Annotated in this window: 54 protein-coding genes (1 of these 54 running past the window's edge); 22 read left to right on the forward strand and 32 right to left on the reverse strand. The window is 69.7% G+C overall.

What is annotated here, in order from left to right; translation table 11 throughout:
- The coding region (locus tag AB0A95_RS26545; RefSeq protein WP_357558460.1) for an NAD(P)-binding domain-containing protein at positions 1-826 on the reverse strand (826 nt) is incomplete at its 3' end.
- Positions 827-943: 117 nt separating this feature from the next.
- Between AB0A95_RS26545 and AB0A95_RS26550 the strand changes: the two genes are divergently transcribed.
- On the forward strand, positions 944-1,303 hold the full coding sequence (locus AB0A95_RS26550) for a helix-turn-helix domain-containing protein (protein ID WP_357558461.1): 360 nt from the start codon (positions 944-946) through the stop codon (positions 1,301-1,303).
- Here AB0A95_RS26550 and AB0A95_RS26555 read toward each other — a convergent pair.
- Positions 1,300-1,545: a hypothetical protein gene (locus AB0A95_RS26555; RefSeq protein ID WP_357558462.1), complete on the reverse strand. Its 246-nt coding sequence runs from the start codon at positions 1,543-1,545 to the stop codon at positions 1,300-1,302. The two genes, AB0A95_RS26550 and AB0A95_RS26555, sit on opposite strands and share 4 nt — an antisense overlap.
- 166 nt (positions 1,546-1,711) lie before the next feature.
- Between AB0A95_RS26555 and AB0A95_RS26560 the strand changes: the two genes are divergently transcribed.
- Entirely contained in the window at positions 1,712-2,437 is a 726-nt protein-coding gene (locus AB0A95_RS26560) for a hypothetical protein (RefSeq protein WP_357558463.1), read from the forward strand.
- A 36-nt stretch (positions 2,438-2,473) separates the two neighbouring features.
- Here AB0A95_RS26560 and AB0A95_RS26565 read toward each other — a convergent pair whose 3' ends face one another.
- Positions 2,474-2,806, reverse strand: a complete 333-nt coding sequence (locus tag AB0A95_RS26565; protein WP_357558464.1) for a hypothetical protein — start codon at positions 2,804-2,806, stop codon at positions 2,474-2,476.
- Between the two features lie 118 nt (positions 2,807-2,924).
- Between AB0A95_RS26565 and AB0A95_RS26570 the strand changes: the two genes are divergently transcribed.
- From AB0A95_RS26570 to AB0A95_RS26580, 3 genes are read left to right on the forward strand one after another with little or no spacing between them, the layout of a single operon-like run.
- A complete protein-coding gene (locus tag AB0A95_RS26570; RefSeq protein WP_357558465.1) occupies positions 2,925-3,302 on the forward strand; it encodes a DUF2089 domain-containing protein in 378 nt (125 codons plus the stop codon).
- Complete coding sequence (locus tag AB0A95_RS26575) at positions 3,302-3,559, forward strand: hypothetical protein (RefSeq protein ID WP_357558466.1); 258 nt, start codon at positions 3,302-3,304, stop codon at positions 3,557-3,559. The genes AB0A95_RS26570 and AB0A95_RS26575 overlap by 1 nt, the downstream gene beginning before the upstream one ends.
- An 11-nt stretch (positions 3,560-3,570) precedes the next feature.
- Positions 3,571-3,993, forward strand: coding sequence for a hypothetical protein (locus AB0A95_RS26580; protein ID WP_357558467.1), 423 nt, complete (start codon positions 3,571-3,573; stop codon positions 3,991-3,993).
- A 46-nt stretch (positions 3,994-4,039) separates the two neighbouring features.
- Here the strand turns inward: AB0A95_RS26580 and AB0A95_RS26585 are convergent, their stop codons facing one another.
- Positions 4,040-4,381: a GlsB/YeaQ/YmgE family stress response membrane protein gene (locus AB0A95_RS26585; protein WP_357558468.1), complete on the reverse strand. Its 342-nt coding sequence runs from the start codon at positions 4,379-4,381 to the stop codon at positions 4,040-4,042.
- 97 nt (positions 4,382-4,478) lie between these two features.
- On the opposite strand from AB0A95_RS26585, the gene AB0A95_RS26590 reads away from it, so the two are divergent.
- Complete coding sequence (locus AB0A95_RS26590) at positions 4,479-4,985, forward strand: GNAT family N-acetyltransferase (protein ID WP_357558469.1); 507 nt, start codon at positions 4,479-4,481, stop codon at positions 4,983-4,985.
- Between the two features lie 56 nt (positions 4,986-5,041).
- On the opposite strand, the gene AB0A95_RS26595 is transcribed toward AB0A95_RS26590, so the two are convergent.
- A complete protein-coding gene (locus tag AB0A95_RS26595) occupies positions 5,042-5,254 on the reverse strand; it encodes a hypothetical protein (protein ID WP_357558470.1) in 213 nt (70 codons plus the stop codon).
- Between the two features lie 99 nt (positions 5,255-5,353).
- Here AB0A95_RS26595 and AB0A95_RS26600 point away from each other — a divergent pair, with 99 nt between their 5' ends.
- Genes AB0A95_RS26600 through AB0A95_RS26610 form a run of 3 tightly spaced genes read left to right on the forward strand, consistent with a single transcriptional unit; the run spans position 5,354 to position 8,218 of the window.
- Positions 5,354-5,575, forward strand: a complete 222-nt coding sequence (locus AB0A95_RS26600; RefSeq protein ID WP_357558471.1) for a hypothetical protein — start codon at positions 5,354-5,356, stop codon at positions 5,573-5,575.
- 7 nt (positions 5,576-5,582) lie between these two features.
- On the forward strand, positions 5,583-6,140 hold the full coding sequence (locus AB0A95_RS26605; protein ID WP_357558472.1) for a DUF6879 family protein: 558 nt from the start codon (positions 5,583-5,585) through the stop codon (positions 6,138-6,140).
- Positions 6,137-8,218, forward strand: coding sequence for a tetratricopeptide repeat protein (locus AB0A95_RS26610; protein ID WP_357558473.1), 2,082 nt, complete (start codon positions 6,137-6,139; stop codon positions 8,216-8,218). The genes AB0A95_RS26605 and AB0A95_RS26610 overlap by 4 nt, the downstream gene beginning before the upstream one ends.
- A gap of 182 nt (positions 8,219-8,400) precedes the next feature.
- Here AB0A95_RS26610 and AB0A95_RS26615 read toward each other — a convergent pair whose 3' ends face one another.
- On the reverse strand, positions 8,401-8,892 hold the full coding sequence (locus AB0A95_RS26615) for a DUF523 domain-containing protein (protein WP_357558474.1): 492 nt from the start codon (positions 8,890-8,892) through the stop codon (positions 8,401-8,403).
- A 16-nt stretch (positions 8,893-8,908) separates the two neighbouring features.
- Complete coding sequence (locus AB0A95_RS26620) at positions 8,909-9,487, reverse strand: helix-turn-helix domain-containing protein (RefSeq protein WP_357558475.1); 579 nt, start codon at positions 9,485-9,487, stop codon at positions 8,909-8,911.
- Positions 9,488-9,578: 91 nt separating this feature from the next.
- On the opposite strand from AB0A95_RS26620, the gene AB0A95_RS26625 reads away from it, so the two are divergent.
- The 3 genes from AB0A95_RS26625 (at position 9,579) to AB0A95_RS26635 (ending at position 11,543) form a co-directional block, all read left to right on the forward strand.
- Complete coding sequence (locus AB0A95_RS26625) at positions 9,579-10,130, forward strand: aldo/keto reductase (protein WP_357558476.1); 552 nt, start codon at positions 9,579-9,581, stop codon at positions 10,128-10,130.
- Positions 10,070-10,591 (forward strand): aldo/keto reductase, encoded by a 522-nt coding sequence (locus tag AB0A95_RS26630; RefSeq protein ID WP_357558477.1) that lies wholly within the window; start codon positions 10,070-10,072, stop codon positions 10,589-10,591. Before AB0A95_RS26625 ends, AB0A95_RS26630 begins: the two co-directional genes overlap by 61 nt.
- Positions 10,592-10,751: 160 nt before the next feature.
- Complete coding sequence (locus AB0A95_RS26635; protein WP_357558478.1) at positions 10,752-11,543, forward strand: SDR family oxidoreductase; 792 nt, start codon at positions 10,752-10,754, stop codon at positions 11,541-11,543.
- A gap of 143 nt (positions 11,544-11,686) precedes the next feature.
- On the opposite strand, the gene AB0A95_RS26640 is transcribed toward AB0A95_RS26635, so the two are convergent.
- The 8 genes from AB0A95_RS26640 to glgX form a co-directional block, all read right to left on the reverse strand.
- Positions 11,687-12,835: a helix-turn-helix transcriptional regulator gene (locus AB0A95_RS26640; protein WP_357558479.1), complete on the reverse strand. Its 1,149-nt coding sequence runs from the start codon at positions 12,833-12,835 to the stop codon at positions 11,687-11,689.
- Positions 12,822-12,983 (reverse strand): hypothetical protein, encoded by a 162-nt coding sequence (locus AB0A95_RS26645; protein WP_357558480.1) that lies wholly within the window; start codon positions 12,981-12,983, stop codon positions 12,822-12,824. The genes AB0A95_RS26640 and AB0A95_RS26645 overlap by 14 nt, the downstream gene beginning before the upstream one ends.
- A gap of 113 nt (positions 12,984-13,096) precedes the next feature.
- A complete protein-coding gene (locus tag AB0A95_RS26650) occupies positions 13,097-14,287 on the reverse strand; it encodes a helix-turn-helix domain-containing protein (protein WP_357558481.1) in 1,191 nt (396 codons plus the stop codon).
- A 235-nt stretch (positions 14,288-14,522) separates the two neighbouring features.
- Positions 14,523-15,713, reverse strand: a complete 1,191-nt coding sequence (locus AB0A95_RS26655) for a helix-turn-helix domain-containing protein (RefSeq protein ID WP_357558482.1) — start codon at positions 15,711-15,713, stop codon at positions 14,523-14,525.
- Positions 15,714-16,032: 319 nt separating this feature from the next.
- Positions 16,033-20,226: a hypothetical protein gene (locus tag AB0A95_RS26660; RefSeq protein ID WP_357558483.1), complete on the reverse strand. Its 4,194-nt coding sequence runs from the start codon at positions 20,224-20,226 to the stop codon at positions 16,033-16,035.
- Positions 20,227-20,864: 638 nt separating this feature from the next.
- Positions 20,865-22,589 (reverse strand): malto-oligosyltrehalose trehalohydrolase, encoded by a 1,725-nt coding sequence (gene treZ, locus AB0A95_RS26665; RefSeq protein WP_357558484.1) that lies wholly within the window; start codon positions 22,587-22,589, stop codon positions 20,865-20,867.
- Positions 22,586-24,892 carry a malto-oligosyltrehalose synthase gene (gene treY, locus AB0A95_RS26670; protein ID WP_357558485.1) on the reverse strand — a complete coding sequence of 769 codons (2,307 nt, stop codon included), beginning with the start codon at positions 24,890-24,892 and terminating at the stop codon, positions 22,586-22,588. The genes treZ and treY overlap by 4 nt, the downstream gene beginning before the upstream one ends.
- Before the next feature lies 1 nt (position 24,893).
- Complete coding sequence (gene glgX / locus AB0A95_RS26675) at positions 24,894-27,011, reverse strand: glycogen debranching protein GlgX (RefSeq protein WP_357558486.1); 2,118 nt, start codon at positions 27,009-27,011, stop codon at positions 24,894-24,896.
- A 495-nt stretch (positions 27,012-27,506) separates the two neighbouring features.
- On the opposite strand from glgX, the gene AB0A95_RS26680 reads away from it, so the two are divergent.
- Both AB0A95_RS26680 and AB0A95_RS26685 read left to right on the forward strand, forming a co-directional pair.
- Positions 27,507-28,778, forward strand: coding sequence for a glycosyltransferase family 4 protein (locus AB0A95_RS26680; RefSeq protein ID WP_357558527.1), 1,272 nt, complete (start codon positions 27,507-27,509; stop codon positions 28,776-28,778).
- Positions 28,779-29,084: 306 nt separating this feature from the next.
- Positions 29,085-29,729, forward strand: a complete 645-nt coding sequence (locus AB0A95_RS26685) for a maleylpyruvate isomerase N-terminal domain-containing protein (protein ID WP_357558487.1) — start codon at positions 29,085-29,087, stop codon at positions 29,727-29,729.
- A 235-nt stretch (positions 29,730-29,964) separates the two neighbouring features.
- Here the strand turns inward: AB0A95_RS26685 and AB0A95_RS26690 are convergent, their stop codons facing one another.
- From AB0A95_RS26690 to AB0A95_RS26705, 4 genes are all read right to left on the reverse strand, one after another.
- Complete coding sequence (locus tag AB0A95_RS26690; RefSeq protein ID WP_357558488.1) at positions 29,965-31,248, reverse strand: citrate synthase; 1,284 nt, start codon at positions 31,246-31,248, stop codon at positions 29,965-29,967.
- Positions 31,249-31,411: 163 nt separating this feature from the next.
- Positions 31,412-33,448, reverse strand: a complete 2,037-nt coding sequence (locus AB0A95_RS26695; RefSeq protein WP_357558489.1) for a sulfatase-like hydrolase/transferase — start codon at positions 33,446-33,448, stop codon at positions 31,412-31,414.
- Positions 33,441-34,871: a class I SAM-dependent methyltransferase gene (locus tag AB0A95_RS26700; protein ID WP_357558490.1), complete on the reverse strand. Its 1,431-nt coding sequence runs from the start codon at positions 34,869-34,871 to the stop codon at positions 33,441-33,443. Before AB0A95_RS26700 ends, AB0A95_RS26695 begins: the two co-directional genes overlap by 8 nt.
- Positions 34,872-34,888: 17 nt before the next feature.
- Positions 34,889-35,038: a hypothetical protein gene (locus AB0A95_RS26705; RefSeq protein WP_179778832.1), complete on the reverse strand. Its 150-nt coding sequence runs from the start codon at positions 35,036-35,038 to the stop codon at positions 34,889-34,891.
- Positions 35,039-35,226: 188 nt separating this feature from the next.
- On the opposite strand from AB0A95_RS26705, the gene AB0A95_RS26710 reads away from it, so the two are divergent.
- Positions 35,227-36,081: an arginase family protein gene (locus AB0A95_RS26710; protein ID WP_357558491.1), complete on the forward strand. Its 855-nt coding sequence runs from the start codon at positions 35,227-35,229 to the stop codon at positions 36,079-36,081.
- Positions 36,082-36,099: 18 nt separating this feature from the next.
- On the opposite strand, the gene AB0A95_RS26715 is transcribed toward AB0A95_RS26710, so the two are convergent.
- From AB0A95_RS26715 to AB0A95_RS26725, 3 genes are all read right to left on the reverse strand, one after another.
- Positions 36,100-37,605 carry a HAMP domain-containing sensor histidine kinase gene (locus tag AB0A95_RS26715; RefSeq protein WP_357558492.1) on the reverse strand — a complete coding sequence of 502 codons (1,506 nt, stop codon included), beginning with the start codon at positions 37,603-37,605 and terminating at the stop codon, positions 36,100-36,102.
- A complete protein-coding gene (locus tag AB0A95_RS26720) occupies positions 37,583-38,329 on the reverse strand; it encodes a response regulator transcription factor (protein ID WP_357558493.1) in 747 nt (248 codons plus the stop codon). Before AB0A95_RS26720 ends, AB0A95_RS26715 begins: the two co-directional genes overlap by 23 nt.
- A gap of 113 nt (positions 38,330-38,442) precedes the next feature.
- A complete protein-coding gene (locus tag AB0A95_RS26725) occupies positions 38,443-38,673 on the reverse strand; it encodes a hypothetical protein (protein WP_357080393.1) in 231 nt (76 codons plus the stop codon).
- A 197-nt stretch (positions 38,674-38,870) separates the two neighbouring features.
- Between AB0A95_RS26725 and AB0A95_RS26730 the strand changes: the two genes are divergently transcribed.
- From AB0A95_RS26730 to AB0A95_RS26740, 3 genes are all read left to right on the forward strand, one after another.
- Positions 38,871-39,836 (forward strand): serine/threonine-protein kinase, encoded by a 966-nt coding sequence (locus tag AB0A95_RS26730; protein WP_357558494.1) that lies wholly within the window; start codon positions 38,871-38,873, stop codon positions 39,834-39,836.
- 69 nt (positions 39,837-39,905) lie between these two features.
- A complete protein-coding gene (locus AB0A95_RS26735) occupies positions 39,906-40,331 on the forward strand; it encodes an OsmC family protein (protein ID WP_355033508.1) in 426 nt (141 codons plus the stop codon).
- Positions 40,332-40,917: 586 nt separating this feature from the next.
- Complete coding sequence (locus AB0A95_RS26740) at positions 40,918-41,766, forward strand: hypothetical protein (RefSeq protein ID WP_357558495.1); 849 nt, start codon at positions 40,918-40,920, stop codon at positions 41,764-41,766.
- 7 nt (positions 41,767-41,773) lie between these two features.
- Here AB0A95_RS26740 and AB0A95_RS26745 read toward each other — a convergent pair whose 3' ends face one another.
- The 5 genes from AB0A95_RS26745 to AB0A95_RS26765 form a co-directional block, all read right to left on the reverse strand.
- Positions 41,774-42,295 (reverse strand): ATPase, encoded by a 522-nt coding sequence (locus AB0A95_RS26745; protein ID WP_357558496.1) that lies wholly within the window; start codon positions 42,293-42,295, stop codon positions 41,774-41,776.
- Between the two features lie 113 nt (positions 42,296-42,408).
- Positions 42,409-42,855: a response regulator gene (locus AB0A95_RS26750; protein ID WP_357558497.1), complete on the reverse strand. Its 447-nt coding sequence runs from the start codon at positions 42,853-42,855 to the stop codon at positions 42,409-42,411.
- A 69-nt stretch (positions 42,856-42,924) separates the two neighbouring features.
- Positions 42,925-43,272 carry an STAS domain-containing protein gene (locus tag AB0A95_RS26755; RefSeq protein ID WP_357558498.1) on the reverse strand — a complete coding sequence of 116 codons (348 nt, stop codon included), beginning with the start codon at positions 43,270-43,272 and terminating at the stop codon, positions 42,925-42,927.
- A 117-nt stretch (positions 43,273-43,389) separates the two neighbouring features.
- Complete coding sequence (locus AB0A95_RS26760) at positions 43,390-44,472, reverse strand: cobalamin-dependent protein (protein ID WP_357558499.1); 1,083 nt, start codon at positions 44,470-44,472, stop codon at positions 43,390-43,392.
- 43 nt (positions 44,473-44,515) lie between these two features.
- Positions 44,516-46,378, reverse strand: coding sequence for a SpoIIE family protein phosphatase (locus tag AB0A95_RS26765; RefSeq protein ID WP_357558500.1), 1,863 nt, complete (start codon positions 46,376-46,378; stop codon positions 44,516-44,518).
- Positions 46,379-46,587: 209 nt separating this feature from the next.
- On the opposite strand from AB0A95_RS26765, the gene AB0A95_RS26770 reads away from it, so the two are divergent.
- The gene (locus AB0A95_RS26770; RefSeq protein WP_357558501.1) at positions 46,588-46,980 is read left to right on the forward strand and encodes an STAS domain-containing protein; all 393 of its coding nucleotides are present in this window, start codon (positions 46,588-46,590) and stop codon (positions 46,978-46,980) included.
- A gap of 116 nt (positions 46,981-47,096) precedes the next feature.
- On the opposite strand, the gene AB0A95_RS26775 is transcribed toward AB0A95_RS26770, so the two are convergent.
- Positions 47,097-47,411, reverse strand: a complete 315-nt coding sequence (locus AB0A95_RS26775; RefSeq protein WP_357558502.1) for a hypothetical protein — start codon at positions 47,409-47,411, stop codon at positions 47,097-47,099.
- Between the two features lie 201 nt (positions 47,412-47,612).
- Between AB0A95_RS26775 and AB0A95_RS26780 the strand changes: the two genes are divergently transcribed.
- The 3 genes from AB0A95_RS26780 to AB0A95_RS26790 all read left to right on the forward strand — a co-directional run bounded on the left by AB0A95_RS26780 (position 47,613) and on the right by AB0A95_RS26790 (position 50,831).
- On the forward strand, positions 47,613-48,590 hold the full coding sequence (locus AB0A95_RS26780) for a DUF2267 domain-containing protein (protein ID WP_357558503.1): 978 nt from the start codon (positions 47,613-47,615) through the stop codon (positions 48,588-48,590).
- 115 nt (positions 48,591-48,705) lie between these two features.
- On the forward strand, positions 48,706-49,497 hold the full coding sequence (locus AB0A95_RS26785; protein WP_357558504.1) for a fused MFS/spermidine synthase: 792 nt from the start codon (positions 48,706-48,708) through the stop codon (positions 49,495-49,497).
- A 239-nt stretch (positions 49,498-49,736) separates the two neighbouring features.
- Entirely contained in the window at positions 49,737-50,831 is a 1,095-nt protein-coding gene (locus AB0A95_RS26790) for an AI-2E family transporter (protein ID WP_357558505.1), read from the forward strand.
- A 12-nt stretch (positions 50,832-50,843) separates the two neighbouring features.
- Here the strand turns inward: AB0A95_RS26790 and AB0A95_RS26795 are convergent, their stop codons facing one another.
- The 4 genes from AB0A95_RS26795 to AB0A95_RS26810 all read right to left on the reverse strand — a co-directional run.
- Positions 50,844-52,145, reverse strand: a complete 1,302-nt coding sequence (locus AB0A95_RS26795) for an NAD(P)/FAD-dependent oxidoreductase (protein ID WP_357558506.1) — start codon at positions 52,143-52,145, stop codon at positions 50,844-50,846.
- A 52-nt stretch (positions 52,146-52,197) separates the two neighbouring features.
- Complete coding sequence (locus tag AB0A95_RS26800; protein WP_357558507.1) at positions 52,198-54,351, reverse strand: glycogen debranching N-terminal domain-containing protein; 2,154 nt, start codon at positions 54,349-54,351, stop codon at positions 52,198-52,200.
- Positions 54,352-54,418: 67 nt separating this feature from the next.
- On the reverse strand, positions 54,419-54,742 hold the full coding sequence (locus AB0A95_RS26805; protein ID WP_357558508.1) for a CU044_2847 family protein: 324 nt from the start codon (positions 54,740-54,742) through the stop codon (positions 54,419-54,421).
- On the reverse strand, positions 54,739-55,922 hold the 3' portion of the coding sequence (locus tag AB0A95_RS26810; RefSeq protein WP_357558509.1) for an extracellular solute-binding protein. Its footprint extends 229 nt past the window's final position; the window shows 1,184 of its 1,413 coding nt (coding positions 230-1,413); the start codon falls outside the window, past its right edge — the gene reads right to left on this strand; it ends in the stop codon at positions 54,739-54,741. Before AB0A95_RS26810 ends, AB0A95_RS26805 begins: the two co-directional genes overlap by 4 nt.

Consider the following 55,922-nt stretch of genomic DNA (forward strand, 5'->3'; position numbering starts at 1 on the left):
GCGTCTCCGCCCGCATCGTCTGCACGGCGTCGGCGACCACGGCATCCACCCCAGCCAGGATCCGGGCGGAGTCGACGTTGCCGCCGCCGGCTTGGCCGAGATCGGAGAACTCCAGGCTCTGCTGCCCCGGCACCGTGTAGTCGCCGCCGTCGACGACCGCCGCGAACCTGGGGAAGGCACCGGTCATGGCGGACAGCCAGGGCGCGGCCAGCGTGGCGAACTCCGTGGCGCTCACGCCGGACGGCGCGACCATGGCGACGCCGTGGAAGAACCCGGCGAACATGACGTACATGCCGGCGAGCAGGGCCAGGTCGTACAGCGACGCGAGGCCGGGGTCCGCGCCGAAGTAGGTGCTGGTTCCCCACCTGTCGAGCAGCGGCCGGTGCGTGTCGAACGCGGCGGCGGACCCGCTGTAGAGGATCGACGAGCCGGGCTGGCCGATCATGGCGGGGACGGCCATGATGCCGCCGTCGAGGTACGTCACGCCGCTGGCGGCGGCCCAGGCGGCCAGTTCGCGCGCCTGCTCCGGCGTCGTCGTCGTCACGTTGACCAGGGTCCGGCCGGCCAGGTCGCCGGCCAGCGGGTCGAGCACCTCGTGGACTGAGGCGTGGTCCAGCAGGCAGACGACGACCAGTTGGCCGGCGCGGACCGCCTCGGCGGCGGTGCTGGCCGGGATCGCGCCCTGGGCGACGAGCGCGCTCGCCCTGTCGGCCGAGCGGTTCCAGACCGTTGGTGTGCAGCCGGCCCGCGCCAGAGCAGCCGTCAGGGCGCTGCCCATCGCCCCCAGCCCGAGGACGCTCACCGGAAGGTCGTGCCGTGTGTCCATGCTTCTGATCCCCTCGTGATGTCGGTCGAGGAAATCCTTTCCGCAGCCGATAGAGTTGACCAGTACCGACAAACTAGTGCGGTACTTACCTTCTGGTAAGTGCACTCTGGAGGGCGGATGGCACCGACTGCGCGACGTGGACCGTACTTCTGCGGCATCGACGCGGCGATGGACGTCGTCAGCGGCAAGTGGAAGTCGCTGATCCTCTGGGAGCTGCACCATTACGGGGTCCGTCGGTTCGCCGAACTGCGGCGGGGCCTTGCGGGCGTCAGCGAGAAGATGCTGGTCCAACATCTGCGCGAGATGGAGGAGGACGGGCTCGTGCACCGCGAGGTATACCGCGAGGTGCCGCCGAAGGTCGAATACTCACTGACCGACCACGGTGTCTCCCTCAACGCCGCGCTGGCCCCGCTGGGCGCGTGGGGCACCGACCGCATCCGACGAATCGGCGCCGACAAGATCCCGGTCGAGCCCTAATCCCCACGAAAGCCCTGGTAGGCCCACCAACAGCCCCAGCCGATGGCGGCGAAGCAGGCGATCCGCACCGCGAGCAGGATCGGCAGACCCAACCGGCCCTGATCGACGAGCCAGTCGCGCAGCCCCCAGAAGAGCGCGGTGAACACGACCGCGGCCACCACCACGACGACCAGGCCGGTCACCACCCGCACCCAGCGGCGGATCGGCGCAACCCGGGCAGCGTCGCGGTCGCCCCCTGCCATGCCGGTCAGCCTGGTTCCGGCACACGGCGTCCGCGCCCCCTCCCCGCTTCGCTGATCACGGGGTCGAATCCCGTGAACTCGGTGCTGGGCGGGGCGGTTGCGGGGCATGGATACGCTTCGTTGTCACGGGGTGACCGGCGCAGCATCAAGTGGCGAGGAGGAGCCGATGACGCCTCGAACGTGTACGGACGGCACGATCCAGCACCTGTCCGTGGATCTCGACGACGCGGCCGACGGGGACGGCGGCCAGACGGGTCTCACGCTGTGTTCGACTCCGCAGCGCCCGGTCTGGGGCAGTGACCAGTGGGCGATCGACATCGCCTATGAGATGCATCGCAGTGACAGTCGCGTGGACGTCGCCGCCTTGCCGCCGTGCGGGGAGTGCGTGCGGGTGGCGGAGTTGCTGGCCGACCCGGACACGGTGCCGCCGCTGCACCGGAGGACTCCCCGGCCGGAGGTCGCCTCCGGGTTCGGCGGCGAGGAGATCCGCGGTGTCCTGCGCACCGACATCGCCACCGGAGCCTCCCTCGGCCGGCGGGCCGCCGTACACCTGCTGACCTTCACCGCGGTCCCGGACCAGCCGGGCTTCGGTGACCTCGTGCGGATCCTGGATCTGCCCTGGGACATGGGCGACATCGTGCGGATGGGGCAGGTCAACGACTGGGCGGCGGTGGTCGACTTCGCGGCGTCCGCCGACGTGTCGGACCGGGACCGGCAGTTGGTCGCCGTGGCCGCGAGCCTCGCCGGTGGGCCGTCGGTCGACCTCGAAGCCGCGGTCAGCTTCGTCGACGATCCCACGGCGGCCCGGCGGGTGATCGAGGCGATCGCGATCGCCACGGGTCACGGCGACCGGTGGCAGCTCACCGAGAGCCCGGCGAGCGCCAGTGCCTGACCGCTGTCACGGGCGGCGTCGCGCCGGCACCGAACCTCAGCCGGGCAGCGGCGGGCACTCCAGGACGGCGATCGAGTTTCCGGCGAACAACCCCAGGTGCGGGTGCCCGGAGAAGATCTGAACCGCCTCGTCGTGCGAGGCCGCTTCCACAATGGTGTACGCGGTCAGGGCGTCGGTGAAGTCCTCGACGCCCTGTGCCGTGACCAGCTTCTTGGCGTTCAGCGGAGCACCGGGGTCGACGATGGCCTTCTCGTTGGCCTGCGCCCAGGCCGCCCACGCGTGGAGGAACTCGGTCTGCCGCTGGTCGCTGAGGTCGGCAGTGTCGGCCTCGTCAGCCGCGCCGCTGAAGAGCGCAAGAAACCCGCCCATCCCCGGATCGTACCGTCCGCGTGCTCCGTCGGACTCCGCCACTCACCATGGGCAGGATCTTAAAAAAATTAAGATCAACCTCTTGGAAGTTGAGGATTCCTGAGCTACAAATTCAGGTATGACAGATCAGGCGATGGACTGGCAGGACCTCACCGGCCTGACGCGAGGGCAGCCGTTCGTCGTCGAGCGGGTGCGGCTGGTGAGCAACGGCGTCGCTATCGAGGGCGAGTTCGAGCCACCGCAACTGGCTCAGCTCAACGTCGAGGACCAGGTGTTCGTCACGGCGTTCGTGCGCTGCCACGGATCGATCAAGGAGATGGAACGCATCTTCGGGGTGAGCTACCCGACGATCAAGTCACGGCTCAACCGGATCACGCAGATGCTCGACTTCGTCGAGACCGACCCGGCACCCTCACGGGCCGACATCATCGACCGGTTGCGCCGCGGTGAGATCACCGCCGAGCAGGCGCTGGCCGAGCTGGACGGCCGGACGTGATGCCGCAGGTGGTGACCGTCACTGTCGACCGCTCGGACCGCCGGCCCATCCGCATCTGGGTTCCGGTGCTCCCCGTGGTGCTCGTGCTCTTCCCAGTCGTGGTCCTGGTCGTGTTGGCGGCGATCGTGGCCTGCGTCGTGTTCCGCATCGGTGTGGTGCGGGCACTCGGCGCCGCCTGGCGTGTCATCTCCGCGCTGCCCGGCGCCCGCTTCGACATCGCGCAGGGCCGCACGGCCGTGCTCGTGGCTATCCGATAGGAGAGGTTCCCATGACCGAACACCGCAAGGACATCCTCGACATGCTGGCCGCCGGCAAGATCACCGCGGAGGAGGCGGAGCAGCTCATCGCCGCACTCGAACGCGACCAGGCACCGGCGACGGCGAGTCACGACGCCCGACCGAAGGGCAGGGTGAAGTACCTGCGGGTGCTCGTCGACGCCACCGACAACGGCGAGCCGTCGCGGGTCAACGTGCGGGTGCCACTGCAACTGCTGCGCGCCGGCGTACGGCTGGCGGCGCTGGTCCCGCCGCAGGCCCTGGTCAAGGCCAACGCCTCACTCAGCGAGTCGGGTGTGCCGATCGACCTGACGCAGCTCAAGCCCGAGCAGTTGGAGGCGCTCGTGGAGCACCTCGACGAGGTGACAGTGGAGGTGGACTCGCCCGATGCCACGGTGCGGGTCTTCTGCGAGTAGATCACGGCCAGGCTGGGCACCTGACGTTCTCCAGTCGCGGGCTCCCTCAGCCCTTGGCCTGGCTGCGACGGGCCCGCCGACGGGGCTTGTCGTCGCCGCCGGCGAGCCGGGTGAAGGTGAGCATGTTCGCCAACGCCACGGCGATGATCGCGAGGCCGACCTGGATCGCGAGCACGACCCAGTCCCAGCGCAGCACCCACAGCTTCACGCTGGCGCCGTCGTCGAGGTCGAGTGCCCTGGCGACCACCGTGCCCAGCACCGCCGAGCCGACGCCGAGGACGAACGTGGCGAAGACGCCGATCCGCTGCCTTCCCGGCAGGATGAGCCGGCCGAGCAGGCCGACGAGGGCACCGATGAGCACCGCGGCGAGATAACCAGTTACCAGCATTGCCGTCTCCCCTCCAGCAGTGCCGACGTACATGCCCGGATCTCACGTGCCCGGAAACCCCGCCCCGCCTGCTCGACACGATGGATAGCCTGCCGGCATGGCAAAGGTTGTCACCTACCTGGAGATGAAGGACGCCAAGGACCTGCGACCGGGGAAGGTGGTGCCGGACCTTCGCCTCCGGCGCGTCGACGGTGACCTGCCGCTCGTGCGTGCCATCAACGGGCAGGTCGGAGCGCCCTACGGGTGGCGGAGCGCGTCCCGCACGGACGAAGAATGGCAGGAGCTGACGCGGTGTCATCCGCTGCGCCAGTACCGGTTCATCACCCTGAACGACGAAACCGTGGGGGTGGCGAATCTGGAACCCCAGCCTGGCGGCGACGTGGAGATCACCACCTTCGGGCTGTTGCCGGAATATGTCGGGAGGGGTCTCGGCGGTCATGCGCTGACGCTGACCATCCGGCAGGCCTGGGACAGCGTGGCGGTGGACTCTCCGGCGGTCCGCAGGGTGTGGCTGCACACCAGCTCGCTGGACCATCCGAATGCCCTGCGCAACTATCAGCGACGCGGCTTGACCGTCTACCGCACCGAGGTCGAAGCCGACTGATAGTTGACGCCCGGCGTGACCACCCGCCGTCGTCGTGGACCGGAGCAACCGGCCAGTCACCGGGTGAGGCCGACAAGCGTCGCCAGTCGCGCCACGCCGGCCGGCGCCGGCCGCGCGCGGGCAACCTCGACCGCCGCGGTACGCCCCAACGACCGGCACCGAACCCCAGCCGGCGCGATGCTGTCCGCGTCCACCAACGCCCGTGCCGCGCCACGCAGGCCACCCACCCAGAGGTACGCCCGCGCGACGGCGCGTGCCCGAGCCGCCAAGATCAGACGCAGGCAACGGCTTGTTGCGCCACTACGCTAAGCACTACTCTCCTGACCGACAGCACCTGCCAGCCGTCTGTCTCTTTGATGGGGGTCGCGATGAAGCTGACCAAGCTCTATAAGGATCCTGGCTCGGGTGGCAACGGGTGCCCCACGGTCTACCTCGGCGAGAGTGGGGAGCTTGTCGTTCAAGGGGACCTCATTGACGAGGACACCTTCGGCGAGCTAGAGAACGTTCTTCCTGGTGAGGGTGCCGTCCGGATTCCCGCCGAGGTCTTGCTCGGTGCAATTGAGCGCTACCGCGAGTCCGAGCAGCGGTGATCGCGCGTTGACCCGGTCCTTCACGTCTCTCGATGACGACGAGTTCAACCGACTGTTCCGCGACTTCCAGTACACGGCTTACCGGCTGGAGACGCTTCAGCGGTACGACGTGTCGTACGAGCAGGATGAGTTCAGTCGCTTCCTGGCGGGTCAGACCCGCGGCGAGTTTCCCGGGATCGCTGCCTGGTGCGAAACCGTGCGGGCAGCGGTGTCGGCGGGCAAGCGTATGCATCGTGTCCACGTCGTCACCGAGCCGCTGTCCGACTATGTGCGATTCGAGTGTGGGTGGGCCTACGAGCACACGGTCGAGGCGGGAGAGGACGTCCGCCTCATCGTGGTTGCCGGCGATGACTGGCCGGTCGCATTGCCGCACTACGACTACTGGTTGTTCGACTCGGCACGGCTGGTGGCCATGCACTACGACGAGGATGGGCGCTTCGTCTCCGGCGAGTTGATCAGCGAGCCGGAGCAGATCGTGCAGGCCAGCCTGTGGCGTGATGCGGCCGTCTCAGCGTCGGTCCCCTATCGGAAGATCGCAGACCAGCTCCAGATCAACGCCCCATGACCCGCCGCTCGCCGTCGGGCCGGCAGCCTGAACGACTCGACCCGCCGCGTCAACTCCCCCTCGATGCCACCCGCTTCGTCAACCGCGTGCAGACCCTCACTCGGCTGGACGCGGCGCTGCCGACCGGCGATGAATCCGCGGTTGCGGGACTCCGGCCGATGACCGTGGCTACCATCGCGGGCGCACCTGGTGTGGGCAAGACGGCGCTGGCTGTCCATTGGGCTCACCGCGCACGCGGGTGGTTCACCGATGGGGATCTCTACGTCGACATGCGCGGCTACGGCCCTGGGCCTGCCCTCGATGTCGGCCAGGCGCTGGACACGTTCCTCCGCGCCCTGCACGTGCCGGTGGAGCGGATCCCCACGGATACTGACGGACGTGCCGCTCTCTTCAGGTCCGTGCTGAACGGCAAGCGCATCCTGATCGTGGTGGACAATGTGTCCGCCGTTGGCCAGGTCCGGCCACTACTCCCCGCCACGCCGACCTGCATGGCGATCGTCACCAGTCGCAGTAGGTTGTCCGGTCTCGTGGCACGGGAAGGAGCATCGCGGATGACTTTGGACGTCCTGACTCCCGAAGAAGCAGTAGCGCTGCTCAGCGATAGCATCGGCGGGGGCCGTGTCAGCGCAGAGCCGCAGGACGCCGCTGAGCTTGCTCGTCGCTGCGCCTACCTCCCCCTTGCCCTGCGGATCATCGGGGAACGCATCGCCAACTCTCCCCACGCCACTCTCGCAGAGTTCGTGGCAGACCTCGCCCTGGCCGAGCATCAGCTCGACGCCCTCGCGGTCGACGATGACGAGCTTTCCGACGTGCGGGCGGTGTTCTCCTGGTCCTATCAGTCGCTGCCCGGCGACACAGCGAGGTTCTTCCGCCTCCTCGGGTTACACGCTGGCTCCGACATCTCTGCGGCAGCAGCGGCAGCCCTCACTGGCGTGGGTCTGGCCCGAGCCCGCAATCTGCTTGACCAGCTCACCGCTGCGCACCTCGTGCAGAACACCAGCCGAGACCGATACCTGTTCCACGACCTGCTCCGCGCCTACGCGCTCGAACGAGCACAGGCCGAGGAAACGCCCGAGCAACAGCGACAATCGCGACGCCGCGTCTACTCCTGGTACCTGTGGATGGCTGAAGAAGGCCGCAAGACCATTCTTCCGCACTCGCAGGCCGTCGCTCTGCCCGCCAGCGAAGGCGGCGTCGCCCTCGCTCCTCCGCGGACGGGGGCCGAGGCGATGGCATGGTTCGAGCGGGAGCGGCTGAACCTTCTGGACACCGTTCGGCAGGCCGACGATCTGGGAGAGCTTGACATCGCCTGGCAGTTGCCGGTGGTCAGCGACGGCTTCTTCGAGCTCAAGTCCTATTGGGCCGACTGGCGCGACATCCACCTCACCGGCCTACGTGCGGCGCGCTCCGCGGGATCACGCCTCGGCGAGGCTGCCAACCTCCGCTGCCTGGGCGACGCCTACTGGCGCATGGGGCAGCGCGAGACCGCGCTCGACTGCTACCACCAAGGCGTCGCCGCAAGCCGTGAAGTCGACGACCACTGGGTGGAAGGATTTTGCCTGCGTGGACTCGGCCTCATCCACGAGGAGCTTGGACAGACGGACGAGGCCATGGACCTCTACGGCCAAGCGAGAGAAATCTTTCGTCGCCATGGCATCACCCGTGGCGAGGGCATGTCGTTGCTCAGCCTCGGCAACGGGCACCGCACACGCGGAGACCTCGACAGGGCTATTGCCTACTACCAGCGAGCCGTTGCCGTCCTCGGCAGCATCGACGATGACTGGAGCGTCGCCTGGGCCTCCTATCCCCTCGGCTTGGCGTATCAACAGGTCGGCCGGCTCGGCGAGGCCCTGGAGCGGCACACGCATGCCCTGGAGCTGTTCCGCAGGTTCGACGACCGACGCTGCGAAGGGCTCACCCTGGCAGCCCTCGGCGACACTCACCACGCCACCGGCCAGCACGAAGACGCGCAACGCTGTTGGCAGCAGGCACTACAGATCCTCGATCCGCTCGGAGATCCCCACGCCGGTGCCGTTCGTAGCCTTCTCGCACCCACCGGCAGCGGCGAGAGCACCTGACGTCCCAAAGGCATCGCCCCTCCACACCCTAAGACGCGCCGACGACGAGCCCAGCCAGCATGTTCTGGTAGGCAGCGAGGTGCACGACCGGGATGCCGTACGTGCGAGCGCAGACCCGGTGCGCCACGCCGTGGCTGTGGCCGACGTACCGACCGCTGACGGCGCCAGCGGGTGTAGCGCTCTTACTTCTCCAAGTCAGCGAGCATCGCCGCGGCCTGCGCGAGCTGCCCTTCGTGGCACACCGGTATTCCGTGACGGAGCAGTTCCTCAGTGGCTACTCCCCGTCCGGGCACGGTACGGCCGGTGAACGAGCCGTCGTAGATCACGCTGCTGCCGCAGGTTGGGCTGCCGTCGACGAGGATCGCGAGCGCGACGCCTGCCGCTACCGCCCGATCCAGTGCTCGTCGAGCGGCGAGCCGGAACAGGTCGGTCACGTCCGCGCCGGTGGCTTCCTCAACCCGCGCGGAACCCGCGAGCACGTCCGCCGCAGTCCCGCCCACTATCTCGGCGGGCGGACGAGGAACGGGAAATCCCACCGCGACCTCCGGACAGAACCGCACCAGGCGTCCTTCGGCCGACCAGCGGTCCCAGATCAGCGAGTTCACCGGCACGTATGTCGCGTTGTACCGCAGCGCCCGCCCCTGCAAGCATCCGCTGACAAGCACCTTCAGCATGGGCCGAACCGTAGCGTTATGCCGTTGGCGGGGGTGCAGGGGGCGCGAGCGGGCGCAGGCCGTCGAACAGAACGGCAAGGCTCCGGTCGATGACGGGGCCGGAGTAGTCACCGGTTTCCGCCGCCATGCTGGCACCCCGCAGCAGGGCGAGTATCTCGGGCATGTCGACGTCGGGGCGTACGGCGCCGACGCGTTGGGCGTCGCGCAGAAGCTCTGCCAGCGCTTCACGCATCCGCGTACGCTGATCTTCCTGCTCTGCTTTGACATCGATCCCGGCGCTGCGCAACGCGTCCGTCAGGGTCTTCTTGCCGGCCGCGTCCGCGACGACCTGCGCGAAGAACGTGAAGAACCCGGTCGCTGGCTCCGCGGCGGCGCGCAACCGGGCGGCCTCGTCGAGCAGCAGGTCCACCCGCGCCGAGACGATCGCCGCGTAGAGGGCTTCCTTGGTGGCGAAGTGCCGGTACACGGTGCCGACACCCACTCCGGCCCGACGGGCGATCTCGTCCATGCGGGCGGTTGGCCCCTGCTCGCCGAGCACGCTCTCGGCCGCTTCGAGGACCTTCGCGCGGTTGCGCGCCGCATCCGAGCGGATCATGCCGGCCTCCTCCGATCGACACCCTTGACAAGCGGAATACAGGTTCCGTATCTTCAAGCGGAATGCTGATTCCGATTGTACGAGGGGTGGCATGCGGTACGCGACACTGGGCCGATCCGGCCTCCACGTCTCCCGGGCCTGCCTGGGGACGATGAACTTCGGCACCGACCCGCAGGCACCCACGCCGGCCACCGAGGCCCGCCGCGTCATCGGCGAGTTCCTCGACGCCGGCCACAACTTCATCGACACCGCGGACACCTACCGAGGCGGCACCAGCGAAGAGGTCGTCGGCCAGGCCATCGCCCACCGCCGCTCCGAGGTCGTCCTGGCCACCAAGGGGGCGGCACCGCAAGGTGCCGGACCCAACAACCGGGGCCTGTCCCGCGCCCACCTGACTCGCGCCCTGGAGGCGAGCCTGCGCCGACTGGGCACCGACTACGTCGACCTGTACCAGTGCCACGTGCCCGACCCGGACACCCCGATCGACGAAACAATGGCAGCGCTCGACGGCTTCGTACGCTCCGGCAAGGTCCGCTACGTCGGCTGTTCCAACTTCACCGCCGCCGGAATCGTCAGCGCCCAGTGGCGGCGCAACGCGTCGGCGGCACACCCTTCATCAGCCTGCAAGCCAACTATTCCCTGATCACACGCGCCATCGAGGCCGAGATCGTGCCCACCTGCCAGCACCACGGGCTCGGCATCCTCGCCTACAGCCCGCTCGGCAGCGGCCTGCTCGCCGGTCGATACCGGCGCGGCACCGCGCCGGCCACCGGCTCCCGACTCGCCGAATGGGCGGCCATGCCCAGCCCGATGGCACGCGCCTTCGTGACAGGTCTCCTCGCCGAGCGGCATTTCGACATCGTCGACGACGTCACCACCGCCGCCGCCGAGTTGGGAACGACCCCGCCAACGGTGGCGCTCGCCTGGCTCGGCAGCCGCCCCGAGATCACCTCTGTGGTCCTCGGCCCCCGCTCGGCCGATCACCTGAGCGCCAACCTCGCCGGCCTCGCGTTCGAGCTGCCGGAAGGCGTCTCCACCCGGCTGGATGCGGCAAGCCGGTGCACCATCACCCCTCCGGTCAGCGGCCAGCACCACACCGCCTGATCCGACGACGGGCGGCCCGCGCCACACCAGCGTCAGCCACTGACGCGTTACTCATCGAATGCTCATCGGTCTGCGGCAAGGTCGAGAGGAACGCCTGCCGACCTCCGGCAGGTGCACCGTTCCGGCACCGACCGGCGACCACCCACGGGGAGAACAGCACGTGGACCTGCAGCTCAGCGGCAAGACCGCATTCATCAGCGGATCCAGTCAAGGCATCGGTTACGCCACCGCGAAGGCCCTGGCCGGCGAGGGTGTCAACGTGGTCCTCAACGGCCGCGACCCGGCAAAGCTGGCCGAGGCTGTCGAGGTGTTGCGGCGGGAGGCGCCCGGCGTATCCGTCACCGGTATCCAAGCCGACTTCTCGGTTGTCGAGGACGTCGACAGGCTGTGCGACGAACTGCCCAGCGTTGACATTCTCATCAACAACGTCGGGCTCTTCGAGCTCAAACCCTTCGACCTCATCTCCGACGAGGAGTGGCGGCGCTACTTCGAGGTGAACGTACTCAGCGGGGTCCGGCTCGCGCGGCACCTCATGCCGGCGATGCTCGACCGGGGGTGGGGCCGGGTCGTGTTCGTGAGCAGCGAATCGGGCGTCAACATTCCCGCCGACATGATTCACTACGGCACGTCCAAGACGGCGATGCTCGCAGTGGGCAACGGCCTGGCGAAGCTGACGAAGGGCACCGCGGTGACCGTCAACTCGGTGCTGGGCGGGCCCACCTATTCCACAGGCGTCGCCGAAACGGTCAGGTCGCTGGCCGATGCCCAATCCCTCCTCGAAGACGACCTGAAAGTGGCGATCATCGGGGCCAACCAGACCTCCCTCCTGGGACGCTTCATCGAACCGAGTGAGATCGCGAACGCCGTGACCTTCCTCGCCAGTCCCGCCGCGTCCGCGATCAACGGATCGGCGGTACGCGTCGATGGAGGTGTGCTGACAACGATTCTGTGAGTCCGTGGCGGCGAAGCAGCTTCCGTCCAGCAGGCCCCGGGCTGCGGTCCTGACCGCGATGCCGGGCATCGGGGTCAGGACCGCGCATCCTGACGCCCCGGCACAGCCACGCACCATCGTCCCGGACCGAAGCAGCCGGCCAGTCAGCGGGCGAGGCCGACCAGCGTCGCCAGTCGCGCCACGCCGGCCGGCGCCGGCTGCGCGCGGGCAACCTCGGCGATCACGGTACGCGCCAGCGGCCGGCACCGAACCTCAGCCGGCGCGACACTGTCCGCGTCCACCAGGGCGCGGGCAGCCCCGCGCAGATCACCCACCTGGAGGTACGCCCGCGCGACATCCACCAGGTACGCGCCCCGATACTCGGCCGGCAACCGCCGCCACGCCTCCCGCCGCACCACCGTCGAATGCCCGCGCAGCGCCCCGCCTGCGTCACCCCGGTGCGCCGCCACCACCACCCGAGCCAACTCGACAACAACCGGCCCGAAGCTGGTGCGGTGCGTGTCGTCGTACCCCCGAAGGTGCGCGGCAACGCCCGCGGCCCGGTCGGTCAACTCCCCGGCGCGGTGGTGGTCGCCGCTGCCAGCGGCGGCAAGAGCGGCCTGCACCAACAACGTCCCACCCACCGCCCACTCCCCCGCCGACCGCTGCGGCCGAACACGGTTCGCGGCAGCGAGGGAGGCGGCCAGGGCCAGGCGGTCGCGGCCGGCGGCGCGGAGCGCCTGGCTGACCGAGATGGCCGCCGTCGCCGCGAGCGCCGGGTCGTCGGCGGCGGTGGCCATCGCCCGGTCGGCCGCCAGCCAGGCCAGGTCGGCCTCGCCGAGCTTGACCAGCAGTGACGAGGTGATCCGGTACGCCGGCACCAGCACCTCCGCCGACCGCACGCCCTGGACCGCGTCGAGCAGACCCGGCAACACCCGCACCAACTGCCCGTAGTGCGCGTGCTGGTAGGACAACCAGGCGTACCCGATCTGCCTCCGCAACTCGTCCGGCGTCTGGGCCGGGGCCTGCGGGATGTCGTAGCGGGCGAGCGCGGCCCGGATGTCGTCCACCCCGTCCGGCGTGCCCGCCGGGGTGCTCGGCTGCTGACCGAGCAGCACCTCCGGATCGACCCGCAGGACGTGGGCCAGTTCCTGGATCACCGAGTACCGGTCCAGGGCGCGCACGCCCCGCTCCACCTTGTCCACCCAGCTCTTCGACCTACGCAGCCGGTCGGCGAGCATCTGCTGCGTCATCGACCGCCGCACCCGCCAGCGGGCGACGCGGCGGCCGATCGGGAGGTCATCGCTTGTCACGCCGCCACCGCCGGTCCGGGACCGCGCGGGTCGTATCATCGATGGGTACGCGCTCCGCCTCGGCCTGGGCTAGGAGGCGCTGCTTGGCAGCCTCCCGCTCGGCCGCCTCACCCGTGTTGTCCGGAGCGTTGTCGTCCTGCCCGCCCAATCCCCGCCTCCTCCGTCATAGTTCCGGGAGGGTCGCCGCCCTCCCAGGTCAGGACGTGATCGCGTCCCAAACCGGACACTAGGGCGGGTTGGTGATGCGGTGATTACTGCCAGTTATGCGGCCAGGTTGATGCCGATGCGGCCGGCGAGCAGCCGCAGGTCGTCGGGGATGGCTCGGCGCTGGGCGCGCTGGGCAAGGGTCACCACGGCGTCGCGGGCGAGCGGGTTGATGGCGAACGGAATCGGCGCGGCCTGTTCGGCCCGGATGAACGCTGCAAGGGCCTCGGAGTCCCGACGACCGCCGTCCGCGAGCGCTCGCCCAATGTCGAGCCAGTACGACAGTTGGCGATTGGATGCCTTGAGTACCTGCGGTCGGATCGTGCGGGACAGCTCGATTATCTTGCCGTACTCGCCCTGCTCAGCCGCGATGGACATCCTCCAGAGCCCCACATTGGTTGGCCCGAAGCAGCAGCCGTTGAAGCCGCCGCCGTCGTCCGGATCTCCCAGAGTCGCCGCCTCCCTGGTGGCCTCCGCGAGGTGGTCGCGGGCAACGTCCGGGCGAGCGTCCACGGTCGAGGCCAGCGCTGCCATGAGGTGAAGCTGGCCGAGCATCTGCCGGACTCGGACATCGGATGCGTTGCCCTGAAGCTCCACCAGCGAGCGGTTACTGACTCTGGCCGCCAAGCGCGCGGATTCGATCGGCAGGCTCTGCGCATAGATGAACCGAGATGCGCCGATCCACGCTCGATCTTCGACGTCCTCGGCAGCCGATACGGATATTCGGGAGGCGTTGAGGGCCAGGTGGCGGTAGCCGAGGTGCCGGAGACAGGTGGAGGCCAGGTAGGCGACCTGAGCGAGCGCGGTGCCGCCCACGGCGGCGGCTTCGAGCAGCAGAGTTGGGAGCATGCGGGCCATGGCCGGGTAGTTGCACGAATTGCGGAGCTGATCGGCGCGAGCGATCTCGGCCGCCAGTTGATCCGCGGTGTAGGTCGACGGGCGGCGCTCGCCGTCCTCAATCTCGATCAGGGCCGACCAGACGGCCGGCACGCACTCGGCGGCGCTCTCGCGGGCCGGATCGCCGGACTCGGTGCCCTGGCCGAGCAGGTCGGCCACGGTGACTTGGAGTGCGGCAGCGAGAGCAACCAGGGTGGACCGGCGATCGATGGTCTTTCGGCCGGACTCGACCTGCGAAACATAGGACTGGGTGACGCCGGCGAGCCCAGCGAGGACGGCCTGAGTCATCCCGCCACGACGCATCCGCCAGTACCGGATCCTGGCACCGATGGTGTCCGGCTTCGTCACCATGCCTACGCCTACCCCTAGTTAGAGGATCGAATTGGCATTGAACCCGCTACCCCCGCCCGGTTGGACGCTACACCCGCAGAGCACCGCATCGGTGACGCTGAGCGCCATGGCGTGCCTCTGCCCTCAGCCATCCTCGGGTGATACCAAAGGCCGCACCGCATCAGACCTCATCAGCCGGCGCGCAGCTCCCAATCGGGATGCAGGGCTGAACGGCCGAGCGTGTGCCAACTTCCCGTTATGCGGCCAGGTTGATGCCGATGCGGCCGGCGAGCAAGCGCAGCTCGTCGGGGATGGCTCGACGCTGGGCGCGCTGGGCCAGGGTCACCACGGCATCGCGGGCGAGGGGGTTGATAGCGAACGGCACCGGTGCTGCCCGCTCGGCCTGCACGAACGCAGCGAGGGCCTCGACGTCTCGGCGACCGCCATCCCCCAGCGCGCGGCCGAGGTCGAGCCAGTAGGACTGCTGGCGGATCGACGCTGCGAGCACTTGTGGTCGGACAGTCCGAGACAGCTCAATGACCCGGCCGGACTCGCCCTGCTCGGCGGCGATAGACATTTTCCACAGCCCGACGTTGGTTGGTCCGAACCCACAGCCGTTGAATCCCGCGCCGTCGACCGGATCCCCGAGCGTTGCCGCCTCGCGAGTTGCCTCGGCCAGGTGATCGCGAGCTACGTCCAATCGGCCGCTGACCGTCGACGTCAACGCGGCCGAGAGGTGGAGTTGGCCGAGCATCTGTCGCACCCGCTCGTCGGTGGCGTCAGCTTGCAGTTCGGTCAGTGACCGGTCGGCGGCACGGGCCGCGACTGATGCGGACTCGATTGGCAGGCTTTGTGCATAGGCGAAGCGGGACGCTGCGATCCATGCCGGGTCCTCGGTGTCTTCGGCGACCGCCCCGGCGAGCCGGGCGGCGTTGAGGGCCAGGTGGCGGTAGCCGAGGTTCCGCAGGCAGGTGGCCGCTTGGTAGGCGACCTGAACGAGCACGGTGCCCCCCACGGCGGCGGCTTCGAGCAGGAGGTTGGGCAGCAGACGAGCCATCGCCGGGTAGTTGCACGAGGTGCGAAGCTGCTCGGCGCGGGCAATCTCAGTCGTCAGGCGTTCCGTCGTGTAGGTCGACGGGCGGCGCTCGCCGTCCTCAATCTCGATCAGGGCCGACCAGATCGCTGGCACACACTCGGCGGCGCTCTCGCGGGCCGGATCGCCGGACTCGGTGCCCTGACCGAGCAGGTCAGCCACCGTGACCTGGAGCGCGGCAGCGAGAGCGACAAGAGTGGACCGGCGATCGATCGTCTTCCGACCCGACTCGACCTGCGACACGTATGACTGGGTGACGCCCGCTAGCCCGGCGAGGACGGCCTGAGTCATCCCGCCACGGCGCATCCGCCAGTACCGAATCCTGGCACCAATGCTGTTCGGCTTCCTGATCATGCCTTAGCCCATCCTGTGCGCAGGGCCAAGCAACGGCCACGAAGCACCGCCACCGCCACGTTTGAACGCTACACCAGTCGAGGGTCGAGGTGCTGGGGCTAAGTGCCGAGGGCCTTCCCCCTCGGCAATCATCCCCACGCATAACAAGCAACACGGCCCTCGGTCCGAAGAGCTTTGCGTCCGCGGCTGCCTAACAAAACCCGGGTGTTGGCCGTCAACCAATGCCCCGCCGGCGACCCAGCAAATCCCAGACACATAGTCACCATTTGAATTGCTCTAAACCACCTCGCCGTTGGCTGCAACAGCTCCGTCCCTATGTCTAAAATTCGTAGATGGGTTGGAGGGGGAGGCCAAGTGCCGGCTGCTTTTCACTTAACCCCTGCGGAGAAAGCGAAAGAAGGCGTTCGAGTTCATCAACAAGAACTGCAACCGCCTCACCCTCTAGCGTTCCAGCATCGAGCATCCGCTGCACAGCCTTCTGCCACTGAAAGTGGAGACGAGAAGACGCGGGTGACATCCGGGCAATCGCCGATACGACTTCCGCCGTGTCTGCGTCTCCCGACGAGATGAGCATCGACGTAAGTAGATCGAAGTCAGCAACACTCACCGGATAACGCACGACAAACAACTCTAGGCCCAACTCTTTTATCAAGGGATCGAAAGATTCGAACAATTCCCTATGCATTTCGGCAAACCTGCGGAAACGCGGGCGCGCGACTTGTTCGTGAGACGACTCTGCATGGACCATAAAGGCCGAGGCGTAGCACTCTAGGAGCTTCACCGCCCCCAAAGTGCAGTCGGCCTCAGAGTCACGCTTTAGAATGATCCGGAGAAGTCGCTCCACGGTCGGCGAGGAGAATAGGGGAACAAGCCAGTCAATGTTGAAGCGGCCGTTACGCTCAGATGACCCGAGGCACTTAAGCCCCGCCTCCAGCACCGAGTCAGAGACCTGCACGCCCGCGTTCAGGCACGCGGGGATAATCGACACGAGTGCTTCCTCGAAATCCGAGCGCTCCTTCGTCATCCCGTTCAGAAGTTGAAGCAAGACATTCCTATACTGCCCGGAGTGAGACCGATTAGCGCACAGAGCCCTGATAGCATTTGCGCGGGGAGACGTAAGAAGCCCCTCGGTGATCGCAACCGAGGCCATACGTGAATCCCTAACCGAAAACTCACCGCGATTCGGCCAATTCCGCGCGAGGTACTCGACAATCACGCCATCCGCGACTAAATCAAGCGCCAGAAATATCCCACGCCTGCTAGGTGTACGTCGATATACCGTACGAGAATTTCGGTCGTGCACTTCCACCGATTTCGCTTCGACTGCTTGATTAGCCTCATTCAACTTTTCCATCCAGGCCGTCAATCCTGAGTTTCCGGCAAACGCTAAGGCCACGGGAAGGAACTTGTCTACGCATCCGCCCTCCACTGAGGAAACGAGGAGATCGAGTGCCGGCGTGAGGTTGAATCTAGCCTTTGACCTCGCAGCTTCCCTAACCAATATACTGGATCGCGCGGCCCTATAGAAATCCGTGAAATTCCTCGCGGTCTCCTCAGTTACCTCGCCGAACCATATATGAAGGACCCATTGACTCAGAGTAAGTGCGGCCTCAGTCGCGTCTCGGGGAGCCTTAGGAAGTTCGCCACAGCGAATGTGGCCTGGCAACGTAGGGCCCACACGCGAGATAACCGAGAAGAATTGACTCCCGCGCCATACGGCCGGACCATTTTGATACTGGAGATCGCTCACATAGCGAGTTATGCCAAAGGCTACTAGGGCCTGCCTTACTTCTCCGTCAGGCCAGGGCGCCCGCTGCCACGGAAATTCTTCGGGCTCCGATCCCACGAAGTGCGGTCTTGGTCCGTAGTGACGGCTAATCATCTGCCCAGCGAGCCAACGAAGGCGACTGGCGTCAAATCCCCCACCATCAAGAACCTCTATGCATTCCACGGCATGAGACCACGTAGCACCTACAAGCTTCTCTGCCACCGATTCGTTTTGCATACGACCAAGGGTTCCTCTTACACTGAGGAATTCGTCCATTTCGCGTGGCCCCAATGACAACACAATCTCCAGTGATGCCGACAACGCATCCTCATCCACTGCTGACGAAAGTCGCCTACAAGCGGCTTGAAAAGCAGCTTTTGCCTCTACGGCGTGCGCCGCGAAGGCGAAATTCTTAAGGCGCGAAGGGTCGAGCGCTTTTATCTCATGGTCCAAGATAGGCACAACGTGATCCCTGATGTCCTCACGCGGCAAACGCTGCAATATGTCGCAGACTTCACTACGCCGTTGGGCCGTAAGGTTGCTCCCGAGGGCGAGCATCCCTTGCTCTAGGAGACTGCGTTGACCTCGGCGATTAGGGCCAAAAGCTCGATCTGCTGCGAGCTCAAGTGCGAGTCTGCTGCCTCTGCGGACGAACCGATCAGGGCTATCCCTGTCCACATCGCGCAAGACTTCAAGAAAGTTAGCCGTCTCACCAGGATAATTGCGGCCGACACGACCGGCGAAAAACAGTGCAACGTTTCGCCAATGGACGGAGCGCGAGATTGCTTCAAACCGCAAATATCGCTGCTCCGTCGTCAATGACGTGTCGGCAAGGTGGCATGCCGCGAAGAACTCCTGGATCGACCGCAGCTCGAATCCGAATTCCCCCGACACTGGTTCGACGATCAAGACAAGCCTCTCGCCGGCCTCAGTCGTAATCGCCTTCAGCTCCGCAGCCCGGTGTTTCGCGGGTGAGTACGGGTCGTGGTACCTCAAAAACTTCGCCACGTGACTTCGATATTCTGTGGCATTCAGATTCGCGCTCAACGATGATGCTCGGGTAGCGTCTTCGTGCAACACATAGCCCACATACTTGTGCAGCCCGATTAGAAGCTCTTTCTCAGATTGGATTATATGCTTCCCTTTTGCGGTTTCACGCTTATAGATAACTTCGAGATATTCATTGAACAGCGCTTCTCTCTGTCTAGGTGGAGTTCCACCTGAGGAGATGATAAGAGCCAAGATGGACACTTGCAGAGGAGTTGTCGCTAGAAGACTTATCTGCGCATCGGCAAGGCATTCATAAACGCTATCCAGGATACGCTTCGACTTGATCTCGTCGAAGTTCTTAGCTTCACACCAGCGTTTAACGTAATCAGCGACTTGCGTTGGTTGCAATTTCAACAGCCGAAGGTGCAAATACTTTCGTGGGTCAAATTGGTCGCTATAACCAGTTGGTCTAGTAGTAGCGAGCACCTGGAGGTCGGCTCCGAGAACCTTCTCGCATCTGTCCGTGAACTCAGTAATCTTCTCAAGAAGGTTCTTTTTTAGTGCCGTATCAGTAACCTCGTCGAGCCCATCCAGTACCAGCAAAATCGGATTTTGTCCCGCCACCTCATGGAGCTCAGCAGGCGAGATTTTTCGACTTGTCGCCGATTCGATGTGATCGCATATATATTTATCAAGCGCGCCCTGGCTCGGGTCCATGCTTGGCCTTTGAGCAATCCACTGCCCGTAATCTTTCAAGATAACGCGAAACGGGATGCGGGGCAAAGCGGGAATATACCCTTCGTTCAGGGCGATCTCAGAAACTGAACGTAGAAGGGTCGCCCGGTGCAGTTGGGCCAGGTATTGCCCGAGCGTCGACTTCCCCTCCCCCGGCCCTCCAACCAGCACCATGCGGCCGCAATCCTCCGACAACATGAAATGAACAACGTTTACCGCAGTCTCAGTCGCATACGATTTATTCGCCGCCTTCGATCGCATCAGGTCAGACGACCCGAGAGGGGAGTGATATTCGCCAGGTCTAGCTGCGAGATCAAAGAAGACCTGTTGTAGTTTTACTGGGTGGTCCGAAACGTCACCTGCTTGATCGAGCTGGGCGTACTGCTCCCGTGTGAATATCGCTTGCAAGTATGCCTGGATCGTCCGCTCGACCTCGCCTTGTTCTGCCTGATGTTTGCGTAGAAGGCTCGCGATTAAATCGCCAGGAACGATGAAGTCAAGGAATGAATTTCGAACTCCATCATATATTTCGAGGAATGCGTTAAGATCGTCTGCGCCCCAGATTGCAACGTTTCGAATCTTGCTTCTATATCGGGGTAGAATATCATTCTTTATCTTGTCCATAGTGCCCGTTTTGAAAGCAGGCGTCAACGGCACGTTCGTAATCAGGATGAAGTTGTCGCACGGAATCTTGTACTTCTCAATAATCTTATCCAGTTCGACGTTCAAATCCGCGAGGACTTGCCGTCGAGCCTTGTCCATCCCCAGCAGATCCGTGTCGTGGAATTTCGCCTGAAAAACCCACTCTCCGGACCAACGGTTCGTTTTAGAGGGATAAGGCGCACTTCCGGTAAATGTTGCTTCTCGCGCCCCATCCCTACCCGCCCCGAACGTCACGGTACCGTTGCCGATAACTCCCTTGAGCAAAGCCTGAGCCAAGCGCTCGAACTCAATAGATCCCAAGGCGTTTAGGTTGTACCTCGGCATTGGCCCCCCTCGCACATCCAGGTCGTTTGCCATCGGATACATCATCCGCAAGCAGCGGCATGCAGGCAAGGACCGGCCCTCCAAGTCGTCATCGGATTCCGCAGATTCGCGAGACTTGGTCTTTTCTGGCAGCCCACATCCCGAGAGGCGGAGCAGGTCGGGTGGGCAAGATGGGTGCGCCCGCCGGCCGAACCCCCATGACGGCTGTCAACCGTTCGGCCGATGAGAACTTCCCGCCAACTGGGAAGCTTGCGGTGTCTAAATGACCGATTTGGCTAACGTTCACCGAGCCAAACCACTTGATCCGCCTCTTCGAAGGCTCACAGCCGCTGCAGCAGTGCTGCGATGGGGACCGTTGCTTGGCAAGGCGCGGAGCTTGGTCATGGTAGGAGGTCTGGCTAGGGTATTGCCTCAGCCAACTGAGGTAGCGATGAGCCGTGTTGCCGCATCTGCAGAGGTGTTATCGATCAGCAGTCGTGGCCTCTGCAGCGACGTTGGGCTACGAATCGTTGTGCGGGGAGAGCGGCTGTCGCAGTGTTGAGGCAAGTAGGCAGGGAACTTTGAGCTGTAGCCGATCCCCTACTCGGCTCTCGCTCTATAGCGACGCGAGGCGTTATGGGGCTGCAACGACCTTGTTGTAAGTCTTTCCAGACCCTACCAACTCTTCCGCATCAAAGGGCCACGATCGCCGCAGTCTCCGCCGGCAACTGGATCCGGTCCCGCATGACGGTGACCCCCTCCCCCGTAGCCAGCAACACCCGCCGAGCCACCCCAGGCAGCGACACCCCCTGCCCCCGCCCAGCCAGGTTCGCCACGACAAGCGTGTCCCCCCGCCGCATCACCAAGAATTGGTCCCCGTGCTGCACAGAGACCGCGTGCAGCCGAGGATCCGACAGGTCAGGGCGAGACCGCCGCAGCCCAATCAACCGCTGGTAAAAGGCCAGCATCGAAGCATGCTCAGGCTTGTCCAGCTCCGCCCAGTCCAACCGCGACCGTACGAACGTCTCCGGGTCCTGCGGGTCCGGCACGTCCCCCTCCGGCCACCCGTGCGACGCGAACTCCCGCCGCCGCCCGGTCCGCACCGCAGACGCCAGCTCCGGCTCCGGATGCGAGGTGAAGAACTGCCACGGCGTGGAAGCAGCCCACTCCTCCCCCATGAACAGCATGGGAGTGAACGGCGCGGTCAGCAGCAACGTGGCCCCGACCCGCAGCAGCGAGGGAGACAAGGAGGCAGAGATCCGATCCCCGGTAGCCCGGTTCCCGATCTGATCATGGTTCTGCAGGTACGCCACGAACCGGTGCCCAGGCACCCGAGGATCAACAGGCCGCCCGTGGTGACGGTTGCGGAAGCTGGAGAAGGTGCCAGCGTGGAAGAACCCACCCGTCAACACGTCAGACAGCGTCTCCAGGGAACCGAAGTCCCCGTAGTACCCCTGCCGCTCCCCCGTCAGCAACGTGTGCAGGGCGTGGTGCGCGTCGTCGTTCCACTGCGCGTGCAGCCCGAACCCGCCGGCCTCGCGAGGGCTGATGAGCCGCGGGTCGTTGAGGTCGGACTCGGCGATCAACGACAACGGCCGCCCCAGGTGCGTCGACAGGGACTCGACGGCAACAGCCAGCTCTTCCAAGATCGGGATAGCCCGCGAGTCGGGCAGCGCGTGCACAGCATCCAAACGCAGCCCGTCGACGTGATAATCGCGCAGCCACATGAGCACGCTGTCGATGATGTAGCGGCGTACCTCGTCGGAGTGCGGGCCGTCCAGGTTGATCGACCGGCCCCAACTGTTGCTCTGCTCGGCCAGGTAGGGCCCGAACTGCGGCGCGTAGGCCCCGGAGGGCCCGAAATGGTTGTAGACGACGTCGAGGATCACCCCCAACCCCTTGGCGTGGGCGGCGTCGACGAACCGTTTCAGGCCGTCGGGGCCGCCGTAGGGCTGGTGGGGGGCGTACCAGCAGACGCCGTCGTACCCCCAGTTGTGTTCGCCGTTGAAGGCGTTGACCGGGAGCAGTTCGATCAGGTCGACGCCCAGTGACACCAGATGGTCGAGGCGGCCGATGGCCGCGTCGAAGGTGCCTTCCGGGGTGAAGGTGCCGATGTGCAGCTCGTAGAGGATGCTGCCGGGCAGTTGCCGGCCGGTCCACGAGGTGTCGGACCACGCGAAGGCCGAGTGGTCGTAGCGGCGGCTGGGCCCGTGCACACCAGCAGGCTGCCACGGTGACCGGGGGTCGGGCAGCGGGGTTTCGTCGTCGTTCAGCAGAAAGGAGTAGTCGAGGCCGGCGTCGGGCACGTCGACGCGCCACCAGCCGTCGGCGGCGGCGCGCATCTCGTGGTCGGCGTCGCCGGTCAGGCGCAGTCGCACGCGGGTGGCGTCCGGTGCCCACACGGAGAATTCGGTCATGACGCAGCCTCCACGGCAGCGGTGGAAGGAGCCAGCAGTGCGACGGGATAGTCGGACAGAAGGTCGTCCAGAGGGGTCTCCCCGCCACTGTAGACCCGACCGGTGAACAGGTCCTTAACCTCGTTAACGGGAAGCGACAGTGCGGTGTCGCACCAGCCGCCGGCACGGGCCAGGCCCAGCGGCAGCCGGGTCGCGACGGTGATCGCGCCGCCCCGGTCGAAGGCCACCACGTGCCGGCCCTGCGGCCCGTGCGCCGGCACCGGCCGGTAGCCGGTGAACACCTCCGGGTGCGCCCGCCGCAACCGCAGGGTCCGCGACACGACGAGCAGCTTCGCCGCTCCGTCGGTGTCGATCGGGGGACGCCAGCCGCCGTCGAGGCGTGCCAGCAGTTCTCGGCGTACGTCGAAGTCGACTGGGCGGCGATTGTCCGGGTCGACGAGGGAGTTGTCCCACAGCTCGGTGCCCTGGTAGGTGTCCGGCACACCGGGCATGGTGAGTTGCACGAGCTTCTGCCCGAGGGAGTTGCACCAGCCGGCCGGGGTGATGGCGGCGGCGAGTTCGGTCAGCTCGTCGTGCAGGCTCGGGTCGTCGTACATCCGGTCGATGACCGCGTGCATGGCCTGTTCGAAGGCCGGGTCCGGGTCCGCCCAGGTGGTCGAGGCCGCGGCCTCCCGGGCGGCCTTCTCGGCGTACGCGTGCAGCCGTTCCCGTTCGATCGGCCACGCGCCGACGGCGGTCTGCCAGAGCAGGTGGGCGAACGCCGGGTCGGGCAGCGGCGCGTACTCCATCCAGGTGTGGACCTGCTCGGCCCAGCGGCCCGGCAGCTCGCTGAGCACGGCGAGGCGGGCGCGGACGTCCTCGCCGCGTTTGGTGTCGTGGGTGGAGACGGTGGTCATGCTGGCGGGCCAGCGGACCTGCTGGGCGGCGGCGAAGCGGTGGAACTCCGCTGGCGGCACCCCGAAGTGGGCGGGGCTGCCGCCGACCTCGTTGAGTGCCACGAAGCGGGTCCAGCGGTAGAAGGCGGTGTCCTCCACGCCCTTGGCCATCACCGCGCCGGTGAGCTGCGGGAAGCGCTTCGCCAGCTCGTCGGCGGGGTCGCGCAGCCGGCGGGTGACCGCGTCCAGGGCGCCGGCCAGGTCGGGGCGACGGCGGCCGGCCTCGGAGCGGGCGGCGGCGAGGTGCCGGCCACCGTGCGGCGGGTAGCCGCGGTAGACCGGGAACGCGGCGGCCAGCTCGGCGAGCGCCGCGCGGGCCTGCGCGGTGGGCACCTCGGGGGCGAGCGCGGCGAGCCGGGTCAGCTCGGCGGCGAGGAGCTGAGTGGCGGCGGCGAGCTTGGTGGTGTGGGTGAGGTTTTCCCACGTGGTGCGCCGCCCGGTCAGTCGGGTGTCCAGCACCGTGAAGTCGCCCTCGGCGTCGGTGTCGACGAAGAGGCCGTTCACCGCGGCCAGGGCCTCGTAACCGGTGGTGCCGTCCACCGGCCAGTCCGGCAGCTCCTCGCCGTACTCCAGGATCTTCTCCACCACGAGCCAGGCGTCCGGTGCGGCGGCGCGCAACCGGGTCAGGTAGCCGCCCGGGTCGCGCAGGCCGTCCGGGTGGTCGACGCGGATGCCGTCGACCTCGCCGGCGGCGGCCCAGCGCAGGATCAGCTCGTGGGTGGCGGCGAACACCGCCGGGTCCTCCACGCGCAGGCCGGCGAGGCCCGCGATGGCGAAGAACCGGCGGTACGTCAGCTCGGTGTCACCGCGACGCCAGGAGACCAGCTCGTAGTGCTGCCGGTCGTGCACCTCCCGCGCGGTGCCGTCGCCGGTGCCGTCGGCGATCGGGAAGCGGTGCTCGTGGTAGCGCAGCTCGTCGTCGACCACCTTGAGGTCGTCCAGGGCGGCCGGGTCGTCGGCGAGCACCGGCAGCAGCAGCCGGCCCCGGTCCCAGTCGATGTCGAACCAGTCGACGTACGACGAGTCGCGCCCCCGGCGCAGCACGTCCCACCAGGCCGGGTTGGCCGGTGGCACGGCGACCCCCGCGTGGTTGGGCACGATGTCGACGACCAGGCCGAGCTGCTGGGCCCGCAGCGCGCCCAGCAGGCGCTGCCGGGCGGCCTCACCGCCCAGCTCCGGGTTGACCGCCCGGTGGTCGACAACGTCGTAGCCGTGCTGCGAACCGGGGGTGGCGGCCAGCAGCGGGGCGGTGTAGAGGTGGCTGACGCCGAGGTCGGCGAGGTAGTCGACGATCGCGGCGGTGGCGTCCAGGTCGAAGCCGGGGCGGACCTGGACGCGGTAGGTGGCCTTGGGAGGGGTGGCCGGCATGTCAGATCGTCCTCTCCAGCACCACGAGGGACCGGTCCGGCACCCGGATGGTGCCGCCCGCGCTGATCACTGTGGGGTCGCCCGGTTCGGGTTCGGCAGTGCTGATCACCCGTTCCCACTTCTGGCCGTATTCGGAGCCGGGCATGGTGAAGTCCAGTGGCGCGTCGTGGGCGTTGAAGCAGAGCAGGAACGAGGCGTCGTGGTGTTTCTGGCCGTACTGGCCGCGTTCGCGGATGCCCTCGCCGTTGACGAACAGCGCCACCGAGCGGCCGAAGTCGTTGCCCCAGTCCTCGCCGGTCATCTCCCGCCCGTCCGGGGTGTGCCAGGCCAGGTCGGGCAGCGGCTCGTCGATGCCGCGCCCGTTCACCGGCAGGCCGGTGAAGAAGCGGCGACGGCGGAACACCTGGTGTCGTTTGCGGAACGCGGTGAGCGTCTGGACGAACTCCAGCAGTTGCTCGTCGACGTTGTCCCAGTCGACCCAGGCCAGCTCGCTGTCCTGGCAGTAGACGTTGTTGTTGCCGCGCTGGGTGCGGCCCAGCTCGTCGCCGTGGCCGATCATCGGGACGCCCTGCGACAGCATCAGCGTGGCCAGGAAGTTGCGCCGCTGCTTGGCCCGCAGGGCGAGCACCGCCTCGTCGTCGGTGTCGCCCTCGACCCCGCAGTTCCACGAGCGGTTGTGGCTCTCGCCGTCGCGATTGTCCTCGCCGTTGGCCTCGTTGTGCTTGTCGTTGTACGACACCAGGTCGTTGAGCGTGAACCCGTCGTGCACGGTGACGAAGTTGATGCTGTGGAAGGGGCGGCGGCCGTCGTCCTGGTAGAGGTCGGCGGAGCCGGAGATCCGTGACGCGAACTCGGCGAGGGTGGCGGGCTCGCCGCGCCAGAAGTCTCGTACCGTGTCGCGGTATTTTCCGTTCCACTCCGTCCACAGGGGCGGGAAGTTGCCCACCTGGTAGCCGCCGGGGCCGACGTCCCACGGCTCGGCGATCAGCTTGACCTGGCTGACCACCGGGTCCTGCTGGACCACCTCGAAGAAGGTGGACAGCCGGTCCACCTCGTAGAACTCGCGGGCCAGGGTGGCCGCCAGGTCGAAGCGGAAACCGTCGACGTGCATCTCGGTCACCCAGTAGCGCAGCGAATCCATGATCAGTTGCAGGGAGTGCGGGCTGCGCACGTTGAGGCTGTTGCCGGTGCCGGTGTAGTCGACGAAGTAGCGGGGGTCCTCCTCGCTGAGCCGGTAGTAGCTGGGCGCGTCGACGCCCTTGAAGCTCAGCGACGGGCCGAGGTGGTTGCCCTCGGCGGTGTGGTTGTAGACCACGTCGAGGATGACCTCGATGCCGGCCGCGTGCAGCGCCTTGACCATGCCCCGGAACTCCTGCACCTGCTGGCCGGTGCGGCCCAGCGCCGAGTAGCCGTGGTGCGGGGCGAAGAACCCGATGGTGTTGTAACCCCAGTAGTTACGCAGCCCCAGGTCGACGAGGCGGTTGTCGTGGATGAACTGGTGCACCGGCATCAGCTCGATCGCTGTCACCCCGAGCTGGGTCAGATAGTCGATCATCGGCGGGGAGGCGATGGCCGCGTACGTGCCGCGCAGCTCCTCCGGGATGTCCGGGTGGCGCATGGTCAGCCCGCGCACGTGCGCCTCGTAGATCACCGAGTGGTGGTAAGGGGTGCGCGGCGGCTTGTCGTTGCCCCAGTCGAAGTACGGGTTGACCACCACCGACTTCGGCATGAACGGCGCCGAGTCGGTCTCCGACATCTTCTCCGGCTCGGCCAGGTCGTAGTCGTAGACCGCCGGGTCCCACTGCACGTCACCGTCGATGGCCTTCGCGTACGGGTCGAGCAGCAGCTTGTGCGGGTTGCAGCGCAGCCCGTTGGCCTGGTCGTACGGGCCGTGCACCCGGTAGCCGTAGCGCTGCCCCGGCTCGATGCCCGGCAGGTACGCGTGCCACACGTAGGCGTCCACCTCACGCAGCTCGACGCGGCGCTCCGCGCCGGTGTCCCACTCGTCGAAGAGGCACAGCTCGATCCTGTCGGCCACCTCGGAGAAGATGGCGAAGTTGGTGCCCATCCCGTCGTAGGTGGCGCCCAGGGGATACCGCTCGCCCGGCCAGACCTGCATGTTGCTCCTTAGACCATGGTTGTGCCCGCACCGGCCGACGCATGCCCGCGCGCACGCAGCTATTGCCCCCCGCCCGGCAGTGCCAATCCATCCTTTCAGGCGGTGAGCGAAATCCACCCGTGTGCTGCGGGCAACACCCTCAGGTGTCCTCCGTCACGATGACCCTTTTCGAGGTGCGTTCTCGGGCCCGATGCACTTTCCTTGACCGGGGACAAACGTTCGCGCGTGTTCCGCCAGGCCTTCCGCCACCCCTTACACCTCACTCCGCCGCCACTGACGTCGGCGTATCACCATGCATGGACGGAGATTGATGTGACACTGTGGGTCGACGAGCAGCACGCACCCACCAAGGACCGGGCCCACCGGCCCACCCTGACCTCCCGGTCCCCGCTCCCGACCCAGCCCGGTGCGGTCGTGCCGCCTCTTGTCGCGCCCGCTGGTGGCGTGCCGGCGCAGCCCGGTCCCGGGGTGCCGCCGCAGACCCAGCGCATCCTGATGCTGTCCTGGGAGTACCCGCCGGTGCTCGTCGGCGGCCTCGGCCGCCACGTGCACGCCCTCTCCGTCGCCCTCGCCGCCGCCGGCCACGAGGTCACCGTCGTCACCCGCCACACCGACGGCGCACCCATGGAGGAGTACGCCGACGGCGTCCGCATCCTGCGCGCCCCCGAAGACCCGGTCGCCTTCCCCCTCGCCACCAGCTCCCTGCTGGCCTGGACCATGGCCTTCAACCACACCCTCACCCGCACCGCCCTGCGCGCCACCCAGGCCGGCGCCTACGACGTCATCCACGCCCACGACTGGCTCGTCGCCCACACCGCGATGACGTTGCGCGACCACCTGGACATCCCGCTGGTCAGCACGATCCACGCCACCGAGGCCGGGCGGCACCAGGGCTGGCTGCCGGAGGAGATGAACCGGACCATCCACGGCGTCGAGCAGTGGCTCACCAGTGAGTCCAACCGGGTGATCGTCTGCTCCGGCTACATGCGCGACGAGGTCAACGCCCTGTTCGGCGTACCGGGCGCCCGGGTCGACGTGGTCGCCAACGGCGTCGAGCCGCACCGCTGGCGGGTGCCCGCCCGCGCGGTGGCCGCCGCCCGCGCCCGGTTCGCCGGCAACGGCCCGCTTGTCACCTTCGCCGGCCGCCTCGTGTACGAGAAGGGCGTCCAGCACCTGATCGCCGCGCTGCCCCGACTGCGCGAGCGGCACCCCGGCCTGCGTGCGGTGATCGCCGGCGACGGCCCGTACCGCGCCGAACTGGAGGCCGAGGTGCACCGCCGCGGTCTCGGCGGCATGGTCACCATGCCCGGCTTCCTCGGCGGCACCGACCTGCCGGCGCTGATGGCCGCGTCCGACTGCTTCGCCGTGCCGAGCATCTACGAGCCGTTCGGCATGGTCGCCCTGGAGGGCGCGGCGGCCGGCGCGCCCCTGGCCGTCGCCGCCACCGGTGGCCTCGGCGAGATCGTCGAGCCGGGCGTGACCGGGATGACCTTCCGCCCACACGACCCCGACGGGCTGGCCGACGCCGTCGACGCGCTGCTGTCCGACCCCGACCGCTCCCGCGTGCTGGCCCGCCGTGCCCGCCGGATGGTCCACGACCAGTACGGCTGGACGGCGATCGCCCAGCGCACCGCCGCCAGCTACGCCGCCGCCATCGCCACCGACGCCGCGTTCACCGCCCAACGCGCCGAGCAGCGCATGTCCCAGGGCCGTGCCCTCCCGGCGCTACCCGAGGGCAACCTGCTCGCCGCCGCCGGCCTGCGCTAACGGCCCGGCCTCCACTGACGGCCCGGCCTCCACTGACGGCCCGGCCTCCACTGACGGCCCGGCCTCCACTGACGGCCCGGCCTCCACTGACGGTCCGGCCTCCACTGACGGTGCTGGCCCAGCCCGCGTGCGGTTGATCGACTCGGCTTTCTGAAAGTCGGGGTGTCCCGGTGCCGGGGACCCCGCGACTTGCAGAAAGCCGAGTCGATCTTGCTTTAGCGGGCCCGTTGGGCGGCTCGGCGTCGGGTCGGCGGCCGGGGCACGCGCAGCCCGACGCTGGTCGGCCAGGGCTGGCAGAATGTGCGGATGTCTCGTTCTGTCGACGCCCTGGATTCCGCCTTTCCGGTTGCCGCCTCGATCGCTCTGAAGCTGATCCGACGCCCGGAAGTGACCGAGCAGTGGTCACGCCCGAGCGCGCTGCCGCACCTGTCCGTCGGGGGCCTGGCGTGTCACCTGGGGCGTCAGGCGGTACGGACGGCGGAGCTGCTGCCGATGCCGACGGACCTGCCCGCCCTGGAGTCGGCGGACAACCACTACGAGCGGGCGGCCTGGGTCACCGAGGGTCCTCCGGACGCGGTGTCGGTTGCCTCCGGGTCGGACGAGGCCGAAGCGGCGCAGGGGCCGGCGGAGCTGCACGCCCGCTCAGCTGACGCGTTGGCGGAGATCGGCGACCTGCTCTCGCGCGGTGCCGCCCGGGACGTCGTGCCGATCCCGTGGCAGGGCTGGGCCCTGCGGCGCAGCGAGTTCCTGCTCACCCGCCAGTTGGAGATCGTGGTCCACTCCGACGACCTGGCGGTGAGCGTCGGCGTACCCACGCCGGAGTTCCCCGCGGAGGTCTTCGACCCGGTGCGTGACCTGCTGGTGCGGCTGGCTGTGCGCCGCCGTGGTCAGTCCGCGCTGATCAGCGCCCTGAGCCGCAGCGAGCGAGCCCAGGACATCTCCGCCTTCTGACGCCCCCGCGATCCTCGCCGCCTGCCCGAGCCCGCCAACCGCCGCCTGCCCGAGCCCGCCAACCACCGTGCCGAGTGTGATCGACTCGGCTTTCAGGAAGTCGGGCCATCCACCGCACCCGGAGACCCCGACTTTCTGAAAACCGAGTCGATCAAGCGCTAGACCGCGCGGAAAAGCCGCAGGCCGCCGACCCGGAGGGGGTCGACGGCCTGCGGTGGTGCTGCGGACGGACGGGTCAGCGCTCGGCGAAGGGGACGTAGTCCCGCTCGGGGGCGCCGACGTAGACCTGCCGCGGACGGCCGATCTTCGTCTCCGGGTCGCCGATCATCTCGCGCCACTGGGCGATCCAGCCGGGGAGCCGGCCGAGCGCGAAGAGCACCGTGAACATCTTCGTCGGGAAGCCCATGGCCTTGTAGATCAGGCCGGTGTAGAAGTCCACGTTCGGGTAGAGGCGACGGGAGACGAAGAAGTCGTCGGCGAGGGCGATCTCCTCCAGCTCCATGGCGATGTCGAGCAGCGGGTCGGGCTTGGCCATCCGGCCCAGCACGTCCTGCGCGGCCTTCTTGACGATCGCCGCCCGCGGGTCGTAGTTCTTGTAGACCCGGTGGCCGAAGCCCATCAGCTTGACGCCGTCCTCCTTGTTCTTGACCTTGCGGACGAAGGAGCGGACGTCGTCGTCGCCGGCGTGGATCTGCTGGAGCATCTCCAGCACCGCCTGGTTGGCGCCGCCGTGCAGCGGGCCGAACAGCGCGTTCACGCCGGCGGAGACCGAGGCGAACAGGTTGGCGTTGCTGGAGCCGACCAGGCGGACGGTCGACGTGGAGCAGTTCTGCTCGTGGTCGGCGTGCAGGACGAACAGCATGTCCAGCACCTTCGACATCACCGGGTCGACCTCGTACGGCTCCGCCGGCACGCCGAACGTCATCCGCAGCAGGTTGTCCACGTACCCCAGGGAGTTGTCCGGGTAGAGCAGCGGCTGCCCGATGGACTTCTTGTAGGCGTACGAGGCGATGGTCGGCACCTTCGCCATCAGCCGGACCGTGGAGATCTCCACGTGCTCGGAGTCGAACGGGTCCAGGCTGTCCTGGTAGAAGGTGGACAGGGCGCTCACCGCTGACGACAGCACCGCCATCGGGTGGGCGTCCCGGGGGAAGCCGTCGAAGAAGCGACGCATCTCCTCGTGCAGCAGCGAGTGCCGCCGAATCCACTCGGTGAACTCGGCCAGCTGCTGCTCGGTCGGCAGCTCACCGTAGATGAGCAGGTAGGAGACCTCCAGGAAGGAGGACTTCTCGGCCAGCTGCTCGATCGGGTATCCCCGGTAACGCAGGATCCCCGCGTCGCCGTCGATGTAGGTGATCGCCGATGAGGCGGCGGCGGTGTTGACGAAACCGGGGTCGTACGTCGTCATCCCGGTTTCCTTGAGCAGCTTGCTCACCCCGATCCCGGCGGGGCCCTCGACCGCTGGGTGCACCGGCATCGACAGCTGCCCACCGGGGTGATCGAGCTTGACTTCCGTCATGTGGTTCCTCGCTTCGCCGGCAGATCTACGTTGAATTGCCTTCGCTTCTACCGTAATTGCGGCTCTGGGGACAACGCCCGCCGTGGTTCGGCGGTGAGGTATGCGTCACCCGATTCCCGACCGGGCCGCCGGGAAACCCCGCTTCCCAGTACCCGAGACCGACTCAGGACAGCGCGAGGCGCCGCAGCGTACCGTCCGTCGTGACCTGGAAGACGTCGAGCTGGTTGTTGCCGGCGCGGAACAGGTTGTCGTCGGTGAGCAGCGCGGCGAACCGGCGTCCGCCGGGGTCGGCCGGCACCGCCGGTACGACGGCGCCGATCCGGCCGTTGACGGCCACCGCCAGCAGTGTGCCGTCCGGGATCCGGTCCGGGACGTCCCCCCAGACCAGTGCCGGGAGGGTGCCGGTGTCCGGGTCGGTGGCCGTGAACGCGGCAAGGTCGGCCACCCGGGCGTTGCCCCGGGCCGGGCCGGCGCGCACCTCCGTGCCGACCAGGGGGTGCGGCGTCGGCGGTGGTGGTGCGGCGGGCACCCCACCGGGGAAGGTGACGGGTTCGCCGGGGCGGTCGTAAAAGTGTTTCGTGCCGTCGGTGCGGGGGGCCTGCCGGGCGGAACGGCCGTCGACCCGCCAGGGCAGCCGGATGTTGGCCTCGTCGGCCACTGTGGGCAGCAGGTCGACGTGTTCCCAGTTGCGGTCGTCCACCCGGCCGCTCTGCTGCCGGGGCTCCTTGACGAACATCGGCACCCAGGCGACCTCACCGGCGGCGGCCTTGATCGCGTCCAGGCCCCGGCCCTGCGCGCCGGGACGGAAGCTGACCCCGTGGTCGGCGGTGACCACGACGAGCGCCTGGTCGTAGAGGCCGCTGGCGCGCAGGGTGCGCAGGGTCTCGCCGATCAGCCGGTCGGTGTAGCCGAGTTGGGCGAGGTGGCGTTGCCGGGCCAGGTCGATCCACCCGGCGCCGTCGTTGGGCAGGTCCTCGGGGGCGTCGTAGCGGGCCCCGGAGGGCAGGTACGTCCACGGCGAGTGCGGCATCAGCAGGTGCAGGAAGTGCAGGGTGGGCCGGGTCGTGGGCCGCAGCCCGGCGAGGAAGCGGGTGAACCGGGCCGGTTGGTTGTCGTCCAGGCTGTCCCAGCGGAACTTCGGGTCGGCCGGCACCGGCTCGGCGGCGTCCAGCCCGGCCTCGGCCCGGGTCTGCTCCCGGTAGGAGTCCTCCGGGTCGACAGCGCTCTCCGTCGGCCCGGCGACCCGGCCGAGCAGCTTGCCGGTCTCCCGGACCAGCACGCCGAGCCCCTGCTCGGGGGCGACAGGTTGTTCGCAGCGGCTGGGCGGGCAGAGCCGGGTGATGGTCTCCTCGGCGCGGATGTCGTAGAGGCCGCCGAAGGCGGTGAAGAGGTTGTCCGGGTACTGCGAGTAGTGCGGGGCGACCTGCCGCGCCGGGTAGCGGCCGGTGAGCATCGCGGGCAGCGCGTTGGGTGTCCAGCCGCTGACGCCGGTGGCGTCGCGGTACCAGGTGGAGGCCCCGGCCAGCTCGGCGAAGTGCGGGTATCTTGTCGCGTCGATCCGCCCGTCGGCACCGAGCAGGCTGACCAGCGGCAGCTCGTCGAGGATGAGCATGACCACCGGCGGGTGCACGCCGGCACCCTGCGCGGTGCCGGCCGCGCCGCCGTCGCCGCGCGGCAGCACCACCGCCGAGGTGGGTGAGACGAGCAGGAACAGCGCCACGAACGCCACCGGCCCGGCGGCGGCCAGTCGCAGCGCCCGGCGCGGCGCCCGCCAGCGCCGGTGTGCGACCGCGCCGCCGGCACCGACCACCAGGGCCACCACCAGCAGGGGTACGCCCCGAAGCGGCGTCACGTGTCGGCCCACCTGCACGGCGAGGGCGGCGAGCAGCAGCCCGACCAGCCCGGTGTGGGTGTGGGCGCGGGCGGTCCGGCCGGCCAGTCGACTCAGCGCGCCAAGCACTGCCACCACGGTCGTGGGCAGCACCGCCACCAGGGCGGCCAGCAGCAGGATCTGGGCCGGGTCGGCGCGGTGGAAGAGGAAGAAGTCGGGGCTGCGACCGAGCACGTCCAGCAGTGGCTGGGTGACGACGAGCCCGACCAGCGCGACGATTTCCAGCAACCGGCCCAGCTCGCCCCGCCAGCCCCGGTCTGACCGCCCGCCAACCGGGCCCGGCCCGTCGACCGGGGGCCGGTCAGCCACCCATCACCGTCCGGTACAGCGTGCGGGTGCCCGAGGGCAGTTCCAGTCGGTCGGTGATCCGGCCCCTAGCGGCCAGCAGCGCCTCGAAGGTGTCGCGCCGGTAGTCCGGGAAGAGGCCGGTGGGCTTGTTGGCCAGCAGCCGGTCCGCCATCGGGTCCTCCGGTGCGACGAACTCCACCACCAGCGCCCCGCCGGGCGCGGTCAGCCCGGCCAGCCAGTCGACGACCTCCGGCAGTGGCACGTTGCGCCCGATCGCCAGGTGGTGCACCACGGCCAGGGCGAGCACCACGTCGGCGCAGGCCCGCTCGGCGAAGCCGGCACGCTCGACGCCCCGCCAGCCTCCGCCGGGCGACGGGTCGGCCAGGTCCAGCACCAGGGGCAGGATTCGGCGCTGCCCCTCGGCGCGCAGTTTTCGGTACAGCTCGTCGACCACTGCCGGGTCCTGCTCGACGGCGATCACGTAGTCGGCGTGCCCGACGGCCAGGCGGGAGTACCGGCCGTCGTTGGCACCGAGGTCGAGCACCAGGCGGGGGCGGGTGCCGGCGGCCACCGCGGCGGCGACGAACTGCTCCTTCGCCACCCGGTCCCGCACCGAGTAGCCGCAGGTGCGCTGGTAGTCCGACCAGTGGCTCTCGGCCGGGCGGTGCTCCAGCTTGCGGACCAGTTTCCGCATGCCGCGTACGGTGGCCAGCAGCAGGTCCCGGGAGAAGCCGGCGGCCCGCAGTTGGTCGCGGACGTCGGTGGTGCTGGCGGCGGCGTTGCGTTGCTGCATGGCGGCGTGCAGGTGCAGGTGGGTCAGCACGCCGGGACGCAGTCGGCGGACCCCGCCGAACAGGGGCCGGAGTTCGTCGGCCTCGATGCCGTCGATCCGGGCGCGCAGCCACGGTTGGAAGTCGACGCCCAGGTGGGCGGTGAGCATCAGCGGATAGAGCACGGTCTGGCAGAACTGCCGGTAGCCGGCCCACGGTTCGCCGTCGCGGGCCGGTTCGAAGGAGCCGATGTCGATGAAGACCGGCTCGGCGCCACGCCACTGGAGGTTGTACGCCGAGCCGTCCTTGGTGGTGAAGCCGTCGGTGAGCGCGGCGTGCAGGATCTCCAGGTGCAGCAGGGCGGCGTCGCGCAGCATGCTGAACGACCACTCGTACGGGTGGGAGACGAACGGGATGCGTTCGTGGCGCAGTACGGCGGCCCATCCGGCTCCGGTCGTGGCGGGCACCAGTGTCGACGGGGCGTCCTCGGTGGCGCAGACCTTGCGCGCGGCGACCAGGGCCGGGAAGAACGTGCTGCCGGCCAGGGCACGCCAGTGCTCGGCGGCCCGGGTGTCCAGCCCGCGCAGCACCTCGTCGCCGACGTGGAAGACGCGGTTGGCCGGGTCGCGGAAGGAGGCCGGTTCGGGTCGTACCCCGGTGGGTGTGATCGCCATCGTCGGGACCGGCCCGCTCACCGCTGGTCTGTCGGTTGCCGGCGGAACCTGTCGACAAGGCGTCGCCAGTAGAGCTTCGCGGCGACCGCGGCGCCGGCCACCCCGCCGACGACCGCCTGCACGATCAGGCTGCCGGATCCCGCGTCCAGGTAGGCCAGATGTCTCACCGATCGCTCCTTGCCCTCGCCCGTCCCGACCCGGCCCCAGGCGTACACCGATGAGGCTTTTGACCTAGATAGCCGGACTTGTCCCTCACCGTACGCTGGTCGCCATCCGCGTCGCGGGCACATTCGTGGACTCCCAGCCTCGCCACAGAATGCGGCGGGGAGACCGGCCCCGCCGGTACGCTGCGGACGTGCGCTGGGTGGTGGTGGACGCGCCGTTGGACTCCTCCGGAGCCGGGCGCGGCGAGCAACGGGCGCCCGACGCGCTGCGCCGGGCGGGCCTTTTGGACGCGCTCGCCGCCGACGACGGTGGTCGGGTCGACGAGGCGTGGTTGCGCGACAGGGTCCGCGATCCGGCGAGCGGGGTGATCGGTGCCGCCGGCCTGCGCCGGGCGGGCGCGGCCATCACCGCACGGGTCGCCGCGGTGCTCGCCGACGGCCGCCGGCCGCTGGTGCTCGGCGGGGACTGCGCGATCCTGCCCGGCATCTGCCCGGCACTGCCTCCGGCGAGCGTGCTGTGGTTCGTCGACGCGCATCCGGACTTCCTCGACGGCGTGACCTCACCGACCGGCGAGGCCGCCGACATGGACCTGGCGGTGGTCACCGGGCACGGCCCCGCCGCCATCTCCTCCGGCGGCGCGTTGCTCGACCCCAGCCGCGTACACCTGCTCGGGCACCGCCCGCCCACCGACGAGAGCAGCACCGTCGAGGCGGCCCGGATCGACCCGGCGATCCACCAGGTGCCCGCCCCGGAGCTGCTGCGCCGGGGCGCGGGGGCGGTCGGGGCGGGCCTGGCCGCCGACGGGGACGCCCCGGCGTGGCTGCACCTCGACCTCGACGTGGTCGACCCACGTGACCTGCCGGCGGTGACCTACCCGGAGCCGGACGGGCCACGCTGGGCGGACCTGATCGCGCTCGTCACCCCACTGGCCCGTGCCGACCGGCTGCTCGGGATGAGCGTGACCGACCTGAACACCGACGAGGACCCCGACGGACGCCACACCCGGCGCGTCGTCGAGGTCCTCGCCGAGGTGCTGCGCGGCTGACCCTCCGGCGGGGTCCGCCTAGGCGTCGGCGGTGGGCTGGGGCAGCCGGACGGTGAACACGGTCCGCCCGGGGCGGCTGTCCACCTCGACGGTGCCGTGGTGGGCCTCCACCACCGCCGCGACGATCGCCAGGCCCAGGCCGGTGCTGCCGTGCTCCCGGGACCGGGAGCTGTCGCCGCGGGCGAACCGTTCGAACACCTCAGGTCGCAGCTGGGCCGGCACCCCGGGCCCGTCGTCGGCGACGGTGAGCACGGCGCTGTCGGCGTCGACGGTCAGCGTGGTGACGACAGTGCTGCCGGGCGGGGTGTGCACCCGGGCGTTGCCCAGCAGGTTCGCCACCACCTGGTGCAGTCGCGGGGCGTCGCCGGGCACCCGGATCGCCACCTCGGGCAGAGCGAGCCGCCAGTGGTGGTCGGGGCCGGCGACGTGCGCGTCACTGACCGCGTCCACCAGCAGGGCGGTCAGGTCGACCGGGTCGACCGTGAGCGGCCGGCCGGTGTCGAGACGGGCCAGCAGCAGCAGGTCGTCGACGAGGCTTGTCATCCGGGTACTCTCCGACTCCACCCGCCGCAGCGCGTGCGCCACGTCGGGGGGCACCTCGTCGCGGCCACGGCGGGCCAGCTCCGCGTAGCCGCGGATCGCCGCGAGGGGCGTGCGCAGCTCGTGGCTGGCGTCGGCGACGAACTGGCGTACCCGCGTCTCGCTGGCCTGCCGCGCGGACAGCGCGTCGGCGACGTGCCCCAGCATCCGGTTGAGCGCGGCGCCGACCTGGCCGACCTCGGTGCGCGGATCGGTGTCCACGGCCGGGACCCGCACGGCGAGCGCCACCTCGCCGCGGTCCAGGGGCAACTCGGTGACCCGGGTGGCGGTGGCGGCCACCCGGTGGAGCGGGCGCAGCGTGGCCCGCACGATCAGCGCGCCGGCGGCGCCCGCGATCAGCAGCCCGACGGCGGCCACCCCGGCCTGGGCGGCGAGTTGTCGCCGGACGGTCTCCCGCACGCCAGCGAGGGGGACGGCGACGACGCGTACCCTGCCGTCCCAGTACTGCCGGGCCACGGCCCGGTAGTCGCCACGGGCGCCGAGGTCGACGGTGCGCGGTTCGACGCCGATCGGCAGGTCCGCGAGGGTGGCGACCTCCCCTGCCTGGACGGTCTGCTCGTCGGGGAACGGGTCGTCGCTGGACGGGCTCTTGGTCAGGGTCCGTGCGCTGGTCACCCGACCGTCGACGATCTCGGCGACCACGGTGCCGGACGGCGACCCGGGTGGGATGGCCGGTCCACTGCCCGGGAAGGCCGGCCGCCCGGGACGCTCACCCCGCATGACGGTGGCGGGCGCCAACTCCGCGTCGAGCCTGTCGATCAGGACGTGCCGCAGCGCCACTGTGGTGAGGCCACCGATGGCGACGCTGACCACCGCCAGCAGCGCGACCAGGGCAAACACCAGTCGGGTACGCAGGGAGCGGCCGGCCAGCCACCGGCGGGCGGCGCGCAGCGGGCGGCGGTTACTCGGCGGGTTTGAGGACATAGCCCGCACCGCGCAGCGTGTGGATCATCGGCGTCCGGCCGGCGTCGATCTTCTTGCGCAGGTACGAGATGTACAGCTCCACCACGTTGGCCTGGCCGCCGAAGTCGTAGTGCCACACCCGGTCGAGGATCTGCGCCTTGCTGAGCACCCGGCGGGGGTTGCGCATCAGGTAGCGCAGCAGCTCGAACTCGGTGGCGGTGAGGGTGACCAGGTGGCCGTCGCGGCGCACCTCGTGGCTGTCCTCGTCGAGGCTGAGGTCACCGACGGTGAGGACGGCGTCCTCCCGGGCGGCGACGGCGAAGCCGGAGCGGCGCAGCAGCGCGCGCAGCCGGGCAATCACCTCCTCCAGGCTGAACGGCTTCGTCACGTAGTCGTCGCCGCCGACGGTCAGGCCGGCGATGCGTTCCTCGACGGCGTCGCGGGCGGTCAGGAAGAGCACCGGCACGGTCGGGGCGTGTTCGCGCAGCCGGCGCAACACCTGGAAGCCGTCCAGGTCGGGCAGCATCACGTCGAGGACCACGGCGTCCGGCTGGAACTGTCGGGCGGTGCTCAACGCCGCCATGCCGTTGCCGGCGCTGCGCACCTGCCAACCCTCGTAGCGCAGCGCCATCGACAGCAGGTCGGTGAGCGTCGCCTCGTCGTCGACGACCAGCACCCGGACGGGTTCGCCGTCGGGGCGACGCAACTCGATCCGGCTCGGCGCGACCTGCCCGTTGGTGACCATGGCCCCCATCGTGGCCGCGATGTCTGTGCCACGCCCCTGTGGGAGCTGTGTGCCAGCTGTGCGGCCGGACCGACCCGACGCCGGTGTCGCCACCGGTCAGCCCCGCCTCGTGGTCACTCGGACACCCCGGACGCGTCGGTGCGCACGAACCGCATGCTCCAACCGCCCGCGTCGTCGGGCCTGTCGCGTTCGTAGAGGTGGTCGGGGCCGGGCTGCACAGGTCCGGTGCCGTCCGGGTGCCGCATGATCCACCGCTGTGGTGGGGCGCCGTCCGACCCGGCCGGCAGCAGCCGGACCAGGCCGTCCGCGGGCCCGCCGACGAAGCGTACGGTGACCTCGCTCATCGCGGCTCCCTCGGGTGAGCGTGCCGGCACAGTCGGTGACACCGGCTCCGGCTCGCAAGTTACCGCACCCGCCGTCGTCGGCGCAGCGTGCTGCGCGCGGGGTCCACCCCGAACACCGCTGCGGTTTGCCCAGCTTGGCGGCCGGGTACCGCGATCGGAACACCCGCCGTCGGCGGAGTGAGGGTGAGGAGTGGTCGATGCGCACACTGGACGGGCGGTACCAGCTCGAGCAGCGCATCGGCGTGGGTGGGATGTCCGAGGTGTGGCGGGCGCACGACCAGGTGCTGGACCGGCCGGTCGCGGTGAAGCTCATCCTGCCCGGTCAGGACAGCCAGGACGGCCGGCACAGCCAGGGCGGCCCGGTGGACCGGATCCGCGCGGAGGCCCGGTCGGCCGCCCGCCTGGTGCACCCGAACGTGGCGAGCGTGCACGACTTCGGCACCGCCTCGACCTGGCCGGGTCGGGCGGTGCCCTACATCGTGATGGAGCTGGCCGAGGGCGAGACGCTCGCCGCGCACCTGCGGGCCGGGCCACTGGACTGGCGGATCTCGGTGCGGGTCTGCGCGGAGGTCGCCGCGGCGCTGGCCGCCGCGCACGCCGAGGGCATCGTGCACCGCGACGTCAAACCCGCGAACGTCATGCTCACCCCGTCGGGCGTGAAGGTGCTCGACTTCGGCATCGCCGTCCCCGCCGGCGCACCCGATCCGACCCCGACCGGCATGGTGCTGGGCACCCCGGCCTACCTGGCGCCCGAGCAGTTGCAGCGAGCGCCGGCCACCCCCGCCGCCGACATGTACGCCCTCGGCGTGCTGCTCTACTACTGCCTCACCGCCCGCCTGCCGTACCACGCGGCCACCACCACCGAACTGCTCGGCGTACGCCGTGAGCAGCCGCCGAGCCCGCTGCCCGAGATCGAGGGACTCCCGCCGGAGGTGGCCGAGTTGTGCCACTCCTGCCTGGCCGACGATCCCGACCAGCGCCCGACAAGCATGGTCGCGGCACTGTTGCTGGCCGAGGCCGTGGACGCCCGGGTGTACGTCCCGATGACGATCCCGACGCCCCGCCGGCCGACCTCGACGTCGCCGTGGACCGAACGGGCCGCCGCCGAGGTGACCGAGGCGGTGGCCATGATCGACGAGCCGAACGGGGCCTCCGGGCGCTGACCGGGGGCTCAACGGCGTTTCGGCGGGCGGCGGCCGGGTAGCCGAGCCGGTGAGCGACGGGAGAACGCGATGCCGGATCAGAGTTCCTGGCTGCGTGAGGCCACAGCGACCGCCGAGGGCGGTCACGTACGCACCGACGACGGAGGGCTCTCCACCCCGCTGGCCTCGCCACTGGCGGCGCACTGCACGGGGCTGAGACCGGAGCAGTTGCTGGCCGCCGCCTTCGCGTCCTGCCTGCACCACGCGGCGGTGGAGGCGGCCGGGGAGATCACCGACGAGGCGCACACCGTGCAGGTGCGGGCGGAGGCGAAGCTGGGGCGCGACGACGACGGCCTGTACCGGGCCGACGTGCACGCCTCGATCTCCTCGGCCGGCCTGAGCCGAGACCAACTGGCCGACCTTGTCGAGTACGCGGACCGGCTCTGGCCGTTCTCCAGCGGCGACGCCAGCCGGCATCGACTGACTGTCACGCCGGCGGAGAACGGTCGACACTGAGCTCGGTCGCGCTCGCCGCGCCGGCCTTCCTCGGCAGCTCCGCGTCATGATCGTGCGCGATCCTGGTTGACGTGGCATCGTTCGTCGTCGAGGCCCCTCTTTCCGGGACAACGCCGTTGCGTGAGGTGGAACGCCTGTTCGTCAACAGCACTGCCTCGCCGATCATGGAGTTGTGGTGGGTAACAGAACGCCCGTAAAACCCCAAAGTCGGCACCACAACTCCATGATCGCCAAGCCGGGCCCCGGGCGGGCATGGGTTGACTCGCCGCCTACAGCCCTAACGCAACTGGGTTGTTTTCCGGGATCGCGCACGGTCATGCGACTGCGGGAGGCGGCGCTGACCGTTCGGCGGAGTCGACATCGGGCAATCGGGTTCCCCTCGGGCGAGGCTGGATTCTCGACGGCGGGCGCGAACGCCCGACCGTAACTGACCGGCGAATCGGGAATAACCGTCTGGTCCGATCAGCGATGGTTGTGGGTGCTGCTCCGCTTTTGTGGCTGGAAGTCACCACGATCAGGGCAAATTGTGGCGCATGCCACCGGAGGGGCCGATGGCATCGGGCGGCCGCTTCTCTAGCCTCGTCAGGTGCATCCCGACGACCCCGCCGACCAGAAGCTGACCGACGCGCGCCCGACCACCCCTTCCGGCGACGCCGCATCAACCGAACGGACGATTGGCCGTCACCGCGTCCCCGAACCGCCCCGGCGTTCGCTGCTGGGCTCGACCCCGGTCCGGGTGGCCCTGGCCACCGGTGTCACCTGCTGCCTCAGCCTCGTCGCGGTCGCCACCGCCCGGGGCAACGACGACGACACGCCCCGTACCGTGGAGCCGCTCGCCGAGGCGGTGGCCGACCGGGCCGCCATCGCCGACGAACGCGCCTCCCGCTCGCTGGACCGTGACCTCGCCCCCGCGCGGATCCTCCCCAGCCCGACGGTGACGCCCACCCCCGCGCCGACAGTCGCCCGCAAGGTGCCGAAGAAGCCGGTCAAGCCCCGCCGACCCCGACCGGTCGCCGGCCTCGACCAGGCACAGATGGACAACGCGAAGATCATCGTGGACGTCGGGCTGGGCATGAAGATGCCGCGCCGCGCCCTGGTGGTGGCACTGGCCACCGCCATGCAGGAGAGCAACCTCTACAACCTGGCCAGCGACGTCCTCCCCGAGTCGGCCGACTATCCCAACCAGGGCAGCGGCTCCGACCACGACTCGCTCGGGTTGTTCCAGCAGCGGCCCAGCAGCGGCTGGGGCACGGTGGCCGAGCTGATGCGCCCGTCGTACGCCGCGCGGGCCTTCTACAGCGCCCTCAGCGAGATCCCGGGCTGGCAGGACATGAGCCTCACCGCCGCCGCCCAGGCCGTACAGATCTCCGCCTACCCCGACGCGTACGCCCAACACGAGGAGCGGGCGGCCACCGTCGCGGCGGCGCTCATCTGACGGTCTCTCAGCGACGGCCGGACGGCGGCTCCACGCCCGGATCCAGCCCGCCGGCCAACACCCGACTCCCCGGTACGCCGGCAGCGGCGGTCGGGGTGTCGGCGGGCACCTGATCCGGCGTCACCTGGGCGAGGATCTCGTCCACCCGGGCCTCCCGCCGCCGCCGGAGGTACAGCGCCGCCTCGAAGTCCCGCCGGGCCTGCACGGCCTCCTCGTACGCCCGCTCCCGCACCAGTCTTGCCTCCGCGCGGGCCTCCTCCAGCTCGGCACGGGCCTGGGCCAGGATCTCGGCGGCCTCGCGCCGCACGGCGTCAGCGGGGTATCGGGGGACCGCGGTGTCGCCGAGGTCGAGCCGCTGGAGGAGCCCGCTGAGCCAGGCCGCCTCCTGCCGGATCTCGTCCCACTCACCGGAAATTTCGGCGGCGCCCTCGGCACGCGCCGCGAGCCGGGACAGCCGGATCCCCAACTCGTCCAGGCACGAATCCACCTGCCGCTTGTCGTAACCGGTCTCAACGACGGAGAACCTCATACTGTCGCCCCCCAGGCAGCCGCTGTTACTTCCCCACCTGGATCCTCGGCCGCGACCGCGACGGCCGAGGGGGTTCGGGAAAAATGTTCAGCATGAGCGCGGGGGCGCTCGCGTCAGGCGCGCTTGGGCAACACGACCACCCGGCCGAAGAACTCGTCGATGCGGCGGACCACGTCGTTGAAGTCGTCCAGGTCGATCGGCTTGGTGACGTACGCGTTGGCCTGCAACGTGTAGCTGCCGACGATGTCGGTGTCGGCGTTGGAGGTGGTCAGCACCACGATCGGGATGGTGCGCAGGTCCTCGTCCTGCTTGACCGCGCCGAGCACCTGCCGGCCGTCCATCCGCGGCATGTTCAGGTCCAGCAGGATCACGTCGGGCCGGCGGGCGTGCTCGTGGCGGCCCTCGGCGCGCAGGAACTCCATCGCCTCCTCGCCGTCGCTGACCACGTCGATGATCTTTTCGACGTCGGAATCGGCCAACGCCTCCTCGATCATCAGGACGTCGCCCGGGTCGTCGTCGACCACCAGGATGCGTACCGGCTGCGGGCTGTCTGCGCCCATCACTACCTGCCTCGGAGTCGGCGGGGACGGGACCTGACGGTCACCGCGTTGGCGGGGAAATCTAGCCCATCAGGGGGCGCTGTGGGACGCGGGGTCGACCGATTCCGGTTCGTAGCGCAACACCTCGGCCAGGCCGGTCACCCGCAACACCCGCTCGACGCGACCGTTGGCACCGACGAGCCGAAGCCAGCCACCGTCGGCCGCGGCCTGGTTGTCTCCCCGGACGAACACCGCCATCCCTGTGGAATCGCAGAACGTGAGGTCGGTGAGGTCGAGCAGCACCCGGGACTCGCCGTCGGCCGTGAGACTGTCGATCGCGGCGGTCAGCTGGGGGGCCGTGCTCATGTCCAGCTCGCCCGCCAGACGCAGGCAGGCGCCACCGCCGTCGCTCTCGACGTAGCTGACGCTGAACGTCACCGTTCTCCCCCTCGCTCCCACCCGCGGGTGGGACGTTTGCGGTGCGGCAAGTATACGCAGGGTCGCCCCGCGAACCGCAGGGCGCGGTGATCGACACCGGCGACGAGGGGCGGACGCTCAGCGGCCGGCGTCGGACAGGGCGGCACGCCCCGCGGCCAGCACCCGCCCCGCCCGGGGAAAGTCCCGGAGCGCGACGGCGTAGTGCTCCAGAGGGCGGGCCACGGCCGCCGCGGGGACGCCCCTACTGCGCAGAATCTCCGACAGCCACTCGACGAACTCGGTGAACAACGAGGCGTCGTCGACGTAGACCGCCGCGGCCAGGAAATCCACGACGTGACCCAGGTCGCTGATCGTGGAGTCGAGCTGGCTGGCGGTGTACGTGCGCGCCACCGGCACCCGCTCCCGCAGGTCGGCCAACGCGCTGTCGATCAGCTCGGCGCGACGCCGCACCAGGCTGGCGTACTCGTCGTCGGCCAGATGGGCCAACCGCGCCGGCGGCACCGCCCGCAACGCCCGCTCGTCGGCGACCAGCTCGGCCGCCGAGGGCGCGTCCGGCGCCCAGGCCACGCCGAGCCGACGCGCCCACCGGCCGTCCGTGCCGAAGCCGCGCCCACCCACCACCACCGGTACGTCCGAGCGGCGGCAGGCCTCGATCATGCGGTGGGCGTACGGCAGGCGCATCGGCAGCGCGCACGCCAACGCGACGGCGTGCGCGTCGTAACGGTGCAGGTACGACACGAGGTGCGCCGCGGGCACGCTGGCACCCAGGAACGTCACCTGCCAGCCGCGCAACCGCAGCACCTCGGCGACCAGCCGGGGCGGCAGCGCGTGCCACTCGCCGTCCATGCACGCGACCACGACCCGTCCGCCGGTCGGACGCGGGTCGACGTGCCCGGAAACCGCCGCCACCACCCGTTCGCTGATGTGGGTGGCCGCGTGCTCCTGCGCGACGCTCCACTCGTTGCGCGCCCACCGCTCGCCCACCTCGGCCTGGGCGGGCGCGACCAGGTCGAGCAGCACCCGCTCCGGCGGCACCCCCGCGTCGAGCAGGCCGATCGCCAGGTCGATCGCGGCGTCCTCGTCGGCGTCGGCGAGGTGGTCGAGGTAGCCGGCGTACGCGTCGCTCGGGTCGATGGCGACCGGGGCGGTGGTCGCGTCGACCCCGCCGCGCCTGTCGCCGCGGGCCGGGGCGGCGGTCACGCGTCGACCTCCCCGCACTGGTCGCCGCGGGCCGGGGCGGCGGTCACGCGTCGACCTCCCCGCACTGGTCGGGGCCGGCCGGGGCGGGCACCGAGTGCAGGTGCCGCGAGGTGCGCCCACCCGGGCCGGTCGCGCGCAGCGCCAGCACCGCGATGTCGTCGTGGTCGCCCTGCGCCAACCAGTCGCAGGTGACCTGCTCGACCCGCTCGGCCAGGGCTGGGGCCGGCATCCGTTGGCAGTCGGTCACCGCGGCGACCAGCCGTTCGGTGCCGAACTGCTCGTCGCCGCGCCGGCCGCCGCGGGCCTCGGTCACCCCGTCGCTGTAGAGCAGGCAGGTCTCCCCCGGTGCCAGCCGTACCGTCACCTCGCCGACGCGCGGGTCCGGTACGACGCCGATCAGCATGCCGCGCAGCGGCACCGACTCCACAGCGCCGGAGGCGCGCAGCACCAGCGGTGGCAGATGCCCGCCGCCGGCCATGGTGAGGGTGAGGCCGCCGTCGCGTTGTGGACGGGCCACGCCGAGCACGATGGTGGCGAAGCGGCCCTGGCCGTGCGCCTGGGTCGTCTCCAGCAACGCGTCGTTGAGCAGCCGCAGCAACCGCCCGGGGTGCGACTCCAGCCGGTGCAGCGCCTGTAGGCACTGGCGCAACTGCCCGGTGAGGACGGCCGCCTCGACCCCCTTGCCCGAGACGTCGCCGAGGAAGAACACCGAGCCACCGTCGGCGAGCCGGTGCGAGCCGTAGAAGTCACCCCCGATGCGCAGTCCCGCCTGCGCGGGCCGGTACGCGGTGCCCCACTGCACGCCCGCGGCTTCGGCCGGCTCGACCGGCAACAGGCTGGCCTGGAGGGTGTCGGCCACCTCGGTCTGGTCGCGGTAGAGCAGAGCTGTCGTCAGCGCCGCGCCGGCACGGGCCGCGAACGCGCGGATCAGCTCCACGTCTGCCGCGTCGTACGAGCCGGGGGCGCGGCGGGCGACAAGCAGCACACCGACCGGTGCGTCCCGTCCCGGCAGCGGGACGACCCGTGCGGCGGTGCCGATCTCGGCGGACTCGGGCAGCCAGCCGGCGTCGACCGCCTGCTCGACCAGCCAGTCCACCGCGTGCGGCTCGATCCCGGTCAGCCCGTCGGCGACGGCGCCGGGCAGGTCGCCGCCGGGCAGCACCCCGTGGTCCAGCGACGGTGCCTCGTCGTCGGTGCGGGTGGCCCGCCACCAGCGGGCCCGACCGGCACGCGGTGCGAGGACCAGCACGGCCAGCTCGGCCAGTGCCGGCACGGCGAGTCGGACGACAGCCGCGGCGGCCCGGTCGGGGTGCAGCGGGTTACCCAGCTTGTCACCGACCACGGCCAGGAACGTCGAGCGGGCCCGCTCGGCGAGCAGCGCGTCGGCGCGGCCGACGCTGTCGGTGACGTCCTCGACGTACCAGCAGCAGCGCCCGTCGGAGAGCGCCACCGGGCGGGCGGTCAGTCGCCGCCCACGATGGGTGAAGCCGCCGGGGTCGCCCGCGCTCAGGCCGGGCACGCCTGCCGCGCTGAGCAGCTCACCGGGCCGTACGCCGGGCAGCAGCCGCTCGGCCACCGGGCTGACGTGCCGCACGACGCCGTCGGCGTCACAGACCACCAGACCCTCACGGAGGTGCTCGACGACCTCGAACCAGTCGGGCACGGCCACGTCGCGCGCGAGGTCCATCGGCGGCGGCGCCGCACCGGAGCGAGGCGGCTGCGCCGCGCCGGAGCGAGGTGGCTGCGCCGCGCCGGAACAAGGTGGCTGCGCCGCGCCGGAGCGAGGCGGCGGGGCAGCGCCGGGGTGGGTCGAGCGGTCGGCGGGCCACGCCGGCGACCGGGGTGTGCTCGGCGTGGAGAGCCGTCCGTCGCCCGGGTCCCAGTCCCTGACGTCGGAAGCAGTCACCAGCTGAGCCTCACTCCTTGTCATCCACCCGAACCCGTACCGGAACCGGCGTCTGTGGTCAAAACCTGCCTCCCAGCCTACGCCGGTAGACGCAAAGCGGCATCCCAGCGCGGCTGACGAGGCACCGTCACCAGCACCTGAGCGGTTGCCGGCGGAGGCGTCGTCGACCCCCGACTTGCGTTCGTCCGCCCGGCTGGGACCATGGTGGGATGTCCGACCAGCTGTTGACCATCGAGGCAACCCGGCTCGACGCCGGGCACGTCCGACTGCGGCTGACCGGCGAGCTCGACTACGCCTCCGCGCCCGAGCTGATCGCCGTGGCCGCCGACCTGCGCGACGACCAGCAGGTGCTGATCGACCTGACCGGCGTCAGCCTCTGCGACTCCTCCGGGCTCAGCGCGCTGCTGGTGGTGCGCCGCGCCGCCGGGGCGATCCGGCTGATCGGGGCCGGCCCGCACCTGCAACGGATGCTGGACCGCACCGGCCTGACCGAGCTGCTGACCATGAAGCACGCCGCCGACGACCTGCGCGCCGTGGAGCACGCCACCGACGACCTGCGCGCCGTGGAGCACGCCGCCGACGACCTGCGCGCCATCGGCTGATCCGCGCCACCTCCGAGCTGCGACAGGCGGCCGGGCCTTCGACGGCGTCGTCCGGAGCCCGGCCGGCCGGGGTGGCCCCCGACCCTGGGACCTGGGGTCGGGGGCCGGAGGAATGTCTAGGGTGTCGTCATCGGCTGGAGGCGGGGCCCGTCCTCGCGCAGCTCGCCGGTCGGGGCCGGATCGACGTCCTCGGGCTCCCCCGAATCGGGCGTCTGATACAGGTAGCGGACGAACTGCCCACCCGCCTCGTTGTCGTCCGCGCCGGGCCACTGGCCGATGCAGTCCATCCCGATGACCTCACGGCCGGTCCCGTCGGCCTCCTCCAGCAGCGCCCACAGGCTCACCGGGTAACACCTGGTGACTTCCGGTGTGAGCTGCCAGCGGGCGTACCAGCCGCGTCGGGCGGGGACGATCTCGACGATCTGCTTCATGACGACCTTCCTTCCGCGTACCTCGGAAGAACTTCGGTCCTGACCTGAGCATGCGGGTCGGGTGGGTGAGCGCCCCTCACCCCCGCCGGATGAAGCGTGGCGGACACGGGGCCGACCCGGCCCGGCGGCGCCCGTTTCGGCTCCCGGGACGACGGGAAGGCGACTGGCACAGCCACGATCCCCAGCGGAAGGGGTGTCACCATGCGCAAGCAGATGGAGGGCGACAACCAGCGGCGTCGGGCGCTGGCCCGGCAGGCCCGCGAACAGAATCGCCAGCCCAGCGAGATCGGTGCCAGCCTGAGCGCCTCCAAGCAGCTCACGAGCCTCGACCAGGGCAAGCGGGCCGGCCCACCGTCGGCCGGGCCGCACAAGCCGGACAGCACCCGCGGCGGGCCGGCACCGCCGCAGGTCGGCAGCGCCGACAATCCGAGGCCGCAACCGTCCCCGCCGAGCGGATCGGCCGGGGTACGCAACATGGGTTACCACGACCTGGTCGACGAGGTACGGCGTCGGGCCGGTGTCGACTTCAAGACGGCCAAGGTCGGCACCGAGGCGACAGTGCTGGTTCTGGCCTTCGCCCTGGAGGCCGCCGAGCGACAGCGCCTGCTCGCCGCGGTCCCGAACTCGCTGCACGACGTGCTGCCCGTCGACGGCATCGAGCGGCACAGTGACCTGCCCGGCTTCCTGGCCGAGGTGGGCCGGATCAGTGGCAACACCCCCGAGCAGGCCCGATACCAGGCGGAGGCGACGCTCGCCGCGCTCGCCGCGCAGGATGGCGACCTGGTCGAGTCGTTGCACGTACCCGACGGGTTGCGGGACCTGCTCGACCCGCCGGAGGCCGGCGGTGGCCTGGTGGGCGCCTCCACCACCACACCCACCCTGGGCCCGGACGCGATCGAGGCGGCGCTCGACGACCTGCCCTACTGGACCGGCGATGGTCAGGGCCTCTACCGGGTGGTCGCGCTGCCTCCGGACAACCTGGACCGGGTGCTCGACCGGCTCGACCGGATGCGCCAGGACACCGGACGCGGCCCGAGCATCGGACGTCCGGGGGACACCGCCGCCGTGTTGACCGTCCGGACCAGTCAGGCCGACGGGGTGACAGCACTCGACGTGGACCTCGCCCACCGGATCGACGACGCGATCGACGAGGTGGGAGCCGGGATGGCCGGCGGCTGACCGCTCGCGGTGGCAGCGACGGGCCGGTGGACGCGGACAGTTCCGCTCCGCCGGCCCGTCGGCGGTGCCGGGCCGCCCGCCGGCCGGCGGGTGGGCCTGGGCTAGCGTGCCGGGCATGAACCGCGCCGCCGACCGGCTGGAGCTGGTCACCGATCCGGTCCGGCGGACCGGGCGGACGCTGCTGTCCGCCGGCGTCGAGCAGTCGTACGTGGATGTCGAGGATCCCCGGCACCTGCACTTCGAGTACGTCCGGCGGATCGCCTCGGCGGTGGAGGTGGCCGCACCGGCGGGCGTGCCGCTGAGCGTTCTGCACCTTGGTGGTGGGGCGTTGACGCTGCCCCGCTGGCTGGCCGCCACCCGGCCCGGCTCCCCGCAACGGGTCGTCGAGCGGGACCCGGCGGTGGTCGAGCTGGTCGCCCGGGAGTTGCCGCAACCGCCGCCGCAGGTGCGGGTGGAGATCGCCGACGCCCGGGACGCGCTCGCCGCCACCCCTGCCGCCTCCTGCGACCTGGTGATCGCCGACATCTACCGGGCGGCCCTGATGCCCCGGCACGTGCGCACCGTCGAGTTCGCCGCCGAGGTGGCCCGTACCCTGCGCCCGGACGGGATGTTCCTGGTCAACGTCACGGACCTGCCTCCCCTGGTCGCCACCCGGGTGCAGGTGGCCACGGTGCGGGCGGTCTTCGCCGACGTGTGCGTGCTCGGCGACCGGCGGATGCTGCGCGGTCGGCGTTACGGCAACCTGGTGTTGGCCGCGACGTCCCGACCCGGTGGGCTCCCGGTCGGCCGGCTGGCGGTGGCCGCGCTGCGCGACCCGGTGCCGGGCGGGCTGCTGCACGCCGCGGCACTCGACACGTTCGTGGCCGGCGCCCACCCGGTCACCGACGCCGACGACGCCCGCCGCTGAGCGTCCGGCCGGCGCGAACCCGCACACCCGCAGAGCGCGCGACGCCTCGCGTCGGCCGCTCCTCAGCCGGCCCGGCGCGCAGAGCGCGCGACACGACGTTGGCCGTTCCTCAACCGGCCCGGCGCGCGGAGCCCGCGACACGACGTCGGCAGTTCCTCGGCCGGCCGGCGCGTCGGGAGAGCGGCCGTCGCGTCCGCAATGCCGGGTTTTCGACGACGAGTGCGGGGAAGGCGCGGCGGATGAGCAACGCCGACGACCGGGTGACCGCCCGCCGCACCCTGATCGTGATCGGTCTGGTGCTGGCCACCGCGTTCGCGCTGGCCTTCGTGTACGCAACCCGCAGGGTGCTGGTCTGGGCGGTGGTCGCCGCGTTCTTCGCCGTCGCGCTCAAGCCCCTCGTCGACCTGTCGCAACGTCGCCTCGTGCGGCGGCGGTCGCTGGCCACGCTGCTGGTGTTCCTCGTCGTGTTCGTGCTGCTGGCGATCCTGGCCGCGCTCATCCTGGTGCCGCTGTTCGGGGAGTTGGGCCGGTTCGCCGACCGGGCGCCGGGGTTGTTGCACGACGCCCGCGCCGGCCGGGGCCCGCTGGGGCAACTGCTGGAGCGCGCCGGCGCGCGCCGCTACGTCAGCGAGCACTCCGAGCAGCTCCGTGACCTGGGCACCCGACTGCGGCAACCCGCGGTGGGCGTGCTGCGCGGTGTCGTCGAGACGGTCGCCGGGCTGGTCACGGTCGTCGTGTTGGCGTACCTCATGGTCCTGGAGGCACCGCGGATAAACAGTGGCCTGCTCGCGGTGGCCGGGGACGGTCAGGGTGAGCGGCTGCGCCGGGTGGGCCGGGAGGTGTCGCGCACCGTCACCGGCTACCTCACCGGCAACCTGGTGATCAGCGTGCTCTGCGGGGTGTTGACCTTCGTGGTGCTCGTCGTCACCGGTGTGCCGTTCGCGGCCGTGATCGCCCTGTTGGTGGCGGTGGCCGACCTGATACCGCTCGTCGGTGCGACACTCGGCGCGGTGATCGCGGCCGGGGCCGGCTTCCTGCACTCCCCCACCGCCGGCGTGGTGGTCCTCGTCTTCTTCGTGATCTACCAGCAGGTGGAGAACCACCTGCTCCAGCCACTCATCCTGTCCCGGGCGGTCCGACTCAACCCGCTGACCGTGCTGGTCAGTGTGCTGCTCGCGGCGGAGCTGGCCGGCCTGCTCGGCGCGCTGCTGGCCATTCCCGCCGCCGGCATCGTGCAGACAGTGCTGCGCGAGTACGGTCCGCGTCGGTTGCGGCCCGCCCCGCCGGCCGGCCCGGATGCCCGGTCGGCCGGTCCCGCGCACCAGCAGGGATGAGGCGCTGTCGTTTCAGCGGCCCCGGGTCGCCACCTCGGGTGTGGTGCTCTCCAACGGCACCGCGTTCGCCGGGACCAGCCCCAGTTGGACCGCCGAGCGGGTCAGCGCGGCGTCCAGCACCCAGTCGGCGCTGACCCGCGTGCGGTTGCCCGGCATCGCCATCAGGTGGTACGCCCGGGTGACAGTCTTGGCCGGCAACCCGGCCAGGTTGACCTGCAACGGGTTCGCCGCCGCGTCCTTGCCACCCAGGTCGACGACCCAGCCCAGGTCGTGGTGCTTGTACGGCTTGCGCTTGCCGAAGCCGTACGACGCGGCGATGTTGTGCGCCGCGCGCTTGCCCTGCCGCTGCGCGTGCTGGGCCGTCATCCCGCAGATCTTGCCCGGGTTCACCAGGTCGGGCACCGCTGCGGCGTCGCCGCAGGCGAACACCTCCGGGTAGCCGGGGACGTTGAGGAACTCGTCGACCACCAGCCGCCCCCGGTCGGTGCGCAGACCCAGCTCGTTGACGAACGGGTCGGGGCGCACGCCGACACACCACACCAGGGTGCAGGTCGGCACGTACTCGCCGTCGGTGAGCTTCACCCCGTCACAGGTCGCCTCCGCCACTGACGTGCCCAGCCGCACGTCCACGCCACGGCGGTTGAGCACCCGGTGCGACGTCTGCGACATCCGCTCGTCCATCTCGGGCAGCACCCGCGGTGCCACGTCCAGCAGCATCCACCGCGGCCGGACCGGGAGCCGGGGCCGCTGGGCGTGCAGCGCGTCGGTGAACAACTGCCCGTGCGCGGCGACCTCGGTGCCGGTGTAGCCCGCCCCGACCACCACGAACGTGGAGCGCGCCCGCTGCTCGGCCGGGTCCTCGGCCTGCTCGGCCAGTTCGAGCTGCCGGACGATGTGATCATGCAGGTAGACGGCCTCGGGCAGGCCGCGGAAGCCGTGCGCGTACTCGGTCACCCCCGGGATGGGCAGCAGCTTGTTGACGCTGCCCACGGCGAGGATCAACCTGTCGTACGCCAGCCGGTTCTTCTCCCCCTCCGCCTGGGTGAAGCCGACCCAACGGTTCTGTAGGTCGACGTGGTCCGCCTCGCCGATCACCACCCGTACGCCCTTGAGCGTCCCGGTCAGCGGCACCGCGATCCGTTTCGGCTCGACCACCCCGGCCGCCACCTCGGGCAGCAGCGGGAGGTAGAGGAAGTAGTCGGTGGAGTTCAGTACCACGATCTCGGCCCGGTCCCGGGCGATCCGGCTCAACGTCTTCGCCGCGTGGTAACCGGCGAACCCGGCCCCCACGATCACCACACGAGGTTTCGTCATTGCGGGCCGTTTCCCGTCGAAGCCCCGAACAAACGTCCGCTGCCAGTCGCGGTCAGCTTGGCTGAAGCCGGACGTGGCCGCTCTGGCCCACCGCCTCCAACTCCCACTGTTGGCCGAACGCCCGGACCCGCTCGGCGGTGATCCGGCCCAGCTCCGGTGGGACGTCCGGGTCGAGCACCAGCCGTCCCTCGATCGGGTTGATGCCGAGCATGGCGCGGATCAGGGCCAGCGGCGTGCCGGCGGCCCACGCCTGCGGACTGCACGCGGTCGGGTACGGGATGGCGAAGAGCAGCCGTTCCCGGTCGAACCCGCTGAGCGCCTCCGGCAGCCGGTGGCCGAACTGTTCGGCCGCCTCGAACATCGCCAGACTGATCCGGTTCGACTCGGCCCGGTAGCCGTAGCGGGCCAGGCCGAGCGCGGCGATGGAGTTGTCGTGCGGCCAGACCGTGCCCAGGTGGTAGCCGAGGGCGTTGTAGAGCGGCTCCTCCCGGGACAGCGTGCGGATGCCCCACCCGGAGAACATGTCCGGTGACATGAGTTGTCGCACCACCGCGTCGGCCCGCTCCGGTGGCACGATCCCGCTCCACAGCAGGTGACCCATGTTCGACGTCTTGGAGTCGACGCGGTTCTTGTCGCCGTCCAGGGCGACCGCGTAGTAGCCGCCCCGTTCCTCGATCCAGAAGTCCTGGTTGAATCGCTCGTACAGGGTGTTGGCCTGGTCGCGCAGCCGGCACGCCACGGAGGGGTCGTCCAACGGCCCGTCGAACAGCTCGGCCAGTCGTAGTTTGGCGTCGTAGGTGTAGCCCTGTAGGTCGCAGGTGGCCAGCGGGAGCACCGGGATTCGGCCGTCGGCGAAGACGACGCCATCCGGGGAGTCCCGCCAGCACTGGTTGCCCAGCCCTTCGGGCGAGCGGGTGGCGTACTCGACGTAGCCGTCACCGTCCCGGTCGCCGTACTCGTCGATCCAGCGCATCGCGGCCACCGCGTTGTCCCGCAGGTGCCGGACGGTCTCGTCGTCGCCGGTCCAGCGCCAGTACTCGGAGAGCAGGATCAGCCAGAGTTGGGTCGCGTCAGCGGTGCCGTAGTACGGCCCGAACGGTTTCTCGCCGCTGCGGGTCAGCTCGCCGCTGCGTACCTCGTGCAGGATCTTGCCGGGCTCCTCGTCGGTGAAGTCGTCGCACGTCTCACCCTGCAACCGGGCCAGAGCGAGCAGGGTGCCCTTCGCCAGCGCGGGTCCGGCGACGAGAGTCTGGTAGGCGGTGATCAGAGTGTCCCGACCGAAGACGGCGAGAAACCAGGGCAGTCCGGCACCCGGCAGCAGAATCCGCTGCCCCTTGACCTCCAGGTCGAGCCGCAGTGCCGCCAGGTCGTTGCGGGACTGCCGCACGGTGTGCTCCAACGCCGCGCTGTCGCTGTGCAGCACCGCCCGGTCCTCGAGCCACCGGCGCAGCGGGTCGTCGGCCCGGCCGTGGATGACATCGGCGATGTCGCCCCGGACCGGCTCGACCACCCCCATTCCGGGCGGCAGCGGCACGTGCAGGTCGACCTGCCACTCCTCGCGGGGGCCCAGGTCCAGATCCCACACCAGGTCGTCGCCCTCGATCCGGTCGGCCGGCTTCGCGCAGCACACCCGGGTCTGCGCGGAGAAGTCGCCGCGCTGGTAGGAGAAGCACAGCTCGGACCCGTCGGCGGCGTGGTGACGACTGATCTCGGCGGAGCGGTCCCGGACCCTCGACTTGACCTCGAACAGGTCAGCGAAGTCGGCGGCGACGGCCAGCCGCAGCTCCACCCGCACCGGCTCCAGCCGGAAGGAGACCAGTTCCACACGCTCGTGGAACCCGTCGCCGACGTAGCGCAGCCGCCGCACACCCAGCGAGTTCGGCGGCAGCCCGGGCAACTCCGGGTTGGTGAGCACGTACTGCGCGGAGTAGTGGTCGATCGTCTCGGCGCGCAGCACCAACAACTCGCCGCCGTTGACGGTCAGACTCCACCCACTGATCAGGCGGGTATCCAGGTGCACGAGCCCACCGATGCTGCCCGTCGGCACATCCCCGCACGCGTTGGCGTACAGGAACGTCGGCCCACTGAGCACGGCAAGGGAGTCGGGACCCAACTCGGGCGGGATGGCCCGCTGATCGGCGCTGTCCGCATCCGCGACGGCCAGGCCGGGGAAGGGGTTGGCAGGGGTCGCGCGGACGGCAGCCATGACACCCACGGTATGAAGAAGAGCACTGAGCGTCATCACCCGGTCCGGGTGAAAGTTTCCGACCGGCCTACGGGGTCGGCGGCCGCTGCCAGCGCACCGTCACGGTGAGCTGACCCTGAACACCGGTCCGGGCGATCACCGCACCGGCCTCCGCGGTCAACTGGACCCCGAAGCTGATCTCGATCTCGTCCGGACGGTGGGCCATCGACTGGAACTGGCCGAGCGCGGCGGAGGCGGCGTCGCGGACCTCCGACAGCGCCCGATCGAACGTCGCCCGCGCCTCACGAACCACCTTGCCGGCGTTGCCGGCCGGCGTCACGCCGGCCCGACCGTCGACCTCGACCACCACCGAGCCGCCACCGTCGAGGTCGAATCTGCGCAGTTCCGTCATCGCTCACTTCCTCTCTCATCGGGCGGCACACAGGTCAGATCCAACCACTCGGCCTTCGGCACCACTTTGTCCCTGAGTTTTTCGAGTTCGCCCAGCAAGCTGCCCAGGCGCTCCGGTGCTTCCAGGTAGACGAGGATCGCCCGCTCGAACGCCGTGGCCATCGCCGCCGGCATCAGGTCCGACGCGTCCCAGCACAGGGTGCCGGTGCGCAGTCGTTCGGCGACCGCCGCGAGGACCCTGTCCTGGGGTGCGGGTGCGTCGCCGCGCCGGCTGAAGGCCACGCCGCTGGTGGCCTCACGCCAGGCCGTCTGGGCCTGCGTGGAGGCGAGATAGCTCATCAGCTCCCTGGCGCGCTCGGTGTCGTTGCTGTCCTTGGCGTCCCGGCTGGTCCTGCTGTGCCGGAACATGACCGCGACGTCGTCGGAGACCTCGTGCAGCGACTGCGTGGCCTTCGGCCCGATCGGCGGTGTGGAGAAGAAGGTGAACGGCGGATCGGCGTCCGTCTGGCTGGACGGCTTGGGCTGCGGGTACTTCCGGACCACGAAGGAACCCTGGTGGTTCAGGTGACAGCGTGGGGGAATCACCACCTCTTTCACCTTACCGGGGAACAGCCCGTTGGCAGCCGTCTGGAACGTGGTGTAGAGGCTGGCTCGGGCCGTCTGCTCCGACGAGACCCCCAGCAGGGCGCCCCAGGTTTCCCAGGCACCCTTGACCTGCGGAGAATCCCAGTGGAGGTCACCGCGCGTCCATTGCTCGTAGGAGTCCTCACCGGACTGGTGCAACAGGATGTCCTCGATCCAGTCGGTGCCTGGCCAACCGGAGACCGGCTGGGCACTCATGCCGAGGCACCAGCGCACCTGCTTATCACCGATCCTGCGCTGGGTCAGGGCGACCAGCTCGCCCCAGGTGCTCGGTGGAGACTGGCCGAACTTGTCCAACTCGGTCGGGGCGTACCAGACCACGCTCTTCAGATGGGTGGTGATCGCGACCGCGTAGGGGAGCGTGTCGCCGGCCTGCCCAGCCTTGGGCGCGAGCTTGACCAGCTGCGGATCAGCACCCGGGTCGGTCGTGATCGGGCCCTCCAGCGGCACCAGCTGGCCGGCGTTGACGTACCGTTGCAGGTCGTTGACGCGGGGCAGGACCGCGACGTCGGGCGGGCGATCGCGCTCGATCGCCACCT

Origin of the sequence: Micromonospora sp. NPDC049230 (genome assembly GCF_040647875.1) — a bacterium.
Lineage (GTDB): Bacteria > Actinomycetota > Actinomycetes > Mycobacteriales > Micromonosporaceae > Micromonospora.

Bases quoted from the DNA above. Each gene is read 5' to 3' on its own strand.
- AB0A95_RS26550 (WP_357558461.1), top strand. From the start codon at position 944: ATGGCACCGACTGCGCGACGTGGACCGTACTTCTGCGGCATCGACGCG.
- AB0A95_RS26555 (WP_357558462.1), bottom strand. From the start codon at position 1,545: ATGGCAGGGGGCGACCGCGACGCTGCCCGGGTTGCGCCGATCCGCCGC.
- AB0A95_RS26560 (WP_357558463.1), top strand. From the start codon at position 1,712: ATGACGCCTCGAACGTGTACGGACGGCACGATCCAGCACCTGTCCGTG.
- AB0A95_RS26565 (WP_357558464.1), bottom strand. From the start codon at position 2,806: ATGGGCGGGTTTCTTGCGCTCTTCAGCGGCGCGGCTGACGAGGCCGAC.
- AB0A95_RS26570 (WP_357558465.1), top strand. From the start codon at position 2,925: ATGACAGATCAGGCGATGGACTGGCAGGACCTCACCGGCCTGACGCGA.
- AB0A95_RS26575 (WP_357558466.1), top strand. From the start codon at position 3,302: ATGCCGCAGGTGGTGACCGTCACTGTCGACCGCTCGGACCGCCGGCCC.
- AB0A95_RS26580 (WP_357558467.1), top strand. From the start codon at position 3,571: ATGACCGAACACCGCAAGGACATCCTCGACATGCTGGCCGCCGGCAAG.
- AB0A95_RS26585 (WP_357558468.1), bottom strand. From the start codon at position 4,381: ATGCTGGTAACTGGTTATCTCGCCGCGGTGCTCATCGGTGCCCTCGTC.
- AB0A95_RS26590 (WP_357558469.1), top strand. From the start codon at position 4,479: ATGGCAAAGGTTGTCACCTACCTGGAGATGAAGGACGCCAAGGACCTG.
- AB0A95_RS26600 (WP_357558471.1), top strand. From the start codon at position 5,354: ATGAAGCTGACCAAGCTCTATAAGGATCCTGGCTCGGGTGGCAACGGG.
- AB0A95_RS26610 (WP_357558473.1), top strand. From the start codon at position 6,137: ATGACCCGCCGCTCGCCGTCGGGCCGGCAGCCTGAACGACTCGACCCG.
- AB0A95_RS26615 (WP_357558474.1), bottom strand. From the start codon at position 8,892: ATGCTGAAGGTGCTTGTCAGCGGATGCTTGCAGGGGCGGGCGCTGCGG.
- AB0A95_RS26620 (WP_357558475.1), bottom strand. From the start codon at position 9,487: ATGATCCGCTCGGATGCGGCGCGCAACCGCGCGAAGGTCCTCGAAGCG.
- AB0A95_RS26625 (WP_357558476.1), top strand. From the start codon at position 9,579: ATGCGGTACGCGACACTGGGCCGATCCGGCCTCCACGTCTCCCGGGCC.
- AB0A95_RS26650 (WP_357558481.1), bottom strand. From the start codon at position 14,287: ATGGTGACGAAGCCGGACACCATCGGTGCCAGGATCCGGTACTGGCGG.
- AB0A95_RS26655 (WP_357558482.1), bottom strand. From the start codon at position 15,713: ATGATCAGGAAGCCGAACAGCATTGGTGCCAGGATTCGGTACTGGCGG.
- AB0A95_RS26660 (WP_357558483.1), bottom strand. From the start codon at position 20,226: ATGGCAAACGACCTGGATGTGCGAGGGGGGCCAATGCCGAGGTACAAC.
- treZ (WP_357558484.1), bottom strand. From the start codon at position 22,589: ATGACCGAATTCTCCGTGTGGGCACCGGACGCCACCCGCGTGCGACTG.
- treY (WP_357558485.1), bottom strand. From the start codon at position 24,892: ATGCCGGCCACCCCTCCCAAGGCCACCTACCGCGTCCAGGTCCGCCCC.
- glgX (WP_357558486.1), bottom strand. From the start codon at position 27,011: ATGCAGGTCTGGCCGGGCGAGCGGTATCCCCTGGGCGCCACCTACGAC.
- AB0A95_RS26680 (WP_357558527.1), top strand. From the start codon at position 27,507: ATGCTGTCCTGGGAGTACCCGCCGGTGCTCGTCGGCGGCCTCGGCCGC.
- AB0A95_RS26685 (WP_357558487.1), top strand. From the start codon at position 29,085: ATGTCTCGTTCTGTCGACGCCCTGGATTCCGCCTTTCCGGTTGCCGCC.
- AB0A95_RS26690 (WP_357558488.1), bottom strand. From the start codon at position 31,248: ATGACGGAAGTCAAGCTCGATCACCCCGGTGGGCAGCTGTCGATGCCG.
- AB0A95_RS26700 (WP_357558490.1), bottom strand. From the start codon at position 34,871: ATGGCGATCACACCCACCGGGGTACGACCCGAACCGGCCTCCTTCCGC.
- AB0A95_RS26715 (WP_357558492.1), bottom strand. From the start codon at position 37,605: ATGTCCTCAAACCCGCCGAGTAACCGCCGCCCGCTGCGCGCCGCCCGC.
- AB0A95_RS26720 (WP_357558493.1), bottom strand. From the start codon at position 38,329: ATGGTCACCAACGGGCAGGTCGCGCCGAGCCGGATCGAGTTGCGTCGC.
- AB0A95_RS26725 (WP_357080393.1), bottom strand. From the start codon at position 38,673: ATGAGCGAGGTCACCGTACGCTTCGTCGGCGGGCCCGCGGACGGCCTG.
- AB0A95_RS26730 (WP_357558494.1), top strand. From the start codon at position 38,871: ATGCGCACACTGGACGGGCGGTACCAGCTCGAGCAGCGCATCGGCGTG.
- AB0A95_RS26735 (WP_355033508.1), top strand. From the start codon at position 39,906: ATGCCGGATCAGAGTTCCTGGCTGCGTGAGGCCACAGCGACCGCCGAG.
- AB0A95_RS26745 (WP_357558496.1), bottom strand. From the start codon at position 42,295: ATGAGGTTCTCCGTCGTTGAGACCGGTTACGACAAGCGGCAGGTGGAT.
- AB0A95_RS26750 (WP_357558497.1), bottom strand. From the start codon at position 42,855: ATGGGCGCAGACAGCCCGCAGCCGGTACGCATCCTGGTGGTCGACGAC.
- AB0A95_RS26770 (WP_357558501.1), top strand. From the start codon at position 46,588: ATGTCCGACCAGCTGTTGACCATCGAGGCAACCCGGCTCGACGCCGGG.
- AB0A95_RS26775 (WP_357558502.1), bottom strand. From the start codon at position 47,411: ATGAAGCAGATCGTCGAGATCGTCCCCGCCCGACGCGGCTGGTACGCC.
- AB0A95_RS26780 (WP_357558503.1), top strand. From the start codon at position 47,613: ATGCGCAAGCAGATGGAGGGCGACAACCAGCGGCGTCGGGCGCTGGCC.
- AB0A95_RS26785 (WP_357558504.1), top strand. From the start codon at position 48,706: ATGAACCGCGCCGCCGACCGGCTGGAGCTGGTCACCGATCCGGTCCGG.
- AB0A95_RS26790 (WP_357558505.1), top strand. From the start codon at position 49,737: ATGAGCAACGCCGACGACCGGGTGACCGCCCGCCGCACCCTGATCGTG.
- AB0A95_RS26795 (WP_357558506.1), bottom strand. From the start codon at position 52,145: ATGACGAAACCTCGTGTGGTGATCGTGGGGGCCGGGTTCGCCGGTTAC.
- AB0A95_RS26800 (WP_357558507.1), bottom strand. From the start codon at position 54,351: ATGGCTGCCGTCCGCGCGACCCCTGCCAACCCCTTCCCCGGCCTGGCC.
- AB0A95_RS26805 (WP_357558508.1), bottom strand. From the start codon at position 54,742: ATGACGGAACTGCGCAGATTCGACCTCGACGGTGGCGGCTCGGTGGTG.